The sequence below is a fragment of the Bacillus sp. LK2 genome (assembly GCF_001043575.1).
Lineage (GTDB): Bacteria > Bacillota > Bacilli > Bacillales > Bacillaceae_G > Bacillus_A > Bacillus_A paramycoides.
The window spans coordinates 115,343-169,276 of the sequence record NZ_LDUK01000003.1; the positions used below are offsets into that span (position 1 = coordinate 115,343).

Here is a 53,934-nt window from a genome sequence, read left to right on the forward strand (position 1 = left end):
TCCTTTAGAAAATAAAAAAGTCCCCTACACGCAAATATGCATGTAGAGGACGATATATGTAATGTAAATACCGTGGTACCACCTCAATTGGATTGATAAATCCCACTTGTTCAAGTACAGGAAAATTCCGATACTCTATCCTTTTAACGGCGGAACCCGGGTTGCCTACTGCAATGTTCAGCATACCTCTCGCAAGCCCATTCTGTATATTTTATCGTACCGGGCTCACACCTTACCCCAGCTCTCTGAACGCATCAAATATACGTACTCTTCTTGCTCATCGATTTCATCTTTTGAAGTTACTTGTGATTATAAATTATATTCTTATAGTTGTAAAGTACAATTTACTCATTATCCTATATGAACTTTTCTCTCTAATTCTTGTAAAAACAATTCTCTTTTTTGTTCATTTTGAACATATACCGCCTTTAATACTTCTTGTAATAATATATTTCTCTGTCGCTTCTCTACTTGTAATTCTTTCACTCTTATTCTTACTTCATATAAAAAATCAAGATACGTTTCATACGTCTCATCATATTTATTTGCGATATCGTCACGAATTTTTTTCGCAAGTTTCGGGCTGGCTCCGCCTGTAGAAACAGCTACATTAAGTAGCCCACGATGAAACGCTGCTGGAAAATGAACATTTCCACTTTCCGGATTTGTAATAACATTTACCAATTGATTCACTGCAGCATCTTTAGCAATTTGTTCATTTAGTACCGAATCGCTAGTCGCCGCGACTACTAAAAAAGCATCTTTAATATCACTTTTTTCATATTCCCTTTGATACCAACGAATTTGCTTTTCTTCTACAAATTTTACTAAATTCGTATCTAATTCTGTACTTACCACAACGATATCCGCACCTTGTTTTAGTAAAGGAATAATTTTAAATCCTGCTACTTTTCCCCCGCCAATGACAACAACACGTTTCTTATCAACTCGCACTGTAAGTGGATACATATTGATCTCCCTTCAATATTTCCTCTGTTTTCTGAATTAACATATCTCGAAACGCTACATTCTTCCCTAAATATGGACTTGTTTTTATCTCTTCCGACTCATATTGACGCACCTCTTTCTCAATATGTTTCATGAGCAAGCCTGTAAATAATAAGTAAGGTAACACAACAATGTTCCGTTCTTTTTGTTCTACAATTTCTTTCAACTTCTCATCAAACTTTGGCTCCGCGGCTGCTAAATAACAAACTTCCACCTTTATAATGTTCTTTTCTTTTTGAAATAAAGAAGAAATCCACTTTATATCTTGTAAAGTTTGAGGATCACTACTTCCTCGTGCAACGAGCAAAAGTGTTACTTCTTCTTTAATACCCATTCCGTTATACACCGCCTTTACAAGCACTTCTGATACACCAAATGGATTACCATACACTATTTTGATATTCGGATATTGCTCGTTTAACTTTCGTAATTCAAGCGGAATATCTTCCTTCACATGTCCTGCCGCTAATAAAAAAACAGGGATCGCGACAATCTCTGTAGCACCACGCTTCACACATGTACGAAATCCTTCATCAATAGATGGACTCGCTAGCTCTAAAAAACAAACTTCTTGAATATTTGCCTCTACACGGCTCATACATGACGTAATAAATTGAATTGCCTCTTCTTTTGCCGCTTTCAAACGGCTTCCGTGACATATATATAAGACGGCTTTCATATCACAACACTCCGCTTACTTGATATGCATTTTCCGTTTGCTTCTCAAACCAATGTATCTTTTCTCTAAAACGGACAACTTCTCCAATAACAATCATACTTGGATTTTGAATTTGTTCTTTTTTAGCAACTTCTACTATCGTTCCTAACGTCCCTGTAACCGTACGTTGCATAGATGTCGTCCCCCACTCAATAATAGCAGCAGGTGTACTCTTTTCTTTTCCGTACTTTATAAGTTGTTCACATATGTAGGGTAAATTACTAACCCCCATATAGACAGCTAATGTATCTACACCTTTCGCTAAGTTCTCCCATTTCATTTCTTCCTCAGCACCTTCTTTTCTATGCCCCGTCACAACGGCAAAACTTGCACTTGCATCGCGATGCGTCACTGGAATGCCAGCATAAGCAGGAGCAGCTATGCCTGCTGAAATGCCAGGAATAATTTCAAATGAGATACCTTGCTTGGCTAACGCTTCAGCTTCTTCTCCACCTCTTCCAAATACAAATGGATCCCCGCCCTTTAGTCTCGTTACAACTTTTCCTTTTTTCGCATATTTAACAAGAAATGTGTTAATCGTTTCTTGCTTCATCGTGTGATAATTTGGGAGTTTCCCGCAATAAATTAAATCCGCTTCAGGCTTTGCATAAGAAAGCAATTCTTTATTTACAAGACGGTCGTACAATATAACATCAGCCTTCTCGATGCATCTCAACCCTTTAACAGTAATTAAATCCGGATCACCAGGACCCGCCCCGACAATATAAACCTTGCCCATCATCTCTCCTCATTTCTATTATTAAAGTGAAACTTCCATCCTTATATACGAATGGAAGTTACTACTATTTCGTATTACAATGTTCCCTACTCATGAATAACAAACGCCGCTCCTTTTTGAATCTTCTTTTTTTCATATAAGGAGATTTCTTTCACTTCTGGTAGCGGTAAAAAATACTTTTCCAGCTCTATTTCCGCAAGCTTAAACGCTTGCTCTTCACTTTGAGCAACAACGACTATTGGAACAACACTATTCACTAATACAGCTTCAAATCGATATAAATCCATATTGTCCCTCCTAAGACGCTATTACTTCTTCTAATACGCGATTTAGTACAATTTGTAATTCTTCCACTCCAACACGTCCTACGAAATCATAAAACGTTTCGGCTAGTAATTTATTCTTTTGGAAATAACGTAAAAAGGACACGAGAACATCCGGTAAATCTTCACCATCTATTTTCCCTTTTAATTTTTCGTTATATGCTCCGCCATCTAATAGCGTTCCGCCCACATATATTTCAAATGCCTCAACGATTCCCTTTTCCTTTGTTTTCAGTTTTACTCCTTGCAAACCAATATCAGCAATTTGACGTTGACCACAGGAGTTCGGGCATCCTACCATATGAATTCGAACTGGAACATCAAGTGCAATTTGTGTATCTAAGTATTCTGCGATTTTGCGTAATCTTTCTTTCGTTTCTACTAATGCAAGATTGCAATACTCAATACCAGTGCATGAAACCGCATGACCGATAAACGATTTCGGGTTTGCAGAAATTGCTTCAAACAACGGTTCACTTAATAATCCTTCAACATTTTCTGGCAGAACATTCGGAATAATGAAGTTTTGTGAGTTACAAGTACGAATTTGTCCATTTCCATATTGCTTTGCAATTCTTGCAATCTCAAACATCTCTTCTGCATGTAAACGCCCTACCGGCACATTAAAACCGACATATTTTAATCCTTCTTGTTTTTGATCTTGTACGCCATAAAAATATCCGGCATTCCATCCTTTGAGCGCACTTTCTCCTTTACTTTGCAAGGGTCCTGTGTATTCTACTAGTTTCTCTTTAAATTTCTCAGCTCCCCAGTCAGCAACAAGAAATTTCAAACGTGCTAAGTGGCGTTTTTCACGATATCCAAAATCACGGAATATAGTAGCAATTGCAATCGATACTGCCTTCACTTCTTCTGGTAAAACGAATACATCTAATTCTTCCGCTAAGTAAGGGCGCGCAGATAATCCTCCGCCTACTTTTATATGAAAACCAACTTTTTTCTCACCATCTATTTCTTTCGTAGCGGGTGTAAATGCCACACAGTTAATTTCAGCATTTGCTGAATTATAAATGTTAGAACTAATAGACATTTTAAATTTACGAGGTAGATTAGAAAACTCTTCATTATGTTGGAAGTATTCATATATCTCTTTAACAATCAACGTTGTATCAAATAGTTCGTTCGCATCAATTCCAGCAAGTGGATTCCCTGTAATATTACGTGTAATATCACCGCACGCCCCCGCTGAAGATAACCCTACTCTCGCTAATCTTTTAAAAATATCCGGAATTTGCTGAATTTCTAGCCAATGAAACTGAATCGCCTGTCTCGTCGTAATATCTAACACATCACGTCCATAGTCTTCAGCGATTGAAGCAAGTGCTTCTGCCTGTGCATTTGTAATAATCCCAGAAGGAATATTAACACGCATCATAAAATAGCCAGCTTCTTTCGGTCGTTGCAAATACAATCCGGCCCATTTAAAGGAGTCCCACTCTTCTTTCGGAATTGATTCAAATCCATTTTCCGCATAGTAAGGAATATCATTAAAGATTTCCAAACCATCTTTTTTCAATTTGTTTTTCTCAGTCTGATTTATTTTTTCATTATTAGCCCATACTTTTTCATAACTCATTTTAAATCCCCCTATATAAAGCTACGCTCTTGTAAGTACTTCACAACTTGTTCTGCACATTCTTCAATAGAATACTTGTGCGTTTCTACAATTAATTCTGCTTGTTCCGGTTCCTCATACGGTGAATCAATACCAGTAAACTGTTTAATATCACCTTGTCTCGCTTTTTTATAAAGCCCTTTCGGATCACGCTTCTCACATTCTTCAATCGGACACTTGACAAAGACTTCAATAAACTCATCTGCCGCTAATAGATCTCTAACTTGTTTTCGATCTACTCGAAATGGTGAAATGAAAGCTGTAAGGACAACAGTACCTTGATCTACAAATAGCTTCGCCACTTCGCCAATACGTCTTATATTTTCCATACGATCACTTTCAGAAAAACCTAAGTCTTTATTTAAACCGTGGCGAATATTATCCCCATCTAACACATAATTTCCAATATTCTTTTCAAATAGTTTACGAGCAACCGCATTGGCTACTGTAGATTTACCCGAAGCTGATAAACCAGTAAACCAAACTACAAAACTGTGATGCCCATTCTTCACTCTTCTCTCATCTTTTGAAACCGAAGCTGTATGCCAAGTAATATTCGTATCCATCTCGTTCTCTCCCTATTCTGTTACTACTTCTTTTTTCAAACCTTTAATTAGTACTTCCACTACTTCTTTACGACTAAATGTACTTGGCGGAATCTCACCATTTCTTAACATTTCTCTTACTTTCGTACCTGATAAAATGACGTGGTCTTCTTTTCCGTGCGGACATGTTTTCGTTGAAGCCATCGCTTCACATTTGATGCAATAAAAACTATGTTCAAAAAATAACGGCGTAATCCCTAACTCTTCTACTGTAAAATTCTTAAAGATGTCCTGCGCTTCATACGTTCCGTAATAATCTCCTACTCCTGCATGATCACGCCCGACAATAAAGTGAGTACAGCCAAAATTCTTTCTTACTAATGCATGAAATACCGCTTCACGTGGACCTGCATATCGCATCGCTGCAGGAAATACCCCTAAGAAAACACGATCTTTTGGATAATAATTCTGTAGTAATACTTCATAACTTTCCATCCTCACATCAGCAGGAATATCATCTGATTTCGTTTCACCAACGAGCGGGTTTAAAAAGAGACCATCGACAATTTCAAGTGCAGATTTTTGAATATATTCATGCGCACGATGTACAGGATTGCGTGTTTGGAACCCAACTACCGTTTTCCATCCGCGCTTTTTAAATTCCGCTCTTGTTTCGATTGGATCTAAATGATAAGAAGCAAACTGATCATTTTCAGAGCGTTGTATTAAAATAATAGCGCCTCCAACGTAAACGTTCGACCGATCATACAATTTTTTCACCCCTGGATGAGCCTCATCCTTCGTTTTATATACGAGTAACGCCTCTTTTTCTTTATCAGGTACAAAAATATCTTCTATTTGAATAACACCATATACAGTTCCACCTTTAACAAGCTTTACTTCTTCTCCAACTTTCAATCTTTCTGCTTCTTCTTCCGTTACTGGTAATGCAATCGGTATACTCCAAACACTACCATTTACTAAACGAAGCGTTTCTACAACTGAGTCATAATCTCTCTTCCCTAAAAATCCCGTAAGAGGGCTATATCCTCCTGTCGCCAGAAGTTCTAAATCACTAAGTGCAATTTTGTCTAGCTCGATTTCTTTTACAATGTTCGAAATGTCATATGTTTCATCAATACGGTTTACTACTTCATTTGTTGTACTCATCTTTTTATATCCCCTCTTAGCTTTATTTCAAAATCTATCTTATTGAAAATGAAGTCCGCATTCTGTCTTCATTTTCCCAGCCCATCTTCCATCTCTTGAGTCGCCACCATCTCCTACAGGCAATGTACATTTCTCACACCCAATACTCGGATAGCCAACATCATGTAGCGGATTATATGGCAAACTATGTTTGTATACATATCGCCAAACTTCTTTCCAAGTCCAATGAATGAGCGGACAAACTTTAATAGATTGAAAACGACGATCTTGATTTATAAACCGTGTATGCTTACGCGTTTCTGATTGTTCTCTTCTCAAGCCTGATATCCACGCTTTTTCGGCTGCTAATGATTTTTCTAACGGCAAAATTTTTCTAATATTACAACAAAGATTCGGATTACTTTCCCATAATTTCTCTCCATGAAGCTTCGCCTGTTCTTCAAGTGTAAACTCAGGCTGTTTTTCTATAATATTTAATGAAGGAAATCTCTCGCGTACCTTTTTAATTAATTCGTACGTTTCTTGAAAATGAACATTTGTATCTAAAAATACAACTTTAGCAGATGGATTTACTTGGTTTATAAGATGCAATAAAACCATTCCCTCCACCCCAAAGCTACATGCATATACAATTTCATCTTTATACTCTCTATAAGCCCAGCTTAATACCGATAACGCACCCTTCGTTTCATCTTCTTCAGAAAATGAAACACTATTTTCTTCCCACGTTTCGTACGTCAACATGTTTTTTCCCCCTGTAACAGCAAAAAGACGGTTTTAATCTAATAAAATAGATTAAAACCGCCTCTAGTTTTTCTAGTCAGCGCTTTTTACTTTAATCGGACCTTTTCACTTTTTTCCAATTGAATCACTTTTCCATCTTGCACAACAATTGTGATTGAACCATATTTCATATCCGCAAGCATCGTTTGAATTTTTTCGGACACTTCATCAAAATGTTCCCGTACTCCCACGCAAACAGCCCCCTTTTTATTCATAAAAAAAATCTTTCCCATTTCGAAAAGACTGTTCGGTAATATATTTTACCTTATCTTTCAAAATGGATTCCATTTTGCTGGATTTAGCACCTTGCTTTCTATAAGCAGGTTGCCGAGCTTCGTAGGGCCAGTTCCCTCCGCTTCTCTTGATAAGCTTTGTATTTGTATTTTATCACAATTCTGATTTTTTTCAATCCTAGTTTTCCGATATATTTTAATTATTTTATTTTTTAAAAAAGGAATTGCCCACCCTGAACAACTCCTTTTTCACATTTAAACAAGCTCTTTAATACGTATGCAATCGTTCCCAATAATATTTTCATATGTTTCACGTTCTACAACAATTTGTGACGTCCCGCCTTTTGCAAAGACTACAGCTGGTCTACGAATACGATTATAATTATTAGCCATCGAGTAACCATACGCACCCGTACAAGAAATCGCTAGTAAATCAGAAGAGGCAACTTTCGGGAGATTAATATCCCAAATAAGCATATCTCCACTTTCACAGCATTTCCCAGCAATCGAAACGAGTTCCTCATTTTCATCATTCCCTCGATTCGCCAACATCGCCTCATAACGAGCTCCATATAGAGCCGGTCTTAAATTATCCGTCATCCCACCATCGACTGAAACATATTTCCGAATACCAGGAATCTCTTTCACCGCTCCGACTGTATAAATTGTTGTTCCGGCATCACCTACGATACTACGGCCTGGTTCAATCCATATTTCCGGAAGCGGATATTCACATAATGTAAACTGCTCTCTTACCGTACTTGTTACAGCGTGCACATACGTTTCAAGTGTTAACGGTGTGTCAGACTCCGTATAACGTATACCGAAACCTCCGCCCACATTCAATACTTTCACTACATAGTTTGTTCGCTCTCTCACTTCTTCTAAAAATTGACGTAGTACTTCAATTGCTCGAACAAAACCAGCCGTTTCAAATATTTGTGATCCAATGTGCGAGTGAATTCCTAATACATTATAATTTGATTTTTGCAAGGCAAGCTCAATTGCCTGCATCGCTTGACCATTTGAAACACCAAATCCAAATTTCGAATCATCTTGCCCTGTTGTTATATATTCGTGTGTATGTGCCTCTACTCCAGGCGTTACACGGATTAATATGTTCACAAATTTCCCATGTTGAATTGCTAAGTCATGTAAGATTTCTAATTCTAAGAAATTATCTACTACAAAACAACCGATATTTGCCTGAAGAGCCATAATAATTTCTTCTTCTGTTTTATTATTTCCATGAAAATGAATACGAGATGCCGGAAAACCCGCTTGGAGCGCAGTATATAATTCCCCTCCAGAAACAACATCTAAAGACATATTCTCTTCACGAGCTACTCGGCACATCTCCATGCACAAGAACGCCTTGCTTGCATATGCTACTTGATAAGAGAAACCACTTCCTTTAAAAGCACGATGAAACGCACGACATTTCTCTCTAATAAACTCTTCATCGTATACATAAAGTGGTGTTCCGTATTGTTTTGCTAGCTGCGTCGTATCGCACCCTCCAATTTCTAAGTGTCCTTGCCCATTGATTCGGCTTGTGCCGTGTAAATACATTTGAATTCCTCCCTTATTTCCTCTAAAACTCATAACCCCAATCTTCTATTCATTGCAGCACGCTTTTAGATAGACAAAAAACGCGCGGAACAATGTTCACACGCGTTTCTTATTAGGAAAAATATATATTGAAAAAATAAACGAGTTGTTATCTTCTCAAATAAGAAACCGCATCAACATCTCCAAATAGCTCTCCATAAAATAAATCTTATGACAGTACTACATTTATTCAATGCAGTCCCAATATATGAATAACGTGGTCATTCTTATATTTCGGCAATAGTCCCTTTCAACCTATGATCACAGATTCCACTAAATCTCCCATAGCTTACTCTTTCCTATCGCGGCCTCTACCTTTGAGAGTAGATGAGGTAAGTCTATTTAATTTTCAAACATCTAATGTTGCTATTAACAATACCAAAGGAACATTTTATTTGTCAAACAATTTTTCAAATTGTTTTTTTACAGTTTAATTTGGTGTCATTTGGTAAACGTTTTACTACAACCTTTGTTACTTCCCATTCGCCTTCCTCATTATTAAACGTAATTGTTACTTTTTCAAATGGCGGAGCAATTTTCCCACCAACTCGTTCATATTTCGTTACTTCGATAACTGCTTGAAATAAATATGTACCACTATACATTTTTTTTAAGCTAATAATTCTCGGACACTCATATGGTTTCAAGCCCCCATACTGTTTTTCAATCGCTCTATTTATTTTTGGAAATAAAACAGAATAAAGCGCATCTTCCATGAGCGGCGCATCATATTGTGCTACTGATACATTCGGTGAAGCAAAAAACATAAAACTACTGCATACTATAACGTATAATAAATTTCGCATTATAACCTCCGCATCATTACGCAATACTTTCTATGTTTAGCAAATGATAATAATCATACATAGAAATTCCATTTTATTGTCTCCCACTTCCCTTTTTCTACTCAATTGTTGCAAAAAAAGCCCACAATCCTCTTTTATTTTCGTATAATGATACTCATAGTATAATAATCATAATAATAAAGGACTGTTCGTATATATAAAGTGAGGATAACTTCAATTAACTTCACAAGAACTGTCATGCTTTCAGGAGAGGAGTATATTATGCTACAACATCTGTTTCCAAAATTACGATTTGCACTCGTTGCAGTCGTTTTATTATGGATTAAAACATATATTGTGTACAAGCTAGCATTTGATATTAAAATTGATAACTTCTTTGAAGAATTTATGCTTTTTATTAATCCACTAGCTTCATTACTTTTATTTTTCGGTTTAGCTTTACTTGCATCTAAGTACCGAAATCGAATTATTATTGGTATTAGTTTTATACTGTCATTTATTTTATTTGGAAATGCAATGTTTTACGGGTTCTATAACGATTTTGTTACATTCCCTGTTTTATTCCAAACAAATAATATGGCTGACTTAGGAACGAGCATTAAAGAGCTCTTTACGTACAAAACATTACTTTTATTTGCAGATGCAATTATTTTAATGTTTATTTCACGTAAATTCCCATCATTTTGTGATACAACGCCACTTTCTCGTTCTGAGAAGCGAACTTTCTTTAGTGGTGTAACAGCGCTATTAGCACTGCAAATTGTTGTTTCAGTTATTTATAAACCACAAATGTTCTCACGCTCATTTGATCGTCAAACTGTCGTGAAAAATTTAGGTTTATACACATATCATCTATTTGATATTACACTTCAATCCAAATCTTCGGCTGAACGTGTATTTGCAAGCGGAGATGGATTTTCAGAAATTAAAAACTACGTAGACGCAAAAGATAAGCAAGTTGATAAAAACTTATTCGGAGCTGCAAAAGGTAAAAATGTAATTTTAATTTCAATGGAATCTACACAAAGTTTTGTTATTAATAAAAAAATAAATGGGAAAGAGATTACTCCATTTTTAAATCAGTTTATAAAAGATAGTTTTTACTTCGATAACTTCTATCATCAAACGGGACAAGGTAAAACTTCTGATGCTGAATTTATCGTGGAAAACTCCCTTTATCCATTAGACCGTGGCTCTGTATTCTTTACTCATGCTAACAATGAATATACCGCGACACCAGAGCAATTAAAAAAATACGGTTATTATTCTGCGGTTTTCCATTCAAACGATAAAACATTTTGGAATCGTGATGTAATGTATCCTGCACTTGGATATGATCGTTATTTTAATTTAAATGATTACGTAGGCACTGAACAAATGTCTGTCGGTTGGGGATTAAAAGATAAAGAGTTCTTTGAACAATCTATTCCAAAGTTAAAATCTTTACCGCAACCGTTCTATACAAAATTTATTACTTTAACAAATCATTTTCCATTTATTCTAAGTCCAGAAGATAAATATGTTGATGAGTTTAATTCGGAAAGCGGTGTTCTAAACCGCTATTTCCCAACGGTCCGCTACACGGATGAAGCTCTTAAATTATTCATTAATCAATTGAAAGAAGAAGGGCTATACGATAATTCCATTATTGTCATTTATGGTGATCATTATGGTATTTCTGAAAACCATAATGCAGCTATGGCTCAATTCCTTGGGAAAGACGCTATTACACCGTTTGATTCTATGCAATTACAACGCGTCCCTCTCATCATTCATGTACCTGGTCAAGAAGGAAAAGTCATTTCTAAAGTATCAGGACAAATTGATATTAAACCAACGCTACTTCATTTACTTGGTATTAAAACAAATCAATCAATTGAATTTGGAACTGACTTATTTATAAAAGAAAAGGATCCACTTATGGTAATGCGCGACGGTAGCTTTGTAACAGAAGATTATGTTTATACAAAAAATATATGCTACAAAAGAAGCTCAGGTGAAGAGGCTGACATAGCACTATGCCAGCCATATATCGAAAAAGCCAAAACAGAATTAAAATTCTCCGACAAACTGATTTATGGAGATTTATTACGATTTGATCCTAACAATCGATATAAAACTGGAACGATGACAACAAAATTCGAATAAGGTGAGAAGCAACTTTATGAAAAGTTGCTTCTTTTTTTCTTACGCTTCAAATCTTTCACAAATTGGGAATTTCTTTCGTACGGGGAAGAAATTTATGGTATGATAAAATAAGTAAACTTTCATACACTAATTAAGAATTTATAACAGAAAGCAAGGGATCAGATTTTGTATAGAGCAGCTATTCCAAACTTATTTACGCTCGGAAATTTATATAGCGGATTTTTATCAATCGGCTATGCATCTTTAGGATATTATAAATCAGCTGCTATTTTAGTACTTATCGGGATGATGTTAGATAGTCTTGATGGTCGTGTTGCTCGTTTATTACGCGTTGATTCGCAAATGGGAAAAGAGCTTGATTCACTCGCGGATGTTGTAACATTTGGTGCAGCACCTGCTGTTTTAATGTATTACACGTCTTTTTCCAACTACGGAATCATTGGACTATACATAGCGGGATTATTCCCTCTGTTCGGAGCATATCGCTTAGCACGATTTAATGTAACACCATCTTCTACTTCTATGAAATATTTCACTGGAGTTCCGATTACTGCAGCAGGAGGGCTTGTCGCCTTCTTAACATTATTTTCACATACCATTCCAAAAATCGTTCTTATTACAGTATTTGTAACGTTCGCATTTTTAATGGTGAGCCGCATTCGTATCCCAAGTTTAAAAGATGTACCAATTCCACGATATAGCATAATTATTACACTATTTTTAGTTGGAATCATTATCACAATGTACCAAACAGGTTTTGGTAATTTTTCTGTTTTCTTATTCATTGCCATTCCACTTTATATTTTGTATATGCTATCTCAATTTATTAGACAAAGACCGTCTAAAAAAGCAAATAAAGAAAAATAAGAAAAACCTTCCGAATTCGGAAGGTTTCTTTTTATTTTTCAACTAAAACTTTTTGATTTACAGGTGTTACAGGTTCTTCCCCTTTTAATACAGCTAAAATATTTCTAACTGCCATTTCAGCCATCGCATCACGCGTTTCAAATGTTGCATTTCCTACATGAGGAGTAAGTACTACGTTTTTCAATCCTTTTAATTTCTCTGTAATTTTCGGTTCAAATTCGAATACATCGAGAGCTGCACCTTCTATCTCATTTGTTTCTAGTGCATGCGCAAGTGCAGATTCATTCATAATTGGACCACGTGCAGCATTTACGATATACGCTGTTTTCTTCATCATTTTAAATTGTTCTTCATCAATCATATGATGCAGCTTTGGATTATACGCACAGTTAATTGTAATAAAATCTGCTGTTTGTAATAGTTCTTCTAACGTTACATATGTCGCTTCTAGCTCATTCTCAGCTTCAGGCTTACGATTTGGCCCCGTATATAAAACATTCATTCCAAATGCTTTCGCACGTTTTGCTACTGCTTTCCCAATTTCTCCAAGACCAATAATTCCAATTGTTTTACCATATACTTCTCGGCCTAAGAAAAATAGTGGTGCCCAGCCATTAAATCCAGTTGTACGACATAATGTATCCCCTTCAGGAATTCGTCTTGCTGCAGCTAAAAGAATTGCAAATGTTAACTCCGCTGTTGCCTCTGTAGATACTTTCGGTGTATTTGTAACAGCAATCCCCTTTTCTCCAGCATATGTGTAATCAATATTATCGTAACCCGCGCCATAGTTTGCAATAATTTTCAAGTTTGGTGCTGCATCAATAACCTCTTTCGTTACCTTCGTAGAAAGTAAGCTTAAAAGTGCATCTTTATCTTTTACACGTTCCGCTAACTCTTCTACACTAATTAATTCTTCTTTATTATACATTTCTACATCATGATTTTTTAATAATTCTAATCCGATTTCTGGAATATTTCCTGCCACTAATATTTTCGCCACTACTAACACCTCTTCTATATAAAATAAGATATCTCTTATATTTTATTGTAAGAAATCCACATATAAAAACCAAGGAATTTGATTATAGTTTTGAAAATCGACACTTTTTCCCATAAGAAAAGAGGAGATCTTTCTCTCCTCTCTTCTTACGCTTTTTCTTGCGATTCTTTTCCAAGCTTCGCATCGATTGTTCCTTCTGCAACTGTATCGCTAATTTGTTCCTCAATAACAGAGTTAGCTGTATTATTCGTTTCAGAAGTATAAGCTTGATCCGCCACTTGAACATTTTGTTTATTTTGTTGTTTCGCCATTTTTCACCCTCCTTTTCATTCCTTCTTATTTTGAACAAAAAGGGTGGTTTTCATCAAAAAATCGTGGTTCATTTTGAAATTGTTACTTCTTCTTCAAGCACTCTCATCGTTCTTACTCGTTTCGTGAATGTAGCTATATGAGAAATATCATGATTGCGTAATGTCTTTATATTCTCTTCCACATACTTTCCTAAATCATTCGGATAATGGGCATCTGAGGATAGAGTAATTGGAACTCCATGCTTAGCTAATACTTGTAAATAAAGCGCACTTGGACACATTTCGCGCACAGGATAGCGATAGTACAACCCCGCATTTATTTCTGTTGCTGTATTTGTTTCCACTAACGCACGAGCAATGTCCTTATAATAAGAAAGCTGTTCATTCTCATCCAATCGATAATTAAATACTTTTATGTTATCGAGGTGAGCTATAATATCAAAAAGCTCGGAACGAACGGCACTTTCAACTGTAGCGAAAAACGTATGATATAAAGTATGTAACTCATGCGTATCAAAATACTCTTTCGTATCTGGATTATCAAATCCCCATCCATCTATAAAATGGACCGAGCCGATTACGTAATCCCAATCTGCTAATGCTAGTAAGCCTTTTAACTCTTGTTCACCACCGATAAAATAATCTGCTTCAATTCCAAGTTTGAGCGTTATCCCTCGTTTTCTCCATCGCTCTTTTGCCTCTTCAATCGCCTTTGTAAAATCATAAATAGACGTTACTCTTACTTGATCTAACCATTCTTTTTGTAAACGACCAAGCTTAGAATCACTAATATCTACATACTTTTCATAATATCCTTTCGCTTCATGAAAACGGTATAAGTGATCGACAATACCAATTTCTTTTATACCTTTTCGCAAAGCTTCTTCTAAATATAAATCAATCCATTTCGTTGTAAATGGACCTTCCTTCACACGTCTTTGCAGGCGTTCTTGTGTTTTCACAAGCCAGCCTATTGAATGCTTTTCTTCTTTAAGCGGTTCATAATATTGTAGTGCTTCATTTATTTTAGCAAGCCAACCTATTGAATACGGCCCTTCTTCTAAATGAAGGTGGTAGTCCACTTTCATCCATATTCCCCCTTATAATGTATCTATTTCTCTTCGGTCCCCTACTCTTGAAAGCTTTCCATTTCTTTCTGTTACTTCTTGCATGACATCTTCTAATGAAATGTTTTTTTCAGCTAATAGAACAAAACAGTGATAAAACACATCAACCATTTCTTTTACTAGTTCTTCTTTATCATTATTTTTAGAAGCAATGATTACTTCGGCACATTCCTCACCAATTTTCTTTAAAATTTTATCTTCTCCTTTCGAAAATAAATAATTAGTATATGATTCAGGAAGTGGATTTTTCTTTCGTTCTTCAATTGTTTCAAATAATAACTTAAAGATATCTTCCATATGTATCCCCCTATATAATTTTGTAGTGAAAACACGTTTTCTCTCCCGTATGACAAGCTGGTCCTACTTGCTTTACAACAACAACAATTGAATCTTGATCACAATCTAAATAAAGGGATTGAACATATTGGACATTTCCTGATGTTCCTCCTTTATTCCATAACGATTGTCTCGAGCGGGAATAAAACCATGTTCTTTTCGTTTCCAGCGTCTTTTCATACGCTTCTTCATTCATATAAGCTAGCATTAAAACTTCGTTCGTATCTTCCTCGATAACAACTACCGGTATTAAACCTTTTGAAAAATTAGGTTTCATAACCGCACCTCAACGTTTGCTTCTCTTAATTTTTTCTTTACATCCTGTACAGTTGCTTCACCATAATGGAAGATTGATGCTGCTAATGCTGCATCAACTGTTGTTTTTTGAAATACTTCTAAAATGTGATCCGCATGACCACATCCCCCTGATGTGATTACTGGGACGGAAACGCTGTTTGAAATTGCCTCTGTTAAACGAAGATCATATCCATTTTTTGTTCCATCTGCATCCATACTCGTCAGCAAAATTTCTCCTACTCCGAGCTTAACGACACGCTTCGCCCATTCTATTGCATCCATTCCCGTATCAATTCTTCCGCCATTTACGTATACATTCCATTTATCTTCGGCTACTTTTCTAGCATCGATTGCTACGACAATACATTGCGATCCAAAATGTTCTGCACCTGCCTGGATTAGCTTTGGATTTCGCACTGCAGCTGAGTTAATTGAAACTTTATCCGCTCCAGCTCTTAGAAGATTATACATATCTTGAACATTTGCAATCCCCCCGCCAACTGTAAGAGGAATAAATACTTTTGAAGCAGTTTTTTCTACAACATCTATAATCGTTTTTCGCCCTTCATGCGTCGCAGTAATATCTAAAAATACGATTTCATCTGCCCCCGCATCATTATATAAAGCTGCTATTTCAACAGGATCACCGACGTCTTGTAATCCTATAAAATTCACTCCCTTTACTACTCGACCTTCTTTTACATCTAGACATGGAATAATTCGTTTCGCTAACATAACTTTGTAACCTCTAACACTTCTTCTAAATCAATCGTTTTCTCGTAAAGTGCCTTCCCAATGATAACGCCATATATATTCATATCATTTAATCTTTTCACATCTTGAATAGATGCTACACCTCCAGATGCAATTACACGAATGCCCACATTTTTTTGCAGTAACTCTAATTGTTCAAAATTTGGTCCTGCAAGCGTCCCGTCTTTCGATATGTCTGTAAACACAATCGTTTGAACACCTAAACTTGCCATTCGCTTCGCTAAATCGATGTAAGAAATTTCAGATAAATCTAACCAGCCCCTCGTTGCTACGAAACCATTTTTCGCATCAATTCCAACAATAATTTTCTCTTTATATAGACGAACCGCTTCTTCTAAAAATGATTTATCATACAGTGCAGCAGTCCCTAAAATCACTTTTTCTACACCTACCGATAATAGCTTCTCCACCACCGCAAGTGACCGAACTCCCCCTCCAACTTGCACCGGAATACGCACCGCCCTGCATATTTTTTCAATAACAGGCAAATTTACTGCTTCCCCAGCAATTGCTCCATCTAAATCAACGATGTGCAATATTTTCGCTCCAAGTTTTTCAAATACAATCGCTTGCGCAACCGGATCTTCATTCATCACCGTTTCTTTACTAAATTCTCCTTGATACAGCCTGACGCATCGTCCTTCTTTTAAATCGATAGCTGGGAAGATTTCCATGCTTCTACCACCTCTTTGAAATTTTTTAACATTTGCATCCCAATTTCGCCACTTTTTTCAGGATGAAACTGTGCACCGAATATATTTCCTTTTGCTACAAAACCAGGTACTTTCACTCCATACTCACTTGCGCCATATACAATCTCATTTGGACAATCTGCATAATAAGAGTGAACATAATATACGAAAGAACCGTCCTCTACTCCATTCCAAAGCGATATTTCTCCTTCTTTTTTTAATTCATTCCACCCCATATGTGGAATTTTATAAGGAACTTTTAACTTTCGGATGACACCTGGCAATAAATTTAATCCGTTACAGTTTTGTAGTTCCTCACTTTTTTTAAATAAAAGCTGCATTCCTAAGCAAATGCCCAGAAGCGGTTTCCCTGAATTTCCAACTTCTTTTAGCACATATACTAAATCTTTTTTTTCTAAAACGTCCATCGCTTTCGGAAATGCACCTACTCCTGGTAAAATAACTCCATCACTTCTCAATATTTCTTCTATATCATCCGTTACGATATACTCTGCTCCAATATATTTTAATGCCTGTTCCACACTGCGAATATTTCCCATTCCATAATCTATAATTGCAATCAATTACAACATTCCTTTCGTTGAATTTACGCCAGTAATCTTGTCATTTTTATCGACTGCTTCTCTAAGCGCTCGACCGAATGCTTTAAATAAAGCTTCAATTTTGTGATGTGTATTGCTTCCATATAGTATGCGAGCATGTAATGTAATATTTGCAGCATGGGCAACTGCTCTAAAAAATTCTTCCGTTAGTTCTGTGTCAAAATCTCCAAGCTTCGGATTTGTTAATTCACCTTGAAACACAATATATGAGCGCCCGCTTATATCAATTGCGACAAATCCTAAAGACTCATCCATTGGCACATATGCCGATCCGTACCTGTTAATTCCCTCTTTATTTTGCAATGCTTCTTTCAAGCAAGTTCCGAGTACAATTCCAACATCTTCAACTGTATGATGAGCATCAACGAATACATCACCTTCAGCTTTAACTTGCAAACCAAATCTTCCGTGCCTTGCAAATAAAGTTAGCATATGATCAAAAAATCCAACTCCCGTTTGCACAGAAACATTCGTACTTTCATCAAGTTGCAAACTTAATTTAATTTTCGTTTCCGTCGTCTCACGTACTTGACTAGATTGGCGCATTATTCTTCCTCCTTAAACCTAATTTGAATCGCTCTCGCGTGTGCATGTAAACCTTCTTTATTTGCGAGTTCTACAATATGATGTTGTACACTTTTTAACGCTTCTTCCGTATAAGAAATAAAGCTTGATTTTTTCACAAAATCATCGACAGATAACGGAGAGAAGAACCTTGCCGTTCCACTTGTCGGTAATACGTGATTCGGTCCTGCCAAATAATCTCCGAGCGGTTCAGGTGCATATGGGCCAAGAAAAATTGATCCTGCATGCTTTACATAAGCTAGAGCATTCATTGGCTCTTTTATATGTAACTCTAAATGTTCTGGAGCAATTTCATTTGATAATTGAAACGCCTCTTCTAAAGAAGGAACAATAAAAATTGCTCCATTTCTTTTTATTGATTCACGAGCGATTTCACTTCTTGGCAACGTCTCTAACTGTCTTTCTATTTCTCTTTCTACTTCTTTAGCAAGCTGTATATTCGTTGTAATACAAATAGCTGTCGCCCTTTCGTCATGTTCTGCTTGTGATAATAAATCCGCAGCAATATAATTGGCATTTCCTGTTTCATCTGCTATAACTACAATTTCTGACGGTCCAGCAATCATATCTATATTTACTATCCCGTATACTTCTCGCTTCGCTAGAGCGACATACAAATTCCCTGGCCCAACTATTTTATCTACTTTAGGAATCGATTCTGTTCCGTATGCTAGAGCAGCAATTGCTTGAGCACCACCGACCATATAAATTTCATCTACACCTGCAAGGCTTGCAGCAGCTAATATATGCGGATCAATTCCTCCTTGTCTCGGCGGTGTTACCATTACAATTTTTTTTACACCTGCGAGTTTTGCTGGCAATACATTCATTAATACTGATGAAGGATACGAAGCTGTTCCACCTGGCACATACACACCTACATTTTCTAACGGCCGAATGAGCTGCCCTCTAATTACCCCTTCACTTTCACAATCGAACATAGATTGTCTTTTTTGCTTTTCGTGATACGAGACAATGTTTTTCTTCGCTTCTTTTAACGCTTCTAAAAAAGAATGTTCTACAAACTTACTTGCTTGTTTTATTTCTTGCTCACTTACACGAAAATCTTTTATCTCTACACCATCAAACTTTTTTGTATAGAACGATACACCCTCATCTTTACTCTCCCTTACGTTTTGAACAATTTCTCTTACACTTCTTTGAACAGTTTCTTCTATTATATTAGCGCTTTCTCGTAGCAATTTTATTTTCGATAACGCCTCTCGGAAATCTTCATACACTATCTCCATTTCAAGTCCCCCTATTTCCCTGACAAAATTTCTTGCTCCATCTTATTTATAATACTGAATATTTCGTCTTTTTTAGTTTTCAACGCAGCCTTATTCACGATCATCCGAGCTGATATAGAACACATTTCTTCAAATACAATTAATCCGTTTTCTTGTAATGTTTTTCCTGTTTCAACTATATCAACAATCGCATCTGCCAATCCCAGAAGCGGAGCAATCTCTACGGATCCTTCTATTTTAATAATTTCTACATCCTCCCCTTTATCATGAAAATAAGTGGAAGTAATGTGCGGATATTTCGTAGCAATTCGTTTCTTTCGGTAACTCTTCGGATTATACGTAGGAATAGAAGCGACACAAAATTTACACACACCTACTCCTAAATCCACCATCTCATATATATCTTTCTCACATTCCATTAAAATATCTTTTCCAACGACTCCAATATCAGCTACGCCATGTTCCACATAAGTAGCAACATCCACCGCTTTCACTAAAATAAATGAAATATTTGTGTTTTTACTTTTAAACACCAGTTTCCTTCCTTTATCTTTGAGCTCTGAACAATCAATTCCAATTTTCTCAAACAGTGGAATAACATGCTTTTCTAATCTACCTTTCGTTAACGCAATTTGAATGTTACGCATGAAGCCTCCCCTTCTTTCTGGATGATCCATTTCTCTCTCCATACATATTCCACCAATGACTCACTCTTCGTCTCAACGACCGTCATTATTTTATTCTTTTTTGCAAATTGAAAACTGTCGTTTAAATTAGAGAATAGAGATAACTCCACTTTCTTCCCGTCCTTTTGAAGTAAATTTCGTAATCTTTCTGCTTCTGCTAAACTATTTAACTCATAATGAATCATAATATCTATTTGCTTTCGTTTATATGGTTCTTGCTGCTCTTGAAGTGCCTTAACAATTTGATTTACTTGCACCGCGAGTCCAACCGCTGGCATCATTTCTCCAAAATTGCTAATTAACTCATCGTATCTTCCGCCACTAACGATTTCTTCTCCAATTTCATATATATACCCTTTGAAAATAACACCCGTATAATAATCCAAATGTTGAATCATACCTAAATCAATTGATATGTAAGAGCCATATCCTAACTTTTCAATTGTTTCATACATTTCTTTCACCCTTGCAATTGCCTTTTTCATTTCATTACTTGAAGCAAGTTTTTCCGCTTCCTCAATGACTTCTAAATTCCCAAATAATCTTGGTAATTTCTCAAGTAATCTTACTGTTTCATCACACCGATTTAATTTCTTTTCTCCGATAAAACGTGAGAGTGCGGCATAATTTTTACTTTCAATATACGTCCTAAGTGACTTTTCTTCTTCATCATTAATGGAGAGCTTTTTTACAATACATTTATATAACTGCACTTGCCCAATCTCAATTGTGAAAGATTGCACCTTCAATTTTTGAAGTGCTTGAATTACGCTTATCACACATTCAATTTCAGCCCTTACATTATCAATTCCGATAATTTCAATACCACTTTGCACTATTTCATTATATTTCCCAGTAAGAGACTCATTCGCCCGAAATACATTCCCGCTATACGTTACTTTAAGAGGAATATCCCCTCTCTGTGTTCCAATTACTCTTGCTAAAGGAATTGTCATATCTGGGCGCAAAACGATAATCCGTCCTTTTTCATCAAAAAACTTATACATCTTTTCTTCATCTATCGGCCTGTTTTGAAATGCAAAAACATCGTAAAACTCAATTGTAGGTGTCCTTATTTCTTCATAACCTCTCTCTAAAAATGTACGTCTTAATTTTTGTTCCACTTCTTCAATTAACGTACATTCTTCGAATAAGTAATCTCTCGTTCCATTCGGATTTGCCCGCTTCCACTTTGTCATCTGAATTCACACACCCTTCCCTCTTTAATATATGCCCATTCCATTCACCCAAACCGAAAATAAAAAGAGCCTTGTAGACAAAATACCTACAAGGCTCTTTAGTAGAGTGTAGGTACAACGGGAATAACCCTTGTACCTACACGTTTTCACGTTAGGTTCAAGGGTTTCATGTATGATGATGTAGTTGTGTAAGCATTTTAATAGATTGTATTGTATTCATAACACTTACTCCCTTTCTCCTCTGATTTTTACATAGTATATAACAGATAATTCTGAATGTAAATACATTTTTAATACTCCGTTATTTCTTAATATGAAGCTACTTTTCTTTCATACTCTCCAATTTCTTGTTCATATTGCATCGTAATGGCAATTTCATCTAGACCATTTAATAATTTTTCTTTCCACATTTTCTCGATTGTAAAATGAAGCCTGTGCGTATTCGTTGTAATTACTTCATTCTCTAAATCAACTTCTATTTTATCTCTCGCATTCGTTTTGGCAAGTTGTTCACGCATCTCTTTATCCATTACAATCGGTAACATACCATTCTTCATACAATTCATATAAAAAATATCTGCAAATCCTCCAGCGATAATAACGCGGAAACCGTAATCAGCAAGCGCCCAAGGAGCATGTTCTCTTGAAGAACCACATCCAAAATTATCACCTGTAATTAATATACTTGCTCCTTTTCTGTCCAGATCATTAAGGGGGAAATTAGGATTTTCATGACGCTCATTATCGTAACGCCACTCATCAAATAAATATTTTCCAAATCCCGTCCTTTCAATTCTCTTTAAGTATTGCTTCGGAATAATTTGATCTGTATCAATATTATCATTCATAAGTACAGCGACCGTACCTTTATGAATACGAAATGGCTCCATCATAACTCTCCTTTCTAATATCAACAAAATGCCCATATAATGCAGCCGCTGCTGCCATAGCTGGGCTTACTAAATGTGTTCTCGCTCCCTTCCCTTGTCTTCCTTCAAAGTTACGATTTGAAGTAGAAGCACAATGTTCTCCTTCAGGTACTTGATCTGGATTCATCCCAAGACACATTGAACATCCAGGCTCTCTCCATTCAAATCCAGCTTCTTCAAATATGTGATGTAATCCTTTTTGCATCGCCGCTTCTCTTATCCTTTTAGATCCAGGCACAACGAGTGCTCGCACACCTTCTTTTACTTTTCTCCCTTTTACAACAGCTGCGGCAATTTCTAAATCAGATAAACGTGAATTTGTACAAGAACCAATAAAGACATGCTTAACAGGAATTTCAAAAGTACTTTGTCCAGGGCTCAATCCCATATAAGAAAATGCTCTTTCATCATTTCCATCCTGTTTTTCTGGTAATTTTTCATCAATACGAACACCCATACTTGGATTTGTTCCCCAAGTGACGTACGGCGCTAAATCCGTAACATCTATTGAAATATGTAAATCATAAATCGCATCTGAATCTGTATAGAGCTCCGACCATTTTTTCTTGAAAGATTCATAGTCGTTCGGTGCATACTTACGCCCTTTTACATAAGAAAATGTTTTTTCATCCGGTGCGATAATGCCTGCTTTCGCTCCTCCTTCAATTGCCATATTGCAAAGTGTCATTCGCTCTTCCATATCCATATCACGGATCGTCTCTCCATAGAATTCCATTACATACCCTGTTCCAACCGCTACACCGTACTTTGAGAGAAGATGCAAAATAATATCCTTTGCATAAACGCCTTTCGGTAACTTTCCTTTTAATTCAATCCCCATCGCTTTCGGTTTTCGTTGCCACAACGTTTGCGTTGCTAATACATGCTCTACTTCACTCGTACCAATACCAAACGCTAAAGCACCGAAAGCACCGTGGGTTGCTGTATGGCTATCACCACAAACAATCGTTTTCCCTGGCTGTGTGAGTCCAAGCTCCGGTCCGATAACATGAACGATTCCTTGCTCTTCATCACCAATATCAGCTAATCGCACCTGAAATTGTTTACAATTGTCACGAAGTGTATCCAACTGCTGCTTCGCAATGCGATCGGTAATATTCCAAACATCTTTCGTTGGAATATTATGATCCATCGTTGCAAACGTTAATTCCGGTCTCCGAACAGTTCGATTTGCAAGCCGCAAGCCTTCAAAGGCTTGCGGTGAAGTTACTTCGTGAACGAGATGAAGATCGATATATAATAAATCCAATCCATTTTCATTTGTTGCAACTACATGTCTTTCCCAAAGCTTATCTAGTAATCTTTTTCCCATTATCGTCCTCTCCCTACTAGCGCCTGCTCTTCCATTTCTTGAATAACCGCCTTCGTAAATGAAGTTGTCGTCTCATCTCCGCCAATATCCGCTGTACATTTTCCAGTTTGAAGAACTGCAGAAATGGCCTCTTCAATCGCATTTCCTTCTCTTGTTAATCCAAACGACTGTCCAAGCATCATTGCAACCGAACGCATCATTGCAATTGGATTTGCTTTATTTTTTCCAGCAATATCTGGTGCTGATCCGTGAATAGGTTCATATAAAGACGGTCCGTTTTCCGCATGACTCGCTGATGGAAGCATTCCTAGCGATCCTGCTAATACAGACGCTTCATCACTTAAAATATCACCAAACAAATTTTCTGTTACGATAACGTCAAATCTCCTCGGGTTCCGAATTAGCTCCATAGCAGCTGCATCTACTAAAATGTGCTCTAATTCAACATGAGGATAACGAAGAGCTACTTCTTCCGTAACAGTTCTCCATAATTTACTAGATTCTAAAACATTCGCCTTATCAATAGACGTTACTTTTTTCTCTCTCTTACTCGCTAATTGAAAAGCATAAGAAACGATACGTTCAATTTCATGGCGATGATACGTAAGAGTATCTGTTGCTACTTCTTCCGTGCGCTCTTTCGGATAAGAAAAATAAATACCACCTGTTAATTCACGAACGACAACGAAGTCAATTTCATCAGCGTTTTTTAATGGTGATAAATGCGAAGTTGAGCTTTCTACCGTTACAGGGCGAACATTTGCAAATACACCAAGTCCTTTCCTTAAAGCTAATAGTCCTTTCTCCGGCCTTTCTTTCGCACTATCCCATCGCGGTCCACCAACTGCCCCAAGTAAAACCGCATCACTCGCTAAACAAGCGGCAAGTGTTCGTTGTGGTAATGGTTGCCCAGTTAAATCAATGGCAGCTCCACCAAAGTGCTCATCCTGTAAATAAAAACGATGACCGTATAACCTCTCTACCATATACAATACTTCTTTTGCGCTTTCCATAATTTCTGGACCAACACCATCACCAGCTAAACAAACGATACGTTTTTCCAATTTGAGCACCCCTTTGACAGAATTTTCAGAACTTTATTTTGATAGGTGAGGAAAGAATTCCTCACCTATCAAACACTTATTTCACAACAGTTATAAAAGATTTCAATTTTCCAGCCGCATGGACATACGCTCTCGCCGATGCTTCTAATACGTCTTGCGCAACACCAAAACCTGATACTTGATGAGTTCCTTCTTTTAATTCAACATGAACATGTGCAAGTGCATCTTGACCTTGCGTAATAGATTGTATGCGATAATCCGCTAAGTCACATTCTAACCCTAAAATTCTTTGAATTGCATTATAGATCGCTTCAATACTTCCAGAACCAGTTGCTGCATCTTCGTATATATTTCCTTCCTCATCTTTCAGTACAACTGTTGCGCACTGGGTACTATTTGATACGAAATGTACTTGCAATTGCGTAATGCTATATTGTTGCGCCGAAAATGCTGCTTCACCAAGCATAAGCGCACGCAAATCTTCTTCTGTAATTTCCTTTTTTCGATCAGCTAATTTTTTAAATGCTTCAAACACCGCATCTCGTTCTTCGTTTGTAAATTCATAGCCTAGTTCTTTCATTTTTTCCGTAAATGCGTGACGTCCAGAATGTTTTCCAAGTACAAATAGATTTTGAGATTCACCTATAAGCGCCGGTTCAATAATTTCATATGTCGTCACTTCTTTTAAAACACCATCTTGATGAATACCTGACTCATGGGCGAATGCATTTGCTCCAACAATCGCTTTATTTTTTGGTACAACCATACCTGTTAAACGACTTACTAATGTACTTGTCGCTTTAATCTCTTTTAACGTCATAGAGGACTCTGCTTCATAGAAATCTTTTCTAATATGGAGAGCAACCGCGACTTCTTCTAGAGCTGCATTCCCCGCTCTTTCTCCAATTCCATTAATGGTTCCTTCTACTTGTAACGCTCCGCCTTCAACCGCAGCTAATGAATTCGCTACTGCCATCCCAAGATCATCGTGACAATGACAAGAGAAAATTGCTTTCTCATAAGAAGGAACGGATTCTTGTAAATATTTAAAGAGAGAATAATATTCTTCTGGATTCGTATATCCAACTGTATCAGGAATATTGATTACATTCGCTCCTGCTCTAATCGCAACTTCTACTGCTTCAGCTAGAAAGTGCCTCGATGTTCTTGTCGCATCTTCTGCTGAAAATTGTACTGTCGGAAATAATGATTTCCCGAGCATAACCGAGCGATGAATACTATCTAATACATCTGCTTTTGACATACAAAGCTTATATTTCATATGAATATCACTTGTAGCTAAAAACACGTGTAAACGAGGAGATACAGCACCTTTCACTGCTTCATATGCTCTTCGAATATCGCTTTCCTTCGCTCTAGCTAAACTCATAACCGTAGCATTTTGAATTGTATTTGCGATACGCTTTACCGATTGAAAATCCCCTTCAGAAGCCGCTGCAAATCCAGCTTCCATTACATTAATTCCAAGCTTCTCTAGTTGCCTTGCAATTTGCAACTTCTCTTGTTCATTTAAATTAACTCCAGGTGATTGTTCGCCATCACGAAGCGTCGTATCCATGAACAAAATTTGCTTCATATTATTTAATCCCTACCTTTACTCGCGGCTGTACAAATGGCATCATCTCACGTAATTTACGCCCAACTACTTCGATTTGATGTTCGTTTTCTTTCTCATTTGTCGCCTGGAAATGAGGTCTTCCTGCTTTATGCTCGGCAATCCATCCTCTTGCAAATGTACCATCTTGAATTTCTGCTAACACTTCCCCCATCGCTTTCTTCGTATGCTCTGTCACGACACGTGGTCCCGATACGAAGTCACCCCACTGCGCTGTATCTGAAACTGAATACCTCATATTTTCAAGTCCGCCTTCATACATAAGGTCAACAATTAGTTTTAGTTCATGTAAACATTCAAAATATGCAAGTTCAGGCTGATATCCTGCATCAACTAGCGTTTCAAACCCTGCTTTTACAAGTGCAGTCACTCCGCCGCAAAGTACAGCTTGCTCTCCAAATAGATCTGTTTCTGTTTCTTCTTTAAACGTTGTTTCTAATACACCTGCTCTCGTCGCCCCAATTCCATCTGCATATGAAAGTGCCTTTTCAGTCGCAACTCCTGTTGCATCTTGATATACTGCAAATAATGCCGGAACGGCTCCCCCTTCAACAAACGTACGACGTACTAGATGTCCCGGACCTTTCGGTGCTACTAGAAATACATCTACATTAGCTGGCGGTTTTACTTGATCAAAGTGAACATTAAAGCCATGTGCGAATACGAGGGAATTTCCAGCCTGTAAATTTGATGCAATTTCGGCTTCATATACTTCTGGCTGTAATTCATCAGGTAGTAGAACCATTACTACATCCGCTTTTTCTGCTGCTTCCGCTACTGTATATACAGAAAATCCATCTTCTTTCGCCTTATCCCATGACTTTCCTTTTCTCAGTCCAACTACTACATCAAATCCGTTATCACGTAAGTTTTGCGCGTGCGCATGACCTTGTGATCCGTATCCGATGATTGCTACTTTCTTTTCCTTTAATACATTTACCGTTACATCTTTTTCATAATAAACTTTCGCCATTTTCTTTTCCCCCTATATTTAAATGATTATTGAATTAACATAACTTGTTTATCTTGCTTTTTCATACTGCGCGTAAAAGCCGTTACACCTGTTCTTGCAATTTCTTTCAAACCATATGGACGAAGTAATTCAATTAACGCTTCTACTTTCTCCTGAGTACCTGTTACTTGCACCACTATGGAATCCTTCCCAACATCTATTACAGTGGCTCGAAATGGTTCAATTAAACTATATAATTCTGCTCTTGCGACAGAAGTTGCTACTTTAATAAGTGCAAGTTCTCTAGCAATCATCGCTTCTTCTGTAATATCTGATACTTTCAGTACATCGATTTGTTTATGAAGTTGTTTAATTAACTGCTCAACTTGCTGTTCACTCTCAACGTGTACAACAATCGTCATTCTCGAAATATCCGATGATTCCGTATGGCCTACCGAAATACTTTCAATATTAAAATGTCTTCGTGTCATAACACCTGTAATTCGATTTAACACACCGCTTTGATTTCGAACTGTCGCTGTAACAATTCTCTTCACCTTTTTTCCACTCCCTCCATTTGATGAACGCCTTTTCCTGGGGCAACCATCGGCATTACCTTTTCGGATTGAAGTACGCGGCAATCAATTACAACTGGCTCTCTTAATTCAATCGCTTCCTCTAATTGTTGCTTTGCAAAAAGTGGGTCTTCAATACGAACACCTTTTATGCCATAAGCATTGGCAAGCGCAACGAAATCTGGTTGACACGAAAGTAAAGAGTGCGAATATCGCCCATTATAAAATTCATCTTGCCATTGTCTTACCATCCCTAAAGCTTCATTATTTAAAATAAAAACTTTAACTGGTAAAGAATGCTCTTTTAATACACTAAGTTCTTGTAGCGTCATTTGAAATCCAGCATCACCGACGATTGCAATAACTAATTCTTCAGGCTTTGCGATTTGTGCACCAATTGCTGCCGGAAACCCGAAGCCCATCGTTCCTAATCCTCCCGAGGTTACCCATTTATCTGGATCTTTCAGCGGATAATATTGGGCTGCCCACATTTGATGTTGCCCAACATCTGTTGTTACAATCGCTTTCCCTTCCGTAATTTCATATAGCATATCAATTGCATATTGAGGCTTAATACGTTCCGCATGTTCTTTGTAAGAAAAAGGATATTTTTCTTTTCTACTATTTAATAGTGTGAGCCAATCATTGTGGTTTACTTCCCCTTCCTTAAATTTGAGTAGAGCTTCTAATGCTTGCTTCGCACTCGCAACGATTGGAATTTCAGTCGGAACATTTTTCCCGATTTCCGCTGGATCAATATCTATATGCGCGACAATCGCTTCTTTAGCAAAATAAGCTAAATTCCCAGTAAGACGATCATCAAATCTTGCACCTATATTAATAAGTAAGTCACATTCATATAACGCCATGTTTGCGGTGTATGTACCGTGCATTCCTCCCATCCCTAGAAATAGTTCATCATCTGGTGGAAACCCACCAAGACCAAGTAATGTATGAACAACTGGAATATGATATTTACGGGCAAAATTTGTTAATTCTTTCGATGCTTTCGCATGCAATACACCTGCTCCAGCTAAAATTAACGGCCTTTTTGAAGTCTCAATCGCTTGTAATAATTTGTTTATTTGTAGTAGATTCGGTTCGTAATTAGGCTGGTATCCTGGTAAATCCATTTGTACGTCGCTACATCGCTCGCCTTGCTCTACTACCATATCTTTCGGAAGGTCAATTACGACTGGTCCCGGTCTTCCTGTTCTAGCGATGTGAAATGCTTCTTTAATAATTCGAGGTAAATCCGATGCTTTTCGCACTTGATAATTATGTTTTGTCACCGGCATCGTAAGCCCCATAATATCCGCTTCTTGGAAAGCATCACTTCCGATTAACGTTGTTGCTACTTGCCCTGTAAATACAACAAGTGGCAATGAATCAATCATCGCGTCAGCTAGACCCGTAATAACATTTGTAGCGCCCGGTCCACTTGTTGCAATTACAACTCCTGGATTTCCTGTAATTCTTGCATACCCTTCAGCAGCGTGAATCGCACCTTGTTCATGCCTCGTTAAAATATGCGGAATCTCACAATCATAAAGTGCATCATATAGAGGTAAAACAGCACCACCCGGATAACCGAAAATTACTTCTACTCCTTCCTTTTCTAGCGCTTCTAACAATAGCTGTGCACCAGTTGCCAGTTTCTCTTCCGTTTTTGAAGACATTTTTCTTATAAGCCCCCTTTTTTAAAACATTTATAAAATAAAAAAATCCTACGTCCACACTCCAGCTATGTGCTGAAGGGACGAAAGATTTCGCGGTACCACCCTTCTTTGCAAGAATACTCTTGCCTCAGTGACTCGGGATGAGTCTAGCTAATAACGGAGCTACCGTCTAAGCCTAAACAAACGCTTCAGCTTAGCACTCAAGGGTGATGTTCGTCGACGTGAACCATCGGTTTCCAGCAACCACCGACTCTCTGTGAGGCTTCACAGTCAACTACTCCTCCCTTTCAACGCTTTATCATGTCGTAAAGAGCTATTATCCAACTTTATTTTCTTCGTAAATTTTCTCTCCATCTTCTACAACTAATTTACGGAATTCTTCTAATAAACGATTCGTATGTGGCCCTGTTCTTCCTAAACCAATCGTTCTTCCATCTACTGTCGTAACAGCAATTACTTCAGCAGCTGTTCCTGTTAAAAATACTTCATCAGCTACATATACATCGTGCCTTGTAAATAATTCTTCTCTTACGTCATACCCAAGTTTTTCACCGATTTCTAAAATTGCGTTTCGCGTAATACCTTCTAACGCTCCAGCAGAACTTGGTGGTGTAATTAATTTATTTCCTTTTACAATAAATACGTTATCGCCAGAGCCTTCAGCTACGTATCCTTGATCATTTAACATAAGTGCTTCTTGTACTCCAGCTAGTTTCGCTTCAATGCGAACTAAAATATTATTTAAGTAATTTAAAGATTTTACTTGAGGTGATAAAACATCTGGGCGATTGCGACGCGTTGCAACTGTTACAATCGGAATTCCCTTTTCATAATATTCTTGTGGGAATAAAGATAATTGTTCTGCAATTACTACTACATTTGGTTTCGTACAAGAATCGGGATCTAATCCAAGATTCCCTGGTCCTCTTGATACAACGAGTCGAATATATCCATTAGATAGTTTGTTTTGTTGAATCGTTTCAACAACGATCTTCGTCGCTTCTTCTAACGTATATGGAATTTCTAACATGATGGATTTCGCTGATTCATATAACCGGACAAGATGCTCTCTCAAACGGAAAACATTACCGCTATATACTCTAATTCCTTCGAACACCCCATCGCCATATAAATAGCCATGATCATATACTGAAACTTTTGCTTCGTCTTTTGGAACAAATTCTCCATTTAAGAAAATCCACTGCTCGTTCACTTGAAAGCGCCCCCTATGTTCTATGAATTTTTTATTGTTTCCTAGTTTACTCTCCTTTTCAAATAAATCAAGTGAATTTTTAGAAAATTTATAATTTTTAATCGTACATACATCTTTAATTATATTGATTTAACAACGTTGTTAACGTTTACAAAAAGTCAAAATATTTTTTTCGCTAATTTCCACTAAAAAAAATATTTGTTTAAGAGAAGGATTTTCGGTAAATGGTGCGAATCTATTGTATTCAATAAACGGACGTCCGATTTTATATATTCGGGAATAAACAACGACTTTTGGTGAAAAAGGGGGAAAATAACAAAAATAACGCTGTCTAAAAATAACATTCATATTTTTCATTTCGCAATCATAATCCTATTTTTAAAAAACAATTTGTCAAAATGAAGGAGGAAATAAAAATGGCGTGTGTACAAATTAAAGGAACAAGACAAGAGGTAGTAGAAATGCTGCAACTATTTGATCTAATGGATACGAAAGGGCTTTGTAAATTCAACAATTACGTAGAGGTAGAGCCTAGTAACAGAGAATATAATAACTTTACTGCTTCAATTGATATTCATTCTAATAACGCTTCAGCACAAGATACATTAAATGATCAATTCGTTAGTCAAATGCTTACTGGCGTATATAACGACTAAACATATATACTCTTCTACCATCTTTTTATAATATATGCTAAAAACTTGAGCATACTAGTAACTAGATGGTAGGAGGTGAGAATTATGGCTAGAATTGGCGTTGAAAACTCGTTAACAGATGTTCAACAAGCTCTTCAGCAACATGGACATGAAGTCGTTACACTTAACTCAGAACATGATGCACAAGGGTGCGATTGTTGTGTTGTAACTGGGCAAGATTCTAATATGATGGGTATTGCAGATACATCAATAAAAGGATCGGTAATTACAGCTCATGGTTTAACAACAGATGAAATTTGTCAGCAGGTTGAAAGTCGCATTTAAATTTTTACAAATCACAATACACAAAAGAAAGAGGGCTCCTTTTCACAAGGAGCCCTCTTTTTTATATTCACCTAACGGGAAAGTAACATATACTGGATGAAAGCCCTACCTCTCTCTCATCATTACGGTTCCACTGACCGCTCCTTGATTCACTAGTATACATATAAAGCTTACAAATACAATTTATAGGGTTTGTTCACAAAAGTTGTTGATAAGATTACCCGATCTTTCGCAAACTTTTCATATTGTATTCATAAGAGATATTCACTTTACACTAGCTGTAACCGAGACACGAATTAAAATTCTAACACCAATAAGATAAACTGTCAACTATTTTCGCAAATAAAAAACAGACATCAACGGTTTGTCTGTTTTAAAATGGAGCTTTTTCTTTTATTACATATACAACAAATCCGCTTACTAGCATAAATAAGCCGACTACCAAATTTTTGATATTAATCATAAATTCCTCTCCCTTATTTCGCACATCATATATATTTACATTTCAATTATTTCCATCGTCCTTAAGCACACTTTTTCTAATATATCACAATTCCTAAAAAATGCAAGTTCACCTTTAGCGACCGTTCACAAATTTATCTACAGTACTTGGTACAACATTTAAAGCTTTTTCGATTAAATGCGTGCTACTATTTAAATGTAATACTTGCACCCCATTAGAACCTACAACTAAAAAAGCCACCGGACTAATGGAAACACCAGCACCACTTCCACCTCCAAAAGGATGCCCTTGTTTTATCTCTTTTTGTTGCCCATGTCCACCACTATTTTTCTCATGAGAAAAATCCCCTTTAAAATCACTTCCCCCAGCTCCAAACCCGAAAGCAACTTGGGATACTGTTAATACTACATTTCCATCGGCTGTTGAAACCGGACTTCCAACAATCGTATTTACATCTACCATCTCTTTTAAATTTGTCATTGCTGTTTTCATTAAATTTTCAATTGGATGTTCCATTATGTACAGCACCCTTTCCTCATTATTCTTTTTTATACTTTCCAAAATAGAGGAAGTCATACTAAGTTTTCCTATTTCGAAAAAACAATTTTCATCTTCTAATTGGATATCACTCCCTGTCCACACCCGGATAAAAACGGTAAAGAGATACATACTATTATCGAACCTTGTTATGAAAGGAGTCATTACTTTGACTGAGAAATTTGATGAGTATAAAAAAAGAGATCGAATAGATAGTGATTATAGTGACTATAAAGAAGAATACGCAGCTGAAGTTGCACCACAGCGCATTGATTATGATAAAGACGATAAAGAGGATGTAAGATCGTCCGCCGCTGGATCAACTGCTGGCTTTATCGCTCTTGCCTTATCTATATTATCACTCTTCACCTTCCCAACACTATTTGGTCTTGTTTCTGTACTACTAGGCATTTACGCTTATAATCGTGGAGCTACAGTAACTGGTGGTACCGCAGCGATTATTGGTGGTATCGCTGCACTCATTGCAATTTTATTCCGAGCGGCGATTATTGGCTTATTGTTCTCTCTTTTTTAAAATGAAAAAGGTATCTCGCATTATGCGAGATACCTTATCCTGTAAATACATCTTCTGATGGATATTTAATTTTTTGTTTCGCTGGTCGTGCCAAAGAGAACACAAGTGTTAACGGGCCAATTAATCCACAAAACATAACAAACATAATAATACATTTTCCAAATGCCGTTAGCTTTGCAGTAATCCCCATTGTTAATCCAACTGTTCCAAACGCTGAAATCGTCTCAAATAACAATTGAATAAAACTGAAATTTTCTGTAAGCATTAATAAAAATACTGCTGTAAAAATAAGGATTTGACTAGCAACGACAATTGCTAATGCTCTTGTTACTGTCGACATTTTGACAGTACGCTGAAATAATACAAAATCCTCCTTCTTTTTAAAAAAGGAAATGACTGATGTAATTAAAATAACGAATGTCGTTAACTTAATTCCACCACCTGTCGATACACTTCCTGCACCAATAAACATTAATACCATCGTAAATAGTATCGATGACTCTTCCATACCGCCATAATCAATCGTGTTAAAGCCAGCTGTACGAGGTGTAATTCCTTGGAAGAAAGAAGCCCATAACTTTTCATTTAAAGGTAAGCTCCCTAATGTTTTCACATTATTATATTCCAATACAAAAATCACAATCATCGCAATAATGTTAAGGGCTATCGTTCCAACAATCATGATTTTTGAGTGAAGCGATAGTTTTCGGAAACTACGGCTATACCATATATCGATTAATACGGTAAACCCTAACCCTCCTATTACAATTAAAGAGCAAATCCCAATATTAATAATAGGATCTCCTACATATCTTGTTAAATTATCTGACCAAAGAGCAAAGCCAGCATTATTGTATGACGCAATAACGTGGAAAACACTATAGTACAAACCTTTTCCAAATCCAAACTCTGGAATAAAGCGAATCGATAAAAAGATGACTCCAATCAGCTCAATACAAATAGAAAAAATAAAAACTCGTTTCACTAATTTCACAAGACCACCAATACTTGTTTGATTAAATGCTTCTCCAATTAATAATCGATGGCGCAAACCAATTTTTTTACCTAATACCCAAACAATTAAAATGGCTATCGTCATAAGACCGAGACCACCTGTTTGAATTAAAAACAGAATAACAATTTGACCAAACATCGTAAACGTACTTGCAGTATCTACAACACCTAATCCTGTTACAGTCGCTGCTGACGTTGCCGTAAAGAAAGCATCTACCCAACTAATATGTACTTTCGTTGCAAACGGTAACTTTAATAACAAACCCCCGACCACAATTAAACAAAAAAAGCCTAATGCTAAAATTTGTGGTGGATTTAATCGTATAAAACGATTATACAACCCTTGTTTTTTTGCTACTTCCATGTCATTAACTCCCTTAATTTAAGTGAAGCTTTTATCCGACTAACTTAGAAAGAAACTATTAATAGCAGGATAAATCCCTATACTCTCATAATATAGTTGAGCATAATCCTTTTTTTCATAGATTTCAACTTTTATTTATATTCTAACTTCATAGCATTCATAACTCGATAACTACTATAGTAACAACTAATTCATTTATATTTTCTTTTAAATTCCTTTCCCTTTCACGCTATGTTCACATCAAAGTCACATCCGTCTTTTATAGTATACGTATCGGAGCTGTTCCTCCCTAATTTATAAGACATTCCCCAGTGTCTTGAATAGCTTCCATCCCTAATTAAATTGACATAAATTGTCCCCTTCCTTTGACCATCCGATATGTGATGGTCTTATTTTTTTGTTCTCTCTATTTTCTTACTTAAAACTCCCTTTCTCTTTCACCCTATGTTCACATTCAGGTCACATCTATCTTTTATAGTATATGTATCGAAGCTGTTCCTCCCTAATTTATAAGACATTCCCCAGTGTCTTGAATAGCTTCCATCCCTAATTAAATTGACATAAATTGTCCCCTTCCTTTGACCATCCGATATGTGATGGTCTTATTTTTTTGTCCAAATACAAAATACTATTCACACCGCTTTATCAAACATTTTGAGCCAGTCATAACCATTTGGTTCAGTACTTCTAGCTCTATAGCCTCCTAAATCAAAAAAGGAGTGACTAATGTCACTCCTTTTTTGATTTACTTCCTTTTTTAGAACGATATTCTTTTCCTTTGTTATCATTACCAGTTTCAAATTCAGTACTAAACTCCTGTTGAAATTGGCCTGATTTCGGTGAACCTTGATTACCGCTTCCTTTACTACCATTACGATTCGTCATATTTTTCCCTCCTTCCTTTATTAGTAGTATGGCGCTCTATCTTTTTTCATACACATTTTATTTTGTATCCCGATTGGTGTGGCTAGTAATCAGCAAGGATGGCCACTACTAACTAAAGTTTCATTTTATAATCTATTATGAAAAAGAGGACCTTCCACATTTAAGGAAGGTCCTCTTTTTCATAGGTAAGCGTTTTCTCATTTGTAATTACTTAAATAAGTTTTTTGGAAATAGAAATCATTACATTCATTTCTTCTTCTGAAAGTGCGGAAAATCTTTCCTGTAAATATTTCTTTTTCTCACTTTCCATTTTTGAAACTAAATCTTTTCCTTGTTCTGTAATCTCTAAATATACAACACGGCGATCTGATGTAGAACGTGAACGGGTTACAAAGCCTTTATTAATTAGTTTTTCTGTGACAGCTGTAATATGGCTATTCGATACATTTAACTCATTAGCTACACGTGATACCATTTCTTTATTCGTGCGGTTCAATATTCTAAGGACAATGAACTCATTCCACGGTATGTAACCACCAAATATTCTTCCAATATCATTACGCAACGTGCGGAACATAGCAAAAACATTTGTCGATAGTTCTTCCATTAATTGCTCTCGATTTTGAGACAATTTTGACAGCCCCTTTTATTTAATTTAGTTAAATAAAAACCTTATTAATAATTCTACATGAAATCTTACTTTTTGTCATCTTATTTTCCCATAATTCGCAGTTTTTTAGAATATATTTCATGATACAATGAAATTGATTTTCCAGAAAAAGGAGTGATTTTAATGGAGGAGGAGGAAAAGTTCTCTAATTTCAGCCTAAAAGATAAAACAATTATCATTAGTATTATTGCTCTTTTTCTCATGATATTTTTGGCATTTATATTTTTTGTATATGTAGGAATCTTTCAAATTACAGGTATAGAATACTCATCACGAACTGCTTTACTACTCTTTTTTTTATTTATCCTTCTCTTAGATGGCATTACATACTTTATCTTAATCTTCTTTAAAGTACTGTTATATCCAATGACGACAAATATGCCAAATTGGCTCTCACTTTCTCTTTTCTCAATCATCGAAATTACGCTAGATTGGTTCGTCATTCATACTGCCGATGATTGGATAGAAAGCGTACAAATGTCCAACATAGCTGAATTATGTGTCGTACTATTCTTGTTCATCTTAAATAAATTATTAAGCGATAAGACAGAGTAAGAATACAAGCTTTTCTATATAAAAATTGGTACAATGAAAGCAAATCATACTAAAGAGGTGTTAATTATGAATTTACAACAATGGGCTGATAAAGGCATGTCCTTTGATACATATGTAAATGAAATGAAAGTAAACCAATATGAACTATTACACATCTACAATAACTTTTTAATTCCAAATGAATTACTTCCCGTTCTAGAAGAACGTCAAAATGATGACTGGCGTGTTATCGTATTAACAGCTGACTGGTGTGGCGATGCTCTTTTATGTGTACCCGTTATGAAACGAATTTCTGAGGTTGCAAATATTGATATGAGACTATTAATTCGCGATGAAAATTTAGAATTAATGGATCAATACTTAACAAACGGGACTGCACGTGCAATTCCAATCTTTATTTTCATTGATAAAGACGGAAATGAACAAGCTGTTTGGGGACCACGCGCTCCAAAAGTACAAGAATTAGTAACTTCTATGCGTGCTACATTGCCAGAAAAAGAAGATCCAACATTCGAGGAAAAACAAAAAGAAATGTATACTAATTTCCGCGCTACATTAGCTGATGATACTTCGCTTTGGGAGCACGTAATGGAAAGCATGATTGAAAAAGTAGTAAAATAAAAAACCTGCCGAGTCCGGCAGGTTTTTTATTACATAAGGAAGAAATAGAATACCGCTGCTAAAATGAAACGATAATAAGCAAACGGTGTTAGTTTTACACGAGCTAATAATTTTAAGAATGAAACAATTGCAAGCATCGCAACAACGAATGCTGTAATAAATCCAGTTGCAAATAACGGTATATCTGCTGCACTTAATACATCCCAGCTTTTAAATAAATCTAAAGCACTTGCAGCTACCATCATCGGCACGGCTAAAATAAACGTATATTCCGCCGCCGCTGTATGCGAAACGCGAGCTAATAAACCACCACTTATTGTCGATCCAGAACGAGAAAATCCTGGCCAAAGTGCTAAACATTGGAACATCCCGATTGTAAATGCTTGCTTATATGTGATTTCATCTAACGTTCTTGCTGTACTTGGTTTTGAAAACTTCTCAGCAACAATCATTAAAATACCACCAGCTACTAAGCTAATAACAACCGGCCCTGGACCGAATAGAACTTTTTTAATTGCACTATGGAATAATACACCAAGAATTCCGGCAGGAATCATCCCGATAATAATATGTAATAAATTTAACGATGGCCCATCTGTTACTTTCCCTATTCCAACTAATGACCATAAACGTTTCCAAAATATAACAACAACTGCTAAAATCGATCCCAACTGGATAACAACTTCGAAAACTTTCGCTCTCTCATCTTCAAATCCAAGTAAATGACCTGTTAAAATCATATGTCCTGTTGATGAAACTGGTAAAAACTCTGTTAAACCTTCAACAGCACCCATGATTAATCCAATTAACCAATCAGCCACGAGTAGTGCCTCCTTAATAACGAATATGTAATTTTTTCACACCTTATCATAATACCTTATCCCTTTTCAAAGTGCATCCTTTTTTTATCGATTGCATATGTTGCATGCGCGTATTTCTTTTCTATTTTTTGATTAAATTGTATGATAGTAAGAGTTTGTTTTTTATGCTGAAAGGGGATTTTATGAAAGAAACTACTTCATTCTCACAAAAGTTAAAGCAATTTGTATTACTATTTTTCCCAATTTTCGTAACACAAATGTCATTATTTGCGATGAGCTTTTTTGATACGACAATGTCAGGACATGCAAGTCCTATTGATTTAGCGGGTGTTGCTATCGGAACAAGTATATGGATTCCAGTGAGTACAGGATTAACAGGAATTTTAATGGCTACTACTCCTATTGTTGCACAGCTCGTTGGATCAAAGAAAAAAGAGGACGTTCCCCACGTTGTCATACAAGCAGTATATTTAGCAATTTGTGCTAGTTTCGTTGTCATCCTTATCGGTTTCTTCGCTGTTTCACCTATTTTAAACGGCATGCGTTTAGAAGAACCTGTAGAACGTATTGCAGCACAATTTTTAAGTATTATCGCAATTGGAATTATCCCTTTATTTACTTACACAGTCTTACGTGGATTTATTGATGCATTAGGAAAAACTCGAACAACGATGATTATTACATTACTATCATTACCAATTAACGTAGTATTAAATTATGTATTAATTTTCGGTCACTTCGGCTTTCCAAAACTCGGTGGTGTTGGTGCAGCAATCGCTTCTGCGGCAACCTATTGGTGCATTTTAATTATTACCGTCATTATCATTCGTACGAAAGAGCCTTTCGCATCTTTCAATATCTTTAAACAGCTATATCGCCCTTCCCTTACAAGTTGGAAGGAATTTTTAAAACTTGGCGTCCCTATCGGATTTGCTATCTTTTTTGAAACGAGTATTTTTGCTGCTGTAACACTTATGATGAGTAATTTTAGTACGACAACAATAGCAGCACATCAAGCAGCTATGAACTTTGCTTCCTTGTTATATATGACCCCTTTAAGTTTAGCAATGGCAATGACGATAGCCGTTGGATTTGAAGTTGGAGCAAAACGATACAATAATGCGAAACAATATGGATTTATCGGCATTGGGTTAGCCCTTGCTTTCGCTCTTTTATATTCAATTCTCCTCTATTTCTTTGATGATGAAATTGCTTCTATTTATACGACAGATGCAAATGTTCACCATTTAGCAAAAGAATTTCTTATATTCGCGATTTTATTTCAAATTTCAGATGCAATTGCAACTCCAGTACAAGGAGCGTTGCGTGGTTATAAAGACGTAAATGTTACCTTAATTATGACATTGATCGCTTATTGGGTAATAGGCCTACCTCTTGGCTACCTATTAGCAACTTATACTGACTGGGCCGCAAAAGGTTATTGGATCGGTCTTATTATCGGTCTAGCATTTGGCGCAAGTTTCCTTCTTATCCGCCTTTTTCAAGTACAAAGAAAATATACAACGCAAAACAGCCGCTAATGTTATAGCGGCTGTTTTCCTCATGCATATTTTTTCTTGTAACGTGTAACATAATGAAAAAGAAAGGTGGATACATATGGACGAAAAACAAAAGAAACAATCATTCGATGAAGAATTCGCCCCTGAAATTTCACCTGGATACAGGCAAGATGTACATAAGCCACCTAAATATAAAAACACCTCTTTTTTAATGGGCATTACAATTTTCGCAGCCGTATTACTCGTACTCATCATTTTCGTTTATTTTTAATGGAAGGTGGTCTATTATATGAAGAAACAAGAGTCCAATCGTTCAAAAAGAACTGTTAAAACACAAAAAGGATATGCAGGAGATTCTGTTAATACCCTTAAACAAGTCGAACAAGGAAACTTATACATTGCTCAAAAAGAAATTGGTCAACAAAATGAAAATCTTTAAAATCCCTCTTCTTCTTGAGGGATTATTTATTGTACATACTGTTTTTGTTCTAACACCCTGAATAAATTATTAACCTTTACAATTTTCATGTCATAATGTAATTTCATTTCGTTTCTTTTACCATTTTCAGTACCAGCAACATATGCCTCAGCATGATAGCAAAAACTCTCATCCGTCACTTCATGTATCTCCTCGTTTGTAAATTTATACTCTAAATCCCGAAAACGATTTGGATAATAATTTCTCATTAATTGTTCATACCCTTTATTTACAAATAGCTCTTCGCTTTTTGTCTTCACATCTTCTTTATTATCAAACTCAAACACTGATAGTTGTGCTGTGACAAAGTGTTCTCCTACCTTTTTCATTTCTTTATGAGTCAAAGTTTCTATACTCTTGTTCTTTATTGCCTGATTTAACTCGTACTGATCTATCGATTTAAAGGCAGCAAAAACTGTCTCTTTATATGACCAAAACAAACCAAAAGCGATACATATAGAAATGATTAATATTCTTTTCTTCGTAATACACCCCACCCTCCTTCATAATGATAGTTACATTTTAACATACAGAAAGAAAATTCTGATATTATAAAGTGGAATACCCTAACTTTAACTTAGAAACGAGGAACGACTATGGACTCTTACAAACAATATATAAAAGAAGCTCTGCCCGATCTTTCTATACATTCATATACGCAAAATGAAGAAGGTTGGGATAATATAGCGGTTATTATAAATGACGAGCTACTATTTCGTTTCCCGCGAAAACTTGAATACGTAAAGCGAATTCCGTTAGAAAAAGAACTGTGCACAATTCTTACTCATTCATTACAAGAAATCGAAGTCCCTAATTATCACCTATTGTATAAGAATAATTGTGATACTGTTCCATTTTGTAGCTATTACCCTCTCATTCATGGTAAGCCGTTAACAGCTGAAATAGTGTTGCAAAACTAGAGAAAAAAGAACTTGAAGCAATTATTACACAACTCGCTACTTTCCTTGCGGCTTTACATAACATTCCTTTAAAACGTATTGAGACGTTAGGATTCCATATTGAAAAAACTATTACCTACTGGAAAAACCTACAAACGAAATTAAATCAACATCTTACTAATAGCCTCACATCTTTACAGAAAATGGCCTTAAATAGTTTATTTGAAAAATTTTTTGAATGTATAACTAAATCAACTTTTCAAAATACAATCATTCATGCTGACTTTACACATCACCACATTTTATTTAATACACAGAACAAAACAATTTCAGGGGTTATTGATTTTGGTGATGCTCAAATTGGCGATCCTGCTTTTGATTTTGCTGGACTATATTATGATTTCGGTCATGAGTTTACGATATCTGTATATGAACAATACAGTGCACTTGTTTCTCACCACGACCCATTACTCATTCACCGCATCACTACCTTTTATCAATACAGCCCTTTACTGCATAATCTTGTTTATAACATTGAGACAAATAACGAAATAGAATTTAACAAGAGTAAAGAACAATTGAAAGCGATATTACAGGGACGAGATTAAATTCTCTCCCTATATTCTCTCTCCTCATACATCATTAACTTTTTATCCATTTCAACAATAACTTCGTACAATTGAAACGCCTGTAAAATTTGCAGTTGAATTCCAAAAGGAGCATTTTGTTCTTTTAACCATTGAAATACCGTCGCTTCATCTTTCATTGCTTATTCCTCCTCTTATAAAATCTGCTACAAATTTACCGTAAATGATGAAAAGCTTTTCATGTCAATAACAAAAAAAGATGCAAAATTGCATCCTTTAATGTACGATATTTTTCTTCTGCGCTACTTCCTCTTTTACCGCTTCCACTTGACATTCACTACGAAAAGCACAACTCATGCACTCAGAACGAAAATGACGCTCTGTGTAGTGCTCAGGTTGTTGCAACATTTCTTTCATTCTATATAAATCATCCATTCCAGTTATAATATCTTCCTGTTTCGGAATGTACTCATACTTATTACCTTCTATTAAATTGATAACTTCAATTTTCCCAGGAATAACACCAAAGGCTTTATAACTGAAAACAGTCATTAGCTTCTGACAAAGAGCTAGCATTTCCTCATTTGCATCAACAACATACTTTTTAATTACAAATGATTCTGTACTCCACTCACCAACTTCAAACGTCAACGAAATATGAACACCTAACTCTTCCATATATGTTTGAAGCTTCTCATATAAAAATAACGGTGGTACCTGACTCTCATCTCTTTCAACAAACTGTAATAAGTGATCCGTTAGCTTCGCTAAGACAATATAGTACTCCGCCTTAGAAGCAAACATATTAACCCTTACTTTTTTCCAATACTTTTCTAATAGTAGTAAAAGAAAAATTTTCGTTTGTTGACCTGCAGGTACTGTGTAATATTCATTAATAATTTGATTCACAATCATTTGTGCTATTTGTTGCCATTCAAATGAAGATGGTTCTCTTCTTTTTATATGACGGAAATAAAATTTATGTGGACAACGCATAAAATCGTATAAATGATAATCTGTCATCGTTTTGATTGAGATTTTCTCATGCAATTGCTCTACATCTCCCTTCCGCCATTAAGAAAGATGTTTTACAAATTCAGCTCCAAACTGTAAACATTTTTCTACATCTTCGTCTTCTGGCGTTAATTCTACTTTTAGCCCCTCTAACACAATCACTGCCCCGCGTTCTTGTAGCTTTTCTATTAAAATATCAACTGCTGCCCCATATTTCGGATAAGCAGAATCACAAGAACCGAATACTGCCGCTTTTTTACCAGTTAAATTAATTGATTCCATTTCATCATAAAATTCTAAGAAATCATCAGGAAGGTCACCGTCTCCCCAAGTATAAGCGCCTAAAATAATACCGTCATATTGTTCTAAGATAGAAGCTTCTGGTGTATCCATAATATCAATTACTTCAATCTCATTTTCCGTTTCACGAATTGCACCCGCAATATGATCGGCCATTTCCTCTGTATTTCCACTCATACTTGCATAAATCATTACTAACTTACTCAACTGAATCTCTCCCTTTACTATGTATCGCTTTTTCTGTTTTATTTGTGCTATTCTCCTCTACATATTCAGAACGAATTACATTTCGTTGCCATTCAATATGCTTATCTACATTTTTACCTTTATCTTTTAATCCCCTTCGTAGAAGGCGAAATGTTTTTCTCATTAATATTCCTCATTCATCTAATTGATAATAATAATCAATTCTAACTATGCATTTAGATTAATTGAAATTGATTATCAAAGTCAATAACTATTTTTAAAAAATAGTTAAAATGTACAAGCTTGATCGTGAGCTATTCATATACTATAAATGAGCATAGTTCTTTCTCAACCCTCTCTGACGGAAGAAATAAAAGCAACTGCGATAGAGCGCAGTTGCCTTTTTTTATTCTTTATACGTTTCTAGTAACCTTATAGTCGTCTCTAGAAATAGTTCAACCCCATAAATTAGGGCTGATTCATCCACATCAAATTTCGGATGGTGATGTGGATAATAAGTATCGATATTTTTATTTCCTGTCCCTATTTTAATGAAACAACCAGGTGCTTTTCTTAAATACGCTGAAAAATCTTCTCCTCCCATAGAAGGTTCAAGCTTCACAACACTGTGATTTCCAAACAGTTTTATCGCGCTTTCTTCTACTATTTTCGTAATATATTCATTATTAATAACTGGATCATATCCGTAGCGATACGTATATGTATACCCCCCTCCGTGTGCTTCTGTAATTCCTTTCACGATTTGCTCAATTTTCTCTTCTGCTTCCTCTCTTAATGTTTGATTAAAAGATCGAACCGTTCCCATTAAAGTTGCTGCACTTGGAATGATGTTATCCGCTATTCCTCCATGAAATTGAGTAACTGAAACTACCCTTTGCATAAAGGCACTTGTATTTCTTGATACAATATGTTGCAAATTTGTAATGATTTGCGCTCCGATAGCAATTGGATCTATCGTTTCCTCTGGTCGTGCCGCATGACCACCCCTTCCTAAAATTTCAATTGTAAACACATCTGGCGCTGCCATCATTGGACCATATACAATTCCTATCTTCCCGCTTTCTAATCCAGACATAACATGCAAACCTATTACATAATCGACGCCTTCCATAACGCCGACCTCCACCAATTCTTGTCCGCCACCAGGATACACTTCCTCTGCATGCTGAAAAAACAGACGAATTTCTCCTGCAAAATCTTCCTTCATATTTGCTATCGTCTCTGCTGTACTTAATAAAATGGCTGCATGTGCATCGTGTCCACATGCATGCATTACACCTTTATTAACCGATGTATAAGACTTACTTGTTTCCTCGTGAATTGGTAAGGCATCTATATCAGCTCGAATAGCAACTACTTTTCCTTTTTTCACGCCCCTTTTAATTGCTAGTACACTATACTTAGTGGGTCTTGTTACTTCAAAATAAGAAAATGAACATAATGTATCATATATAAATTGTGAAGTTTCTTTTTCATGAAACGACAGTTCCGGATGTTTATGAAAATACCGTCTCCATTTAATAATATTTTCTTCTGAAATAAGACTTTTCCACTCTCTCTTCATAATAATTCCCCCTCCCTTTAAAAAGCCCTATAACTTGAAACTTTACTCAGTATCCATTGATTATTCACTCACGCCAATTCAGGAATGGAATAACATAAATTGTATTTTCACGTATTCACACAAACCACTTTCTTTTCTCATGATAAATCCATTACAAATTCATGCTGAATGTAATATAATTGCTAAGTTAGGGATTTTCTTTTTTAGTATTTAGTGCTAATATCAAAAAAGAGCCTTTTGTCTTATTTTTACCTAAAATGTGGAATTTTGTTTTTTTCACAATAATGTAGGACATGATACCTACAAAGAGCTATTATTTCATTAAGAGAGGGAAAGACATGGAAAGATTAAAAGAGATATGGTCTCGACCACTCACACAATGGGTTGCAAAGACGGTTTATTACCTTGCAATTTTATTTGCATTACTTTGGTTGTATGGATTCCATGATACAAACACAAGTACGTTTATTTACAATGAATTTTAGGGTGGGAACGTTATGAAGTTATTAGAACAAATTGAAAAGTGGGCTGCAGAAACGCCTGATCAAACCGCTTTTGTTTGGCGAGATGCGAAAATTACGTACAAGCAATTAAAGGAAGATTCTGATGCGTTAGCACATTGGATTTCTTCTGAGTATCCAGATGATCGTTCACCAATTATGGTTTATGGCCATATGCAACCTGAAATGATCATTAACTTTTTAGGATGTGTGAAAGCTGGGCATGCATACATTCCTGTAGATTTATCTATCCCAGCTGATCGTGTACAACGTATTGCTGAAAGTTCTGGTGCGAAATTACTGTTATCAGGGATAGAAGTAACTGTAACTGATTTACCCGTTCGCATCGTATCTGAAGACAACTTAAAAGATATTTTCTTTACTCATAAAGGGAACACTCCAAATCCTGAACATGCGGTAAAAGATGATGAGAACTTCTACATTATTTACACATCAGGTAGCACAGGTAATCCGAAAGGGGTTCAGATTACTTATAATTGTCTTGTTAGCTTTACGAAGTGGGCTGTTGAAGATTTCAACTTACAAACAGGACAAGTATTCTTAAATCAAGCACCTTTCTCATTCGATTTATCTGTAATGGATATTTACCCGTCGTTAGTAACAGGTGGTACACTATGGGCAATCGACAAAGATATGATTGCACGTCCAAAAGACTTGTTTGCTTCTTTAGAGCAATCGGATATACAAGTATGGACTTCTACACCATCTTTCGCAGAAATGTGTTTAATGGAAGCATCTTTCTCTGAGAGTATGCTACCAAACATGAAAACATTCTTATTCTGCGGTGAAGTGTTACCAAATGAAGTGGCTAGAAAATTAATTGAGCGTTTCCCGAAAGCAGCAATTATGAATACGTACGGTCCTACAGAAGCTACTGTTGCTGTAACAGGCATTCACGTTACAGAAGAAGTTGTAAATAAATACAAATCTCTTCCAGTTGGTTACTGTAAATCAGACTGTCGCCTTCTTATTATGAAAGAAGATGGCACGATTGCACCAGATGGTGAAAAAGGTGAAATCGTAATCGTCGGACCGAGTGTAAGCGTTGGTTATTTAGGAAGCCCTGAATTAACAGAAAAAGTATTTACCATGATTGACGGTGAGCGTGCCTACAAAACAGGTGATGCTGGCTATGTAGAAAATGGTCTTCTATTCTATAACGGTCGTCTTGATTTCCAAATTAAGCTTCATGGTTATCGAATGGAATTAGAAGAAATCGAACATCATCTTCGTGCGTGTTCTTACGTAGAAGGAGCAGTTGTTGTTCCAATTAAAAAAGGTGAAAAATACGATTACTTATTAGCAGTTGTTGTTCCTGGAGAGCATTCGTTTGAAAAAGAATTCAAATTAACATCTGCAATCAAAAAAGAACTCAATGAGCGATTACCAAATTACATGATTCCACGTAAATTCATGTATCAATCTTCTATTCCAATGACACCAAATGGAAAGGTAGATCGCAAAAAATTATTGAGTGAGGTTACAGCATGACCGCGTATGGATCATTTTATTTTTTCGCTATAGTGGGCATTTTATTAATACCTACTATCATAGCTGGATTAAAAGGTAAAATATTGCGTAAATATAATGCCGTTTTAACATTAGTAATGCTTGCTATTATCTTCTCTGATAAACCGAAGCAAGCAATGATGTTAGCCGCATTTATTATTTGGCAATATGCCCTTATTAAAGGCTATTTAATTTTAAGAAAACAAAATAATAGTACATTCACGTTTTGTATAGCTGTTATTTTATCGATTTTGCCTCTTATTTTGGCGAAAATCGCACCGTTTGCAACGTTTTTACCTGAGTTAAAGCTTGTTGTTTTTCTAGGTATATCTTACGTAACATTTAGAGCAGTTCAAATGGTATTTGAAGTTCGTGATGGTTTAATTAAAGAACTTTCTTTCTTTAACTTCTGGGAATTCGTTTTATTCTTCCCTGCGATTTCAACAGGACCTATCGATCGTTATCGAAGATTCCAAAAAGATATTCAAAAGCCACCTAGCGCTGAAGAATATCAAAATTTACTATATACAGGGCTAAATCGTATTTTCCAAGGTTTCTTGTATAAATTTATTATTGCTTATTTACTAAATCAGCATATTGTCGATACGGCAATGGCCAAACAAGATACAATTCTTTCAAATATGATTTACATGTATGGTTATAGTATGTACTTATTCTTTGACTTTGCTGGCTATAGCGCATTCGTAATCGGTGTAAGTTATATGATGGGGATTAAAACTCCAGAAAACTTTAATATGCCTTTCATTAGTCGTAACATTAAAGACTTCTGGAACCGCTGGCACATGAGTTTATCATTCTGGTTCCGCGACTTTATTTACATGCGTTTCGTCTTTTTCGCAACGAAGAAGAAGTTAATTAAAAACCGATACACAATTTCGTATATCGGTGCATTTTTAAACTTTTTCGTTATGGGAATTTGGCACATCCAAGGAAGTGCCATTGCGCAATATATTATTTACGGTCTTTACCATGCCGCTCTGTTCATCTTATTCGATATTTTCGAACGAAAAAACAAGAAGCTTAAGTTTTGGCCAAAGAATAAATTTACACATGTCCTTGCGATTGTAATTACGTTCCACTTTGTATGTTTCGGTTTCCTAATCTTCTCTGGACACCTTAACAGATACTTTTAATGCACCCTTCTTATACTATTAAGAAGTTGCACATATAATATATTTCGGATATAAAGGAGATTTTAAAAATGGCAGAATTCAAAGAGCAAGTATTAGATATTTTAGAAGAAGTATGTGAAAACGATATTGTGAAAGAAAACTTAGATGTTCAATTATTTGAAGAAGGTATTCTTGATTCTTTCGCTGTAGTATCTTTATTAGTTGAATTCCAAGAGCGTTTAGATATTGAAGTTTCTATTTCTGATTTTGACCGTGATGAGTGGGCTACACCAAACATGGTTATTAAGAAGTTGGAAGAAATCCGATGAACAAAGCAAAATTTGGTCCGATGCTTTTAGCATTGGCCCTTTTTGCTGTATTCTTACTTATTCCAACGCGCTTCCTACTTCCACTTGTAAGTGATGAGAAAGTAGAACAAGCTGCGACTTCTTTAAAAGAAGAAAAAATTCAAAGTATGATTTTACAGCAAAAGATGTTAGCAGATCCAAAATATCTTCCGATGTACGGTTCATCGGAATTCGCACGTATGGATGCTTTCCATCCATCGAATTATTTCAAAGTAAAGCCTGAAGGATTCACACCATTCCTGCTTGGACGTGGCGGAACACAAGACCTTGTACATGTATTAAACTTTGCATCTACAATGGATCAATTGAAAGATAAGAAAATGGTATTCGTTCTTTCTCCGCAATGGTTTGTACCACAAGGTATTGATGAAACGCACTTTGCACCTAACTTTTCAAAACAACAAGGTTACCACTTCATTTTCAATGATGATTTAAAACCTGAAATGAAAAAACAAATTGCAGAGCGTTTATTAAACTTTGAGATCGTTAAGAAAGAAACTTTATTAAAAATTTCGCTTGAAGGTATCGCTTATGATGATACGAAGCATAAAGTAAAAGCACTTGCTGCTAAACCTTTCGCTTATATTTATCGTAACATTTTAGATCGTAAAGATTTATTTACAGCAATGTTTGATATTAAGCCGCATAAAGAGACTCTAGATCCATCATTGAAACAAATGAACTGGGAAGAAGCTCGTAAACATGCTGATCAAACAGGTGCAGTTGAATCAGGATCTAACGAATATGGTATCGAAGATAATTACTTCAATAGCAAAATTAAGAAGAAGTTAAAACAGCGTGAAGGCTACTTAAAAAATGATGCTTATGACCAATCGCCAGAATATGAAGATTTACAACTTGTACTTGATTTATTAAAACAATCTGGTGCAAAACCACTCTTCATTTCTGTTCCGGTAAAAGGTCCTTGGTACGATTATGCTGGATTCCCGAAAGAACGACGTGAATTGTACTATAAGAAAGTTCATGAGCAAATTGAGAAAGCTGGTTATCCAATTGCCGACTTCTCAAACCATGAGTATGATAAGTACTTCTTAAAAGATCATATGCACTTAGGTTGGAAAGGCTGGGTTTACATCGACGAAGCTATCCAGCAATTTTATAAAGCAAACTAATGAAAAGACCGCTTGAATTACTCAAGTGGTCTTTTTCTATATACATTTTGTAATTGTTCAATTACGTTCTTCGCTTCTTTCATGACTCGCTCCACTACATGCCGGGCTGATTCTATTCGCGCCAATGATGATGCTTGTCCAGCCCAAAGAGACATATATTCTCCATTATTTTGCTTCGCTGATTCTTGACGTATTTTTGAAGTTAATACGTTTTGCACTGGATACATTGGTAAGTTTTCTTCTTTCCCTTCGTGCTTTTCTATAAATGTATTACGAATACCTCTTGCATATTTTCCAGAAAATGCTCTCGTTACCGTCGTGCTCGTATCTGTACTTTGTAATACTGCCTCTTTATATGCATCATGTGTAATACTTTCTTCACTCGTCAAAAAAGCTGATCCCATTTGAACAGCTTCTGCCCCTAATGCAAATGCCGCAACAATGCCTTGTCCGTTCATCACGCCACCAGCTGCTACAATTGGGATATTTGGTATTGCTGCTACTAATTGCGGAATTAACGCAAACGTGCCAATCATTGCATCTTGTTCTTTACCGATAAACGTTCCTCTATGCCCACCAGCTTCACTGCCTTGTCCGACAATAATATCTACTTCTAATTCTGCGAGTGCTTTCGCCTCTGCAACATGAGTAGCTGTTCCGAGGACCTTTATTCCTTCCCTTTTTAGAGCATCTATTTCTTCTTTTTCTAACATTTGAAATGCAAAACTAACGACTGGTACTTTTTCTTCTAATAATACTTGTAATTGCGCTTTATAGCTTTTCGGCAGCTTTAGCGCCTGCTCTTCCTCTATACCCAATTCTTTATTCACCGCCGCAAGTAATGCTTTCGCCTCTTTTATCTTTTCTTCTTCTATCTTCAACTCTTTTGTTAAAAGTAAATTAACACCAAATGGTTTATCCGTTAACTCCCTTATCTTATAAATAGCTTCACGAATTTGTTCTGGGCTCATATAACCAGCTCCAAGCGTACCTAATCCTCCGCTATTACTTACAGCTGCAACGAGTTCTGGCGTCGTAATGGCACCCGCCATCCCCGCTTGAATGATAGGATACTTCACTTGTAATATCTCTGTAACTCGGCTTGTAAACATCATTTTCCCTCCTACTCTCCTTATACCTTCTTTATATCACATGAATTCCCCTTCTTTTACAAGGATTGAACCATCACTACGCGAATATATTGAAAGAGAAGGAGGGAAGACAATGATTTATCCAAATGCATTAAAACAGGGTGACACTGTAATGATTATCGCCCCATCAGGACCACCAACAATCGAAAATATATTAAAAGGAGTGCAAGTATTAAAGGAACTGGGGTTATCTGTCCTAATTGGTAAGAGCGTATACGAGAAGTATGGCTATTTAGCTGGAAGTGATCAAATTCGTCTTGATGATATACATGAGGCATTTTCACATCCTGACGTAAAGGGAATTTTTTGTGCACGAGGTGGTTATGGAAGCGCTCGTCTCCTCCCCCATATTCAATACGAACTTATTCGAATGAATCCGAAAGTCTTTTGGGGATATAGTGACATTACTGCTTTACATATTGCTTTTTCACGTCGCGCGGGGCTTGTAACTTTTCATGGGCCGATGATTGAAGAACTAGGAAAAGGTGTCGACTCCCTTTCTCTTTCTTCTTTTCATCAACTGTTTTCTCCGTATTCATCTATTTTATCTGCCTCAGAATGCATTGTAGCATCTGATTGTATAGTGACAGGTCCATTAGTTGGAGGGAATTTAACAGTTCTAACTAGTACAATTGGATCACCATATGAAATAAACATAGACAATAACATTTTATTAATCGAAGATATTGGAGAAGAGCCATACCGAATTGATCGTATGCTAAATCAGTTGCGTTTATCAGGAAAGTTCAATGCATGCACTGGTGTTATTTTTACTAGCTGTCATGATTGTATGCCTTCAAAGCCTTCTCAATCCCTTCAATCAATCTTGTATGAATATTTCGCACCGTATAATATTCCTGTACTATTCGGTTTACCAATTGGGCATAAAAACCCAAATATCGGCATCCCTCTTGGTGTTCCGGCGACAATTAATACAAACAATAATACCGTTTCTATTTCTTCTGGCATAGCAATACCTTGCACAAATTAAAAAGGAAAAGCTATTCAGCTTTTCCTTTTACTTATAATAATTAAAAATCCGTCCAGATGCGATGTCTGCAATCTCTTCTGGAATAAATGTTTTAGTAATATCCGTACCGACATTTAATACTGCTGTTGCATCTTTATCGATGCTTTCAAATAATTCTTGACCACGGATCGTAATAAGGGGAGTTCCCTCTGGCAACACATCTTTTACAAACTCCAATTGTGTAAAGAACGGAACGATCCATCTGCCTTCTCCTTGGAAATGACGTAAACGAAGTGTTCCTTCCGTCGCCGCATCTTCTGCCTCTACTGATCCAGCAACATAAAACTCCGTTGTTAAGAGCAATTCATAAAATTCCTTTTGCTTTTGTTTATCGTTTTCTGCTAAAACAAGTACCGTTTCTATTTTCTTCACTGGAATTTGCTCCATTTGCCGCCACCCCTATTTTCAAAATAATTATACTTCGATTATACGAAATATTCTTATTTTTTTCTATATAATTCTGCAATTATTTTATCGAAATAATTTCCAATATCGCTTTCGTCGTAACGATGGTAGCAAGTTCATCATGTAGGTTTACAAGCGTCATATTATGAATATCCTCTGCACCATATTCTTTACCATCTGGTCCTTTACGGTTAAAAGTAGCCGTCGCATCACTCACTAAATATGTTGAAAAACCTAAATTACTTGCCATCCGTGTTTTCGTCTCTACACAATGATTTGTCGTTAATCCCACAATCACTACAGAGGTACAGTCTTTCTCTCGTAATTGCTCTTCTAAATTTGTCCCAATGAACGCGCTATTAACAGACTTTTGTATAATGATTTCACCTAGTATTGGTCTTACTTCTTCCTTAGAACGTACTGTTTCTGCATCTGGATGAAACATTGACTCCACATTCTCTTTATTCACATGCTGAATATGAATAACCGGTAATCCTCTTCTTCTCCATTCTTCTAACAAACTTCTCATATTATCTTCCGCAAAAAAGTTATTTCTCACACCCCAGCACGGTAAGTTAAAAGCATATTGTACATCGATAATTTCCGTAGTCTTTTTAGAATAAATTAGTTAAAAACAAAAGTAATCATCGTTGGAGCTGCTTGCTTCTGCTAAAAAAGCTATCAGAAAAAGACACTCTTATATGAGTGTCTTTTCCTTATGCGTTATAAAGCCCACCTATTTCCGTAGGTAGACTAAATGGTGTGGCACCAACAATTCGCAAATTCTGTACGCTAAGCAAATTCCGACATAAAATAAGCGGTTAAAAAGAATATTGTTCAACTAAATGGCATTGTAGAAGGAATTAAATAGTAATTGTATCAAGATTTGAATATTATACATTGGAAATAACAACTAACTTTCGGGAGGTGAACCCATATGAATAAATATAGTGTTTTTTCACTTGCTACTTTAGTAATCTTCATTGTTTTGTTTTATACAATGTTGAGTGGTGTGTCGTTAGGAACATTAGGTAAACCATTTATTATTTCCATGTTTCTGTTCCCATTATTAGGAACTTTCTTGGGACTAAAAGCAAAAAAAGGTTTAATAAAATGGCTACTAATAATACTTAACATTATTGCAATTTGTATAATCGGGTATATTTCATTACTTGCTTACGGTATTGCTGAAAGCTAATTAAAATAAAAGTGAATAAGCCGTGGTTAACAAAAGAATATGATAAAAAGAAAAATAGGACAAAATTCAACTTCCGCGATCGATAATTATGTAAATAAGCTGTCCATATGGGCAGCTTATTGTATTTTTTTCTTAGCGTGGTTTTTTCCAAAATCCTGGCGATACCTCATTTGTCTAACTCTTCCTTATGATAATTCCTTTGTAAATCTTTTTATTTAAATGTATAATTGTACCAAAAGTCGAAAATTTCAAAATTGAGGTGAACAGTATGAAAAGTTTTGGTACGTTAGTAATTTCTACCGTCCTTTCAGCAGGCTTAGTATATTATAATGTCGATTCCTTTTATAATAAATTTACATCAGGGAATACATATTACTGGGTAAACGGTATCCTAGCTGCTGGATTCTTTATATCCTTAATTATCAACATAAAAGATATCATCAAGAAAAACTACACAACTTCTGAATCGAATTAAGGAGCCTATTATGGTTCCTTTTTCTATGCAAAATAAAAAAGTAGCGGATTCGCTACTTACAATTTGTTATTTTAATGAAAGTAAACTTTTACCCAAAAGTTTACTTTCATTAAGGGGTATCGCCCCACACCCATCAACTTAAGGGA

General features: G+C 36.1%; 65 protein-coding genes, 1 pseudogene, 2 riboswitches and 2 other annotated features. Of the genes and pseudogenes, 19 read left to right on the forward strand and 47 right to left on the reverse strand.

The window, feature by feature from the left end; all coding sequences use genetic code 11:
- Positions 1-42 precede the first annotated feature (42 nt).
- Positions 43-290, reverse strand: a binding site (T-box leader).
- A gap of 61 nt (positions 291-351) precedes the next feature.
- The 11 genes from VK90_RS03655 to VK90_RS03700 all read right to left on the reverse strand — a co-directional run bounded on the left by VK90_RS03655 (position 352) and on the right by VK90_RS03700 (position 9,572).
- Positions 352-969, reverse strand: coding sequence for an NAD(P)-binding protein (locus tag VK90_RS03655; protein ID WP_002171080.1), 618 nt, complete (start codon positions 967-969; stop codon positions 352-354).
- Positions 944-1,687, reverse strand: coding sequence for a sirohydrochlorin chelatase (locus VK90_RS03660; RefSeq protein WP_048370523.1), 744 nt, complete (start codon positions 1,685-1,687; stop codon positions 944-946). The genes VK90_RS03655 and VK90_RS03660 overlap by 26 nt, the downstream gene beginning before the upstream one ends.
- A 1-nt stretch (position 1,688) precedes the next feature.
- Positions 1,689-2,465 carry a uroporphyrinogen-III C-methyltransferase gene (gene cobA / locus VK90_RS03665; RefSeq protein ID WP_002171078.1) on the reverse strand — a complete coding sequence of 259 codons (777 nt, stop codon included), beginning with the start codon at positions 2,463-2,465 and terminating at the stop codon, positions 1,689-1,691.
- Positions 2,466-2,551: 86 nt separating this feature from the next.
- Complete coding sequence (locus VK90_RS03670) at positions 2,552-2,752, reverse strand: DUF3906 family protein (RefSeq protein ID WP_002171077.1); 201 nt, start codon at positions 2,750-2,752, stop codon at positions 2,552-2,554.
- 10 nt (positions 2,753-2,762) lie between these two features.
- The gene (locus tag VK90_RS03675; RefSeq protein ID WP_048370524.1) at positions 2,763-4,385 is read right to left on the reverse strand and encodes a nitrite/sulfite reductase; all 1,623 of its coding nucleotides are present in this window, start codon (positions 4,383-4,385) and stop codon (positions 2,763-2,765) included.
- An 11-nt stretch (positions 4,386-4,396) separates the two neighbouring features.
- The gene (cysC, locus tag VK90_RS03680) at positions 4,397-4,990 is read right to left on the reverse strand and encodes an adenylyl-sulfate kinase (RefSeq protein WP_002171075.1); all 594 of its coding nucleotides are present in this window, start codon (positions 4,988-4,990) and stop codon (positions 4,397-4,399) included.
- Between the two features lie 12 nt (positions 4,991-5,002).
- Complete coding sequence (sat, locus tag VK90_RS03685; RefSeq protein WP_048370526.1) at positions 5,003-6,139, reverse strand: sulfate adenylyltransferase; 1,137 nt, start codon at positions 6,137-6,139, stop codon at positions 5,003-5,005.
- A 39-nt stretch (positions 6,140-6,178) separates the two neighbouring features.
- Positions 6,179-6,883, reverse strand: coding sequence for a phosphoadenylyl-sulfate reductase (locus VK90_RS03690; protein WP_048370527.1), 705 nt, complete (start codon positions 6,881-6,883; stop codon positions 6,179-6,181).
- Positions 6,884-6,969: 86 nt separating this feature from the next.
- The gene (locus VK90_RS27520) at positions 6,970-7,113 is read right to left on the reverse strand and encodes a YezD family protein (RefSeq protein ID WP_002171072.1); all 144 of its coding nucleotides are present in this window, start codon (positions 7,111-7,113) and stop codon (positions 6,970-6,972) included.
- A 71-nt stretch (positions 7,114-7,184) separates the two neighbouring features.
- A riboswitch (SAM riboswitch) is annotated at positions 7,185-7,293 on the reverse strand.
- Positions 7,294-7,410: 117 nt separating this feature from the next.
- Positions 7,411-8,727, reverse strand: a complete 1,317-nt coding sequence (gene lysA, locus VK90_RS03695; protein WP_048370529.1) for a diaminopimelate decarboxylase — start codon at positions 8,725-8,727, stop codon at positions 7,411-7,413.
- Positions 8,728-8,906: 179 nt separating this feature from the next.
- Positions 8,907-9,088: riboswitch (Lysine riboswitch) on the reverse strand.
- 88 nt (positions 9,089-9,176) lie between these two features.
- Complete coding sequence (locus VK90_RS03700; protein ID WP_048370530.1) at positions 9,177-9,572, reverse strand: DUF3888 domain-containing protein; 396 nt, start codon at positions 9,570-9,572, stop codon at positions 9,177-9,179.
- A 261-nt stretch (positions 9,573-9,833) separates the two neighbouring features.
- Between VK90_RS03700 and VK90_RS03705 the strand changes: the two genes are divergently transcribed.
- Entirely contained in the window at positions 9,834-11,720 is a 1,887-nt protein-coding gene (locus VK90_RS03705; RefSeq protein WP_048370533.1) for an LTA synthase family protein, read from the forward strand.
- A gap of 165 nt (positions 11,721-11,885) precedes the next feature.
- Complete coding sequence (gene pssA / locus VK90_RS03710; RefSeq protein WP_000285417.1) at positions 11,886-12,587, forward strand: CDP-diacylglycerol--serine O-phosphatidyltransferase; 702 nt, start codon at positions 11,886-11,888, stop codon at positions 12,585-12,587.
- A 31-nt stretch (positions 12,588-12,618) separates the two neighbouring features.
- On the opposite strand, the gene VK90_RS03715 is transcribed toward pssA, so the two are convergent.
- The 21 genes from VK90_RS03715 to VK90_RS31185 all read right to left on the reverse strand — a co-directional run bounded on the left by VK90_RS03715 (position 12,619) and on the right by VK90_RS31185 (position 31,208).
- The gene (locus tag VK90_RS03715; protein ID WP_048370535.1) at positions 12,619-13,599 is read right to left on the reverse strand and encodes a 2-hydroxyacid dehydrogenase family protein; all 981 of its coding nucleotides are present in this window, start codon (positions 13,597-13,599) and stop codon (positions 12,619-12,621) included.
- A gap of 137 nt (positions 13,600-13,736) precedes the next feature.
- Entirely contained in the window at positions 13,737-13,901 is a 165-nt protein-coding gene (locus tag VK90_RS27525; protein WP_053081327.1) for a YozQ family protein, read from the reverse strand.
- A 68-nt stretch (positions 13,902-13,969) separates the two neighbouring features.
- Positions 13,970-14,989, reverse strand: coding sequence for a histidinol phosphate phosphatase domain-containing protein (locus tag VK90_RS03720; protein ID WP_048370537.1), 1,020 nt, complete (start codon positions 14,987-14,989; stop codon positions 13,970-13,972).
- Between the two features lie 12 nt (positions 14,990-15,001).
- The gene (gene hisE, locus VK90_RS03725; protein ID WP_025147301.1) at positions 15,002-15,325 is read right to left on the reverse strand and encodes a phosphoribosyl-ATP diphosphatase; all 324 of its coding nucleotides are present in this window, start codon (positions 15,323-15,325) and stop codon (positions 15,002-15,004) included.
- Positions 15,326-15,335: 10 nt separating this feature from the next.
- Positions 15,336-15,641, reverse strand: coding sequence for a phosphoribosyl-AMP cyclohydrolase (gene hisI / locus VK90_RS03730; RefSeq protein ID WP_002171064.1), 306 nt, complete (start codon positions 15,639-15,641; stop codon positions 15,336-15,338).
- A complete protein-coding gene (gene hisF / locus VK90_RS03735) occupies positions 15,638-16,396 on the reverse strand; it encodes an imidazole glycerol phosphate synthase subunit HisF (RefSeq protein WP_048370539.1) in 759 nt (252 codons plus the stop codon). Before hisF ends, hisI begins: the two co-directional genes overlap by 4 nt.
- Positions 16,390-17,109 (reverse strand): 1-(5-phosphoribosyl)-5-[(5-phosphoribosylamino)methylideneamino]imidazole-4-carboxamide isomerase, encoded by a 720-nt coding sequence (hisA, locus tag VK90_RS03740; protein WP_048370541.1) that lies wholly within the window; start codon positions 17,107-17,109, stop codon positions 16,390-16,392. Before hisA ends, hisF begins: the two co-directional genes overlap by 7 nt.
- Entirely contained in the window at positions 17,082-17,711 is a 630-nt protein-coding gene (hisH, locus tag VK90_RS03745) for an imidazole glycerol phosphate synthase subunit HisH (RefSeq protein ID WP_048370544.1), read from the reverse strand. The genes hisA and hisH overlap by 28 nt, the downstream gene beginning before the upstream one ends.
- A complete protein-coding gene (gene hisB / locus VK90_RS03750) occupies positions 17,712-18,296 on the reverse strand; it encodes an imidazoleglycerol-phosphate dehydratase HisB (RefSeq protein WP_048370546.1) in 585 nt (194 codons plus the stop codon).
- Entirely contained in the window at positions 18,296-19,585 is a 1,290-nt protein-coding gene (hisD, locus tag VK90_RS03755) for a histidinol dehydrogenase (RefSeq protein WP_048370549.1), read from the reverse strand. The genes hisB and hisD overlap by 1 nt, the downstream gene beginning before the upstream one ends.
- An 11-nt stretch (positions 19,586-19,596) precedes the next feature.
- The gene (hisG, locus tag VK90_RS03760) at positions 19,597-20,232 is read right to left on the reverse strand and encodes an ATP phosphoribosyltransferase (protein WP_033719325.1); all 636 of its coding nucleotides are present in this window, start codon (positions 20,230-20,232) and stop codon (positions 19,597-19,599) included.
- On the reverse strand, positions 20,208-21,470 hold the full coding sequence (locus tag VK90_RS03765) for an ATP phosphoribosyltransferase regulatory subunit (protein ID WP_048370553.1): 1,263 nt from the start codon (positions 21,468-21,470) through the stop codon (positions 20,208-20,210). The genes hisG and VK90_RS03765 overlap by 25 nt, the downstream gene beginning before the upstream one ends.
- A gap of 308 nt (positions 21,471-21,778) precedes the next feature.
- On the reverse strand, positions 21,779-22,360 hold the full coding sequence (leuD, locus tag VK90_RS03770; RefSeq protein ID WP_048370555.1) for a 3-isopropylmalate dehydratase small subunit: 582 nt from the start codon (positions 22,358-22,360) through the stop codon (positions 21,779-21,781).
- Positions 22,338-23,732, reverse strand: coding sequence for a 3-isopropylmalate dehydratase large subunit (leuC, locus tag VK90_RS03775; RefSeq protein ID WP_048370556.1), 1,395 nt, complete (start codon positions 23,730-23,732; stop codon positions 22,338-22,340). The genes leuD and leuC overlap by 23 nt, the downstream gene beginning before the upstream one ends.
- Positions 23,732-24,796, reverse strand: coding sequence for a 3-isopropylmalate dehydrogenase (gene leuB / locus VK90_RS03780; RefSeq protein ID WP_002171054.1), 1,065 nt, complete (start codon positions 24,794-24,796; stop codon positions 23,732-23,734). The genes leuC and leuB overlap by 1 nt, the downstream gene beginning before the upstream one ends.
- A 76-nt stretch (positions 24,797-24,872) precedes the next feature.
- On the reverse strand, positions 24,873-26,393 hold the full coding sequence (gene leuA / locus VK90_RS03785; RefSeq protein WP_048370558.1) for a 2-isopropylmalate synthase: 1,521 nt from the start codon (positions 26,391-26,393) through the stop codon (positions 24,873-24,875).
- Position 26,394: 1 nt separating this feature from the next.
- Positions 26,395-27,405, reverse strand: a complete 1,011-nt coding sequence (ilvC, locus tag VK90_RS03790) for a ketol-acid reductoisomerase (RefSeq protein ID WP_025147312.1) — start codon at positions 27,403-27,405, stop codon at positions 26,395-26,397.
- Between the two features lie 26 nt (positions 27,406-27,431).
- Positions 27,432-27,941: an acetolactate synthase small subunit gene (gene ilvN, locus VK90_RS03795; RefSeq protein ID WP_048370559.1), complete on the reverse strand. Its 510-nt coding sequence runs from the start codon at positions 27,939-27,941 to the stop codon at positions 27,432-27,434.
- Positions 27,938-29,638, reverse strand: coding sequence for an acetolactate synthase large subunit (ilvB, locus tag VK90_RS03800; protein WP_048370561.1), 1,701 nt, complete (start codon positions 29,636-29,638; stop codon positions 27,938-27,940). Before ilvB ends, ilvN begins: the two co-directional genes overlap by 4 nt.
- Before the next feature lie 73 nt (positions 29,639-29,711).
- Positions 29,712-29,938 (reverse strand) — a binding site (T-box leader).
- Between the two features lie 16 nt (positions 29,939-29,954).
- The gene (gene ilvE, locus VK90_RS03805; protein ID WP_025147314.1) at positions 29,955-30,851 is read right to left on the reverse strand and encodes a branched-chain-amino-acid transaminase; all 897 of its coding nucleotides are present in this window, start codon (positions 30,849-30,851) and stop codon (positions 29,955-29,957) included.
- A 141-nt stretch (positions 30,852-30,992) separates the two neighbouring features.
- Positions 30,993-31,208 carry a hypothetical protein gene (locus VK90_RS31185; RefSeq protein WP_082147767.1) on the reverse strand — a complete coding sequence of 72 codons (216 nt, stop codon included), beginning with the start codon at positions 31,206-31,208 and terminating at the stop codon, positions 30,993-30,995.
- 59 nt (positions 31,209-31,267) lie between these two features.
- On the opposite strand from VK90_RS31185, the gene VK90_RS03810 reads away from it, so the two are divergent.
- Positions 31,268-31,507: a DUF3911 family protein gene (locus VK90_RS03810; protein ID WP_025147315.1), complete on the forward strand. Its 240-nt coding sequence runs from the start codon at positions 31,268-31,270 to the stop codon at positions 31,505-31,507.
- An 84-nt stretch (positions 31,508-31,591) separates the two neighbouring features.
- Positions 31,592-31,831, forward strand: a complete 240-nt coding sequence (locus VK90_RS03815; protein ID WP_002149532.1) for a YkuS family protein — start codon at positions 31,592-31,594, stop codon at positions 31,829-31,831.
- Positions 31,832-32,204: 373 nt separating this feature from the next.
- Here the strand turns inward: VK90_RS03815 and VK90_RS03820 are convergent, their stop codons facing one another.
- Complete coding sequence (locus VK90_RS03820; protein WP_000608227.1) at positions 32,205-32,294, reverse strand: hypothetical protein; 90 nt, start codon at positions 32,292-32,294, stop codon at positions 32,205-32,207.
- Positions 32,295-32,408: 114 nt separating this feature from the next.
- Entirely contained in the window at positions 32,409-32,870 is a 462-nt protein-coding gene (gene ytfJ, locus VK90_RS03825) for a GerW family sporulation protein (RefSeq protein ID WP_048370566.1), read from the reverse strand.
- A 130-nt stretch (positions 32,871-33,000) separates the two neighbouring features.
- Here ytfJ and VK90_RS03830 point away from each other — a divergent pair, with 130 nt between their 5' ends.
- Positions 33,001-33,366 carry a hypothetical protein gene (locus VK90_RS03830; protein WP_048370567.1) on the forward strand — a complete coding sequence of 122 codons (366 nt, stop codon included), beginning with the start codon at positions 33,001-33,003 and terminating at the stop codon, positions 33,364-33,366.
- A gap of 34 nt (positions 33,367-33,400) precedes the next feature.
- Here VK90_RS03830 and VK90_RS03835 read toward each other — a convergent pair whose 3' ends face one another.
- From VK90_RS03835 to VK90_RS03845, 3 genes are all read right to left on the reverse strand, one after another.
- A complete protein-coding gene (locus tag VK90_RS03835) occupies positions 33,401-34,744 on the reverse strand; it encodes a TrkH family potassium uptake protein (protein ID WP_048370569.1) in 1,344 nt (447 codons plus the stop codon).
- A 729-nt stretch (positions 34,745-35,473) separates the two neighbouring features.
- Complete coding sequence (locus VK90_RS03840; protein ID WP_000184933.1) at positions 35,474-35,629, reverse strand: hypothetical protein; 156 nt, start codon at positions 35,627-35,629, stop codon at positions 35,474-35,476.
- Between the two features lie 211 nt (positions 35,630-35,840).
- The gene (locus tag VK90_RS03845; RefSeq protein WP_025151148.1) at positions 35,841-36,260 is read right to left on the reverse strand and encodes a MarR family winged helix-turn-helix transcriptional regulator; all 420 of its coding nucleotides are present in this window, start codon (positions 36,258-36,260) and stop codon (positions 35,841-35,843) included.
- A 162-nt stretch (positions 36,261-36,422) separates the two neighbouring features.
- Between VK90_RS03845 and VK90_RS03850 the strand changes: the two genes are divergently transcribed.
- Both VK90_RS03850 and VK90_RS03855 read left to right on the forward strand, forming a co-directional pair.
- Positions 36,423-36,854 (forward strand): regulatory YrvL family protein, encoded by a 432-nt coding sequence (locus VK90_RS03850; RefSeq protein ID WP_048370572.1) that lies wholly within the window; start codon positions 36,423-36,425, stop codon positions 36,852-36,854.
- A gap of 33 nt (positions 36,855-36,887) precedes the next feature.
- Entirely contained in the window at positions 36,888-37,475 is a 588-nt protein-coding gene (locus VK90_RS03855) for a thioredoxin family protein (protein ID WP_116500262.1), read from the forward strand.
- Positions 37,476-37,504: 29 nt separating this feature from the next.
- On the opposite strand, the gene uppP is transcribed toward VK90_RS03855, so the two are convergent.
- Positions 37,505-38,296, reverse strand: a complete 792-nt coding sequence (gene uppP, locus VK90_RS03860) for a bacitracin resistance undecaprenyl-diphosphatase (RefSeq protein WP_048370575.1) — start codon at positions 38,294-38,296, stop codon at positions 37,505-37,507.
- A 182-nt stretch (positions 38,297-38,478) separates the two neighbouring features.
- On the opposite strand from uppP, the gene VK90_RS03865 reads away from it, so the two are divergent.
- The 3 genes from VK90_RS03865 to VK90_RS30105 all read left to right on the forward strand — a co-directional run bounded on the left by VK90_RS03865 (position 38,479) and on the right by VK90_RS30105 (position 40,255).
- Positions 38,479-39,837, forward strand: a complete 1,359-nt coding sequence (locus VK90_RS03865) for an MATE family efflux transporter (protein WP_048370577.1) — start codon at positions 38,479-38,481, stop codon at positions 39,835-39,837.
- Positions 39,838-39,913: 76 nt separating this feature from the next.
- Positions 39,914-40,087 (forward strand): hypothetical protein, encoded by a 174-nt coding sequence (locus VK90_RS03870; RefSeq protein ID WP_000343684.1) that lies wholly within the window; start codon positions 39,914-39,916, stop codon positions 40,085-40,087.
- 18 nt (positions 40,088-40,105) lie between these two features.
- Positions 40,106-40,255, forward strand: coding sequence for a hypothetical protein (locus VK90_RS30105; RefSeq protein WP_002171039.1), 150 nt, complete (start codon positions 40,106-40,108; stop codon positions 40,253-40,255).
- Positions 40,256-40,281: 26 nt separating this feature from the next.
- On the opposite strand, the gene VK90_RS03880 is transcribed toward VK90_RS30105, so the two are convergent.
- The gene (locus VK90_RS03880) at positions 40,282-40,791 is read right to left on the reverse strand and encodes a hypothetical protein (protein ID WP_048370578.1); all 510 of its coding nucleotides are present in this window, start codon (positions 40,789-40,791) and stop codon (positions 40,282-40,284) included.
- Between the two features lie 99 nt (positions 40,792-40,890).
- On the opposite strand from VK90_RS03880, the pseudogene VK90_RS03885 reads away from it, so the two are divergent.
- A pseudogene (locus tag VK90_RS03885) lies at positions 40,891-41,801 on the forward strand (aminoglycoside phosphotransferase family protein).
- Here VK90_RS03885 and VK90_RS30110 read toward each other — a convergent pair.
- The 5 genes from VK90_RS30110 to VK90_RS03905 form a co-directional block, all read right to left on the reverse strand.
- On the reverse strand, positions 41,798-41,959 hold the full coding sequence (locus tag VK90_RS30110; RefSeq protein ID WP_002171036.1) for a hypothetical protein: 162 nt from the start codon (positions 41,957-41,959) through the stop codon (positions 41,798-41,800). The pseudogene VK90_RS03885 and the gene VK90_RS30110 overlap by 4 nt on opposite strands.
- A 97-nt stretch (positions 41,960-42,056) precedes the next feature.
- Positions 42,057-42,830 (reverse strand): hypothetical protein, encoded by a 774-nt coding sequence (locus tag VK90_RS03895; protein ID WP_048370580.1) that lies wholly within the window; start codon positions 42,828-42,830, stop codon positions 42,057-42,059.
- 24 nt (positions 42,831-42,854) lie between these two features.
- A complete protein-coding gene (locus tag VK90_RS03900) occupies positions 42,855-43,301 on the reverse strand; it encodes a flavodoxin (protein WP_048370582.1) in 447 nt (148 codons plus the stop codon).
- Positions 43,294-43,464 carry a hypothetical protein gene (locus VK90_RS30115; protein WP_165615142.1) on the reverse strand — a complete coding sequence of 57 codons (171 nt, stop codon included), beginning with the start codon at positions 43,462-43,464 and terminating at the stop codon, positions 43,294-43,296. The genes VK90_RS03900 and VK90_RS30115 overlap by 8 nt, the downstream gene beginning before the upstream one ends.
- Before the next feature lie 222 nt (positions 43,465-43,686).
- Entirely contained in the window at positions 43,687-44,865 is a 1,179-nt protein-coding gene (locus tag VK90_RS03905) for an amidohydrolase (RefSeq protein WP_048370583.1), read from the reverse strand.
- A gap of 338 nt (positions 44,866-45,203) precedes the next feature.
- Between VK90_RS03905 and VK90_RS03910 the strand changes: the two genes are divergently transcribed.
- The 5 genes from VK90_RS03910 (at position 45,204) to dltD (ending at position 49,529) form a co-directional block, all read left to right on the forward strand.
- On the forward strand, positions 45,204-45,350 hold the full coding sequence (locus tag VK90_RS03910; protein ID WP_000440293.1) for a teichoic acid D-Ala incorporation-associated protein DltX: 147 nt from the start codon (positions 45,204-45,206) through the stop codon (positions 45,348-45,350).
- Between the two features lie 12 nt (positions 45,351-45,362).
- Positions 45,363-46,877: a D-alanine--poly(phosphoribitol) ligase subunit DltA gene (gene dltA / locus VK90_RS03915; RefSeq protein WP_048370586.1), complete on the forward strand. Its 1,515-nt coding sequence runs from the start codon at positions 45,363-45,365 to the stop codon at positions 46,875-46,877.
- Positions 46,874-48,049, forward strand: a complete 1,176-nt coding sequence (gene dltB, locus VK90_RS03920; protein WP_048370588.1) for a D-alanyl-lipoteichoic acid biosynthesis protein DltB — start codon at positions 46,874-46,876, stop codon at positions 48,047-48,049. Before dltA ends, dltB begins: the two co-directional genes overlap by 4 nt.
- Positions 48,050-48,117: 68 nt before the next feature.
- Positions 48,118-48,357 (forward strand): D-alanine--poly(phosphoribitol) ligase subunit DltC, encoded by a 240-nt coding sequence (gene dltC / locus VK90_RS03925; protein WP_000807310.1) that lies wholly within the window; start codon positions 48,118-48,120, stop codon positions 48,355-48,357.
- The gene (gene dltD / locus VK90_RS03930) at positions 48,354-49,529 is read left to right on the forward strand and encodes a D-alanyl-lipoteichoic acid biosynthesis protein DltD (protein WP_048370591.1); all 1,176 of its coding nucleotides are present in this window, start codon (positions 48,354-48,356) and stop codon (positions 49,527-49,529) included. Before dltC ends, dltD begins: the two co-directional genes overlap by 4 nt.
- A gap of 17 nt (positions 49,530-49,546) precedes the next feature.
- Here dltD and VK90_RS03935 read toward each other — a convergent pair whose 3' ends face one another.
- Positions 49,547-50,641 (reverse strand): NAD(P)H-dependent flavin oxidoreductase, encoded by a 1,095-nt coding sequence (locus VK90_RS03935; RefSeq protein ID WP_048370592.1) that lies wholly within the window; start codon positions 50,639-50,641, stop codon positions 49,547-49,549.
- A 112-nt stretch (positions 50,642-50,753) separates the two neighbouring features.
- Between VK90_RS03935 and VK90_RS03940 the strand changes: the two genes are divergently transcribed.
- The gene (locus tag VK90_RS03940; protein ID WP_048370594.1) at positions 50,754-51,671 is read left to right on the forward strand and encodes a S66 peptidase family protein; all 918 of its coding nucleotides are present in this window, start codon (positions 50,754-50,756) and stop codon (positions 51,669-51,671) included.
- A 27-nt stretch (positions 51,672-51,698) separates the two neighbouring features.
- On the opposite strand, the gene VK90_RS03945 is transcribed toward VK90_RS03940, so the two are convergent.
- Both VK90_RS03945 and VK90_RS03950 read right to left on the reverse strand, forming a co-directional pair.
- Entirely contained in the window at positions 51,699-52,097 is a 399-nt protein-coding gene (locus VK90_RS03945; RefSeq protein ID WP_048370596.1) for an SseB family protein, read from the reverse strand.
- 79 nt (positions 52,098-52,176) lie between these two features.
- On the reverse strand, positions 52,177-52,740 hold the full coding sequence (locus VK90_RS03950) for a cysteine hydrolase family protein (RefSeq protein WP_048370597.1): 564 nt from the start codon (positions 52,738-52,740) through the stop codon (positions 52,177-52,179).
- A gap of 312 nt (positions 52,741-53,052) precedes the next feature.
- Here VK90_RS03950 and VK90_RS03955 point away from each other — a divergent pair, with 312 nt between their 5' ends.
- Together VK90_RS03955 and VK90_RS03960 are read left to right on the forward strand one after the other, a co-directional pair.
- The gene (locus tag VK90_RS03955; protein ID WP_002171023.1) at positions 53,053-53,313 is read left to right on the forward strand and encodes a hypothetical protein; all 261 of its coding nucleotides are present in this window, start codon (positions 53,053-53,055) and stop codon (positions 53,311-53,313) included.
- Positions 53,314-53,581: 268 nt separating this feature from the next.
- The gene (locus tag VK90_RS03960; protein ID WP_048370598.1) at positions 53,582-53,788 is read left to right on the forward strand and encodes a hypothetical protein; all 207 of its coding nucleotides are present in this window, start codon (positions 53,582-53,584) and stop codon (positions 53,786-53,788) included.
- Positions 53,789-53,934 lie beyond the last annotated feature (146 nt).

Coding starts and splice junctions, on each gene's coding strand:
- VK90_RS03835 (WP_048370569.1), bottom strand. CDS start 34,744: ATGGAAGTAGCAAAAAAACAAGGGTTGTATAATCGTTTTATACGATTA.
- VK90_RS03660 (WP_048370523.1), bottom strand. CDS start 1,687: ATGAAAGCCGTCTTATATATATGTCACGGAAGCCGTTTGAAAGCGGCA.
- leuA (WP_048370558.1), bottom strand. CDS start 26,393: ATGAAGCAAATTTTGTTCATGGATACGACGCTTCGTGATGGCGAACAA.
- VK90_RS03655 (WP_002171080.1), bottom strand. CDS start 969: ATGTATCCACTTACAGTGCGAGTTGATAAGAAACGTGTTGTTGTCATT.
- VK90_RS27525 (WP_053081327.1), bottom strand. CDS start 13,901: ATGGCGAAACAACAAAATAAACAAAATGTTCAAGTGGCGGATCAAGCT.
- VK90_RS30115 (WP_165615142.1), bottom strand. CDS start 43,464: ATGAGAAAAACATTTCGCCTTCTACGAAGGGGATTAAAAGATAAAGGT.
- leuD (WP_048370555.1), bottom strand. CDS start 22,360: ATGGAGCCATTTCGTATTCATAAAGGTACGGTCGCTGTACTTATGAAT.
- VK90_RS03935 (WP_048370592.1), bottom strand. CDS start 50,641: ATGTTTACAAGCCGAGTTACAGAGATATTACAAGTGAAGTATCCTATC.
- VK90_RS03910 (WP_000440293.1), top strand. CDS start 45,204: ATGGAAAGATTAAAAGAGATATGGTCTCGACCACTCACACAATGGGTT.
- cysC (WP_002171075.1), bottom strand. CDS start 4,990: ATGGATACGAATATTACTTGGCATACAGCTTCGGTTTCAAAAGATGAG.
- dltC (WP_000807310.1), top strand. CDS start 48,118: ATGGCAGAATTCAAAGAGCAAGTATTAGATATTTTAGAAGAAGTATGT.
- dltD (WP_048370591.1), top strand. CDS start 48,354: ATGAACAAAGCAAAATTTGGTCCGATGCTTTTAGCATTGGCCCTTTTT.
- VK90_RS03850 (WP_048370572.1), top strand. CDS start 36,423: ATGGAGGAGGAGGAAAAGTTCTCTAATTTCAGCCTAAAAGATAAAACA.
- VK90_RS03840 (WP_000184933.1), bottom strand. CDS start 35,629: ATGACGAATCGTAATGGTAGTAAAGGAAGCGGTAATCAAGGTTCACCG.
- VK90_RS03675 (WP_048370524.1), bottom strand. CDS start 4,385: ATGAGTTATGAAAAAGTATGGGCTAATAATGAAAAAATAAATCAGACT.
- VK90_RS03960 (WP_048370598.1), top strand. CDS start 53,582: ATGAAAAGTTTTGGTACGTTAGTAATTTCTACCGTCCTTTCAGCAGGC.
- VK90_RS03955 (WP_002171023.1), top strand. CDS start 53,053: ATGAATAAATATAGTGTTTTTTCACTTGCTACTTTAGTAATCTTCATT.
- ytfJ (WP_048370566.1), bottom strand. CDS start 32,870: ATGACTTCCTCTATTTTGGAAAGTATAAAAAAGAATAATGAGGAAAGG.
- VK90_RS03855 (WP_116500262.1), top strand. CDS start 36,888: ATGAAAGCAAATCATACTAAAGAGGTGTTAATTATGAATTTACAACAA.
- VK90_RS03720 (WP_048370537.1), bottom strand. CDS start 14,989: ATGAAAGTGGACTACCACCTTCATTTAGAAGAAGGGCCGTATTCAATA.
- leuC (WP_048370556.1), bottom strand. CDS start 23,732: ATGGGAAAAAGATTACTAGATAAGCTTTGGGAAAGACATGTAGTTGCA.
- VK90_RS03870 (WP_000343684.1), top strand. CDS start 39,914: ATGGACGAAAAACAAAAGAAACAATCATTCGATGAAGAATTCGCCCCT.
- hisI (WP_002171064.1), bottom strand. CDS start 15,641: ATGAAACCTAATTTTTCAAAAGGTTTAATACCGGTAGTTGTTATCGAG.
- VK90_RS03670 (WP_002171077.1), bottom strand. CDS start 2,752: ATGGATTTATATCGATTTGAAGCTGTATTAGTGAATAGTGTTGTTCCA.
- VK90_RS31185 (WP_082147767.1), bottom strand. CDS start 31,208: ATGAAAAATATGAATGTTATTTTTAGACAGCGTTATTTTTGTTATTTT.
- VK90_RS03705 (WP_048370533.1), top strand. CDS start 9,834: ATGCTACAACATCTGTTTCCAAAATTACGATTTGCACTCGTTGCAGTC.
- dltB (WP_048370588.1), top strand. CDS start 46,874: ATGACCGCGTATGGATCATTTTATTTTTTCGCTATAGTGGGCATTTTA.
- VK90_RS03820 (WP_000608227.1), bottom strand. CDS start 32,294: ATGATTAATATCAAAAATTTGGTAGTCGGCTTATTTATGCTAGTAAGC.
- sat (WP_048370526.1), bottom strand. CDS start 6,139: ATGAGTACAACAAATGAAGTAGTAAACCGTATTGATGAAACATATGAC.
- hisB (WP_048370546.1), bottom strand. CDS start 18,296: ATGCGCCAATCTAGTCAAGTACGTGAGACGACGGAAACGAAAATTAAA.
- VK90_RS03940 (WP_048370594.1), top strand. CDS start 50,754: ATGATTTATCCAAATGCATTAAAACAGGGTGACACTGTAATGATTATC.
- VK90_RS03815 (WP_002149532.1), top strand. CDS start 31,592: ATGGCTAGAATTGGCGTTGAAAACTCGTTAACAGATGTTCAACAAGCT.
- VK90_RS30105 (WP_002171039.1), top strand. CDS start 40,106: ATGAAGAAACAAGAGTCCAATCGTTCAAAAAGAACTGTTAAAACACAA.
- VK90_RS03905 (WP_048370583.1), bottom strand. CDS start 44,865: ATGAAGAGAGAGTGGAAAAGTCTTATTTCAGAAGAAAATATTATTAAA.
- hisD (WP_048370549.1), bottom strand. CDS start 19,585: ATGGAGATAGTGTATGAAGATTTCCGAGAGGCGTTATCGAAAATAAAA.
- ilvB (WP_048370561.1), bottom strand. CDS start 29,638: ATGTCTTCAAAAACGGAAGAGAAACTGGCAACTGGTGCACAGCTATTG.
- hisA (WP_048370541.1), bottom strand. CDS start 17,109: ATGGAAATCTTCCCAGCTATCGATTTAAAAGAAGGACGATGCGTCAGG.
- lysA (WP_048370529.1), bottom strand. CDS start 8,727: ATGTATTTACACGGCACAAGCCGAATCAATGGGCAAGGACACTTAGAA.
- VK90_RS03945 (WP_048370596.1), bottom strand. CDS start 52,097: ATGGAGCAAATTCCAGTGAAGAAAATAGAAACGGTACTTGTTTTAGCA.
- VK90_RS03700 (WP_048370530.1), bottom strand. CDS start 9,572: ATGCGAAATTTATTATACGTTATAGTATGCAGTAGTTTTATGTTTTTT.
- hisG (WP_033719325.1), bottom strand. CDS start 20,232: ATGCGTAACATTCAAATTGCGTTAACGAAAGGTAGATTAGAAAAGCAT.
- cobA (WP_002171078.1), bottom strand. CDS start 2,465: ATGGGCAAGGTTTATATTGTCGGGGCGGGTCCTGGTGATCCGGATTTA.
- VK90_RS03865 (WP_048370577.1), top strand. CDS start 38,479: ATGAAAGAAACTACTTCATTCTCACAAAAGTTAAAGCAATTTGTATTA.
- hisF (WP_048370539.1), bottom strand. CDS start 16,396: ATGTTAGCGAAACGAATTATTCCATGTCTAGATGTAAAAGAAGGTCGA.
- VK90_RS03810 (WP_025147315.1), top strand. CDS start 31,268: ATGGCGTGTGTACAAATTAAAGGAACAAGACAAGAGGTAGTAGAAATG.
- VK90_RS30110 (WP_002171036.1), bottom strand. CDS start 41,959: ATGAAAGATGAAGCGACGGTATTTCAATGGTTAAAAGAACAAAATGCT.
- ilvC (WP_025147312.1), bottom strand. CDS start 27,405: ATGGCGAAAGTTTATTATGAAAAAGATGTAACGGTAAATGTATTAAAG.
- VK90_RS03765 (WP_048370553.1), bottom strand. CDS start 21,470: ATGACAAAGTGGAAGCGGGCAAATCCGAATGGAACGAGAGATTACTTA.
- dltA (WP_048370586.1), top strand. CDS start 45,363: ATGAAGTTATTAGAACAAATTGAAAAGTGGGCTGCAGAAACGCCTGAT.
- hisE (WP_025147301.1), bottom strand. CDS start 15,325: ATGGAAGATATCTTTAAGTTATTATTTGAAACAATTGAAGAACGAAAG.
- VK90_RS03690 (WP_048370527.1), bottom strand. CDS start 6,883: ATGTTGACGTACGAAACGTGGGAAGAAAATAGTGTTTCATTTTCTGAA.